We start from the raw sequence: 57,350 nt of genomic DNA on the forward strand, positions 1-57,350 counted from the left end.
CCAGAAATTACCGCTCCGTAACTTTTTCAAAGATTTTTGAAGTACTCGATCACATGCATCTTTAAAAGCGCTTCCTGCTTCAAAACATCACCCGGAGGCAGGGCTCGTTCGAGCTTGTAATGTGGCCAGCCGTCCTTGTCGGTGTATTCAAGGCTGTAATAGGAAGACATACTAAGTACCCTGCAAATACCTATATGTATAAGGTCCTGTTTCTGCTCCTTGGTAAATCGCTTTGCCCCTTGCCCCAATTCCTGCACGCCTATCAGGAAAAGGACCCCGTTCAAATCGGCGGGGCGCCTGCCTACCAACTCTTCCAGTTCGTTAAGCAGGTGCTCCCATTGTACTTCCAGCGGTTGATCTTCTATATTCATGGTACTCATTAGCGTTCTTGCAAATGGGCGTTGCCCTTATTAATATGATGAAATCCAAAATTATTGCTAGTTAACCAACAATGCATTCCTTATGTTCTGATAACAGGAATAATATTTATGGACTTGTACCCGCCCGAGCGCCTGAGATTGGGGAATGCTTTTGACGGTTTTTCCTAACTTTGGCTTTTGCTACATATTATAAGTAATTGGAAAAGCATACAACTTTGAACCACAACGATTATCTCGCGACCTTGAATGAGCCCCAACGGGAGGCTGTGCTGCACGGAAATGGCCCTTTGATGATCATTGCGGGTGCAGGGTCCGGAAAAACCAGGGTACTTACCTATCGCATTGCGCGACTGATCGAAACAGGGGTAGATCCATTCCGGATTTTGTCCCTGACATTTACCAATAAAGCTTCGGGTGAAATGCGTAGCCGGATCGAAGGGGCCGTCGGTACCGAGGCGCGCAATATATGGATGGGCACTTTCCACTCCGTCTTTGCCAAAATCCTCCGTATCGAGGCGCGGTACCTGGGGTATACCAGCGATTTCTCTATATATGATACCGACGATTCGAAGTCGTTATTAAGGAGTATTATAAAGGAATACAACCTCGACGATAAGGTTTACAAGGCGAATGTGGTCTTCAACCGGATATCCGGCGCGAAGAACCGGCTCATTTCGGCGGACGATTACATTAATAATGCAGTAATCCAGGCCGACGACGATGCGGCGAAGATGAAGGAGATCGGAAGGCTCTACAAAACCTACGTGACCCGCTGCTTCCAGGCAAACGCCATGGATTTCGACGATCTGCTTTTCAATACCAATATCCTGTTCCGCGATTTTCCCGACGTATTATATAAGTACCAGCACAAGTTCCAGCACGTGATGGTCGACGAGTTTCAGGATACGAACGTTTCCCAATACCTTATTACGAGGAAGTTGTCGGCGGTGCACCGCAATATCGTGGTCGTGGGTGACGATGCGCAGAGTATTTACGCATTCCGCGGGGCGAACATTGAAAATATCCTCAATTTCGAAAAAGACTTTCCGGATGTGCGGGTGATCAAGCTGGAACAGAACTACCGATCGACGAGCACGATCGTGGAAGCGGCCAACTCGGTGATTGCGCGCAACAAGTCGCAGCTGGAAAAGAAAACATTTACCGCCAATGAAGAAGGTTCGCTGATCGACGTGATCAAAGCGGGCTCCGATAATGAGGAAGGACGCCTGGTAGCGACTGCGATTTTTGAAGAGAAAATGCAGAAATCGCTGCGAAATGAAAATTTTGCTATCCTCTATCGCACCAATGCGCAATCCCGCTCATTTGAAGAGGCGCTCCGGAAGCTGGGAATCAAGTACCGGATTGTCGGCGGTCAGTCTTTTTACCAAAGAAAAGAAATCAAGGATTTGCTTGCTTACCTGCGGTTTACAGTGAACCAGCGGGACGAAGAAGCTTTCAAACGGATTATTAACCTGCCAAAACGCGGGATTGGTGATACGACGGTCGCCAAAATTGCTGTAACTGCCTCCGAAAACAATGTGGCGATTTGGGATGTGGTGGCGAATATCGGGCAATATGGCTCGGGACGCACCATTGCGCCGATCGAAGGGTTCGCGACGCTGATCAAAAGCTTCAAAATTTTGGTGGAAGAAGGCAAAGACGCCTACGAAATATCTTCCCACATCGCCAAGGCATCCGGAATTTTGCGTGAATTATATGAAGATAAGACCGTGGAAGGCCTTTCGCGCTACGAAAACGTGCAGGAATTGCTGAACGGTATCAAGGAATTTGTCGATAGCGAAGAGAGTGAGGACAAAACGCTCAGCGCGTTCCTTCAATCGGTTTCGCTGTTGACGAACGCGGATGAGCCGGACGATAATAATGATCACGACCGTGTGACGATGATGACCATTCACTCGGCAAAGGGACTGGAATTCAGGAACGTATTTATAGTGGGGCTAGAAGAAGATCTCTTCCCGAGCCAGATGATGCTCGAAAGCAGGCAGGACCTGGAAGAAGAAAGAAGGCTTTTCTATGTAGCGATCACGCGCGCTGAAAAGAAATTGTCATTCTCCTATGCCGAAAGCCGGTACCAATGGGGCCGCCTGAAAATGTGCGAGCCAAGCCGGTTCTTGTTGGAAGTCGACCAACGGTATCTGAATGTCAATAAAATGGTGCAGAGCGCGCTCGAACGCGATACTACCCCATCGGTTACGACATTTGCACGCAACCTGGTGCAACGGAAAACCGAAGCGAAACCTGTTACTTCGGTTGCTACCAGCCACGTTCCGTCAGCGGATTTCGTGCCTACCGATACATTCGACCTGGCCGAAGGCGATAAGGTGGAGCATTTAAAATTCGGTTTCGGAGTGGTGACGAAAATGGACGTCAATGGTACCGATAGAAAAGCGACCGTCAAATTCGACCTGGTAGGAGAAAAAACACTGCTGCTCAGCTTCGCCAAGCTGCGGGTGTTGAAATAAATGCCGGGGAAATTGATGAAGTTATTATAATTCCAAGCTTTTTTGTAATAAATCTTACCCTAAACTTCACTGATTAAAACCATAGATTATGTTTATTGAAAAAGATATTCAACAAATAAAGGAAAGAGGAAGCGATTTAAGCGTCGTGGAAGAGCAAGTCCGGTATTTCGAGAAGGGCTTCCCATTTTTGCAATTGTCGAAGGCCGCAACGGTGGGCGACGGCATTATCAGGCTCACAGACGATGAGATCGCAGAGGTAATCAGCGAGTTCGATAAAAGTGCTGCTGACGGAGAGATTGCACTTTTGAAATTTGTTCCGGCTTCCGGAGCGGCTACACGGATGTTCAAATCGCTTTTCAGCTTTTTACAGGAAGATAAGAAAGATAAATCGGTGGACGAATTCTTTGCGAAACTGAAAGATTTCGCGTTCTATGAGGACCTTAAAACTTCTCTGGCCGCGGATGGTTATGATATTGAGTCGGCCGATGAAAAGACGATCGCCTCTTACTTCCTGACGAGCAAGGGGCTAGGTTACGGAGAACTTCCGAAAGGGCTCCTGAAATTTCATAATTACGCAGAACGCTCGCGCACGCCGCTGGAAGAGCACCTGGTAGAAGGGGCCAAATATGCGAATGCAGGTAGCAATGTACAGATCCACTTCACGGTGTCACCCGAGCACCGCGACAAATTCGAAAAACTGGTGGTGGAAGCGGTTCCAAGTTACCAGACGCAATATGGCGTTCGTTATATCGTCTCTTTTTCCGAACAGAAGAGCTCGACTGACACAATTGCGGTTAATTTAAATAATACCCCGTTCCGCGAAAAGGATGAGTCGCTATTATTCCGTCCGGCAGGTCACGGCGCATTGCTTGAAAACCTCGGGCAGCTCGATGCGGACATTATCTTCATTAAAAACATCGATAACGTTGTTCCCGATCGCATTAAAGGCGACACGATTACCTACAAAAAGGCATTGGCGGGGATCGTTTTGAGATACCAAAAGAAAATCTTCACTTATCTCGACAAACTTGCTTCGAATGCGGCATTGCTGACAGAACTCGACGAATTTTTCCGCGACGAACTTTGTGTGATCCCGCCAGCGGGTTTTGAATCTTGGAGTGACGAAAAGAAGAAAGAATATTTCGTAGGAAAGCTGGATCGGCCGTTACGCGCTTGCGGGATGGTTAAAAACCAAGGTGAGCCGGGTGGCGGACCTTTCTGGGCAGAAAATGCCGATGGATCATCGTCGCTGCAAATCGTCGAATCGGCGCAGGTGGATGTCGATAATGCGGAGCAGAACAGCATTTTCAAGAATTCGACCCACTTCAATCCGGTTGATCTGGTATGTGCGGTGAAGAACAAAAAGGGCGAGTTATACGATCTGAAAAAATTCCGTGACCCGCTAACCGGCTTTATTACAGGAAAATCCAAAGATGGTAAGGAACTGAAAGCACAGGAACTTCCGGGGCTATGGAATGGTTCGATGGCGGATTGGAACACGCTTTTCGTGGAAGTGCCATTGATCACTTTCAATCCGGTGAAAACGGTAAATGACCTGCTCCGCGAGCAGCACCAATAATTTTGAAATACAAGCCAAATAAAAAATGGTCGGAAGCAATTCCGACCATTTTTTATTTGAGTCTATGCGTTTAAAGTTTAAGGTTAAAATTCAGATCAGCGTTTGACTTTAAACCTTTATTATACTCATAGACTCTAAACTCATGAACCGCAGCGGCGGCCGCTCTTAAGCATCAAGGTATCGGTAATACTTTGCTTTCCTTGAAAGTCGAAAGGATTACCATTGTTTGCGTGCTGGCAACCTCTTCTATTTCGTTGATTTTTTCTAGCATCAGCTTCTGGTAAGTGCTGATGTCTTTGGAAATAACACGTAGAAGAAAATCTCCTGTACCTGTAATGTGGTGACATTCAATAACTTCTGGAATCGCGTGTATTTTCTCAACAAATGATTCCGTAACAGCCTTGCGGTGTCCTACCAGCGAAATCTGAACAAAAGTACTTACGCCCAGGCCAACCTTCTCAGGTTCCAGCTGCGCGTGGTAGCTTTTAATGATCCCCGATTGTTCGAGTTTCTTTACGCGTTCCAGGGTCGGAGCGGGTGAAAGCCCTATTTCTTTGGAAAGTTGTGCGTTGGTTATTTTCGCGTTCGTTTGTAAAATCTCCAGTACTTTGCGGTCTATCTGATCTAACTTAATAATGGCCGACATGTCTCTATGACTAAGGTTTATATGACGTGCCCATTTAGGGGACGTCGCAAAACTAATTAGTTTCCCGAAGATTCTTGTAATATTATACTGAAATTTTGTCTAAAAATAGAATTATCGTGGGTAAAATATGATTTTAGTATTGGAATATTACGCTATATGAAATGTAACCTGTTGTAGGTAATCCGGGTTACACAGCATATGTTTCTATTTTTTCGAGGAAATCCTGGTAAGTTCTGGTGATACCCTCTTCCAGGTTGATGGTGTGTTTCCATCCCAATGCATGGAGTTTGCTGACATCCATCAGTTTTCGGGGCGTACCATCCGGTTTATCAGTATTCCATTTGATTTCTCCTTCGAATCCTACCACTTTGCGGATCATTTCAGCCAAATGTTTGATGGTTACGTCGGAACCGACGCCGATATTGAGGAAGCCCGCTTCATTGTAATTCTGCATGAGGAAATAGCAAGCGGCTGCGAGGTCATCCGCGTGCAGGAACTCGCGTAGCGGCGATCCCGTCCCCCAGAGTTCCACAAATGGCTTCCCTTCTTCTTTTGCCTCATGAAACTTGCGGATCATCGCCGGTAAAACGTGCGAATTGTTCAAATCGTAATTATCATTCGGTCCGTACAGGTTCGTCGGCATTACCGAAATGAAATTGCAGTCATATTGCGAGCGGTAGGCCTCGCACATCTTAATACCTGCAATTTTGGCGATCGCGTAAGGCTCGTTGGTTGGTTCGAGCAGGCCTGTAAGCAGCGAGTCTTCCCGTAAAGGCTGCGGAGCCAGTTTGGGGTAAATGCAGCTCGATCCGAGGAACATCAGTTTTTTGGCATCGGTACGGTATGCACTGTCGATGACGTTATTCTGGATTAACAGATTGTCGTTCAGGAACTCTGCGCGGTAAATATTGTTTGCCATAATGCCGCCGACTTTGGCAGCGGCGAGAAAAATATACTCCGGACGTTCTGATTCAAAAAATGCCCGTACATCCGCCTGATTGCGAAGGTCGAGCTCGGAGGAGGTTCTGGTGATGATATTGTCAAATCCTTCACTTTCCAATTTTCTGAGAATTGCGGATCCAACCATTCCCCTGTGCCCGGCAATATAAATTTTAGCGCTTTTTTCCACGGTGTTTTTTTAAATTTGTCTTGGAAATCAATATAGAAAAAACCAATTCGTTACAAAAGTAACAATCTTGCCCTGAAGAAAAATCCTATATACATGCAAAGAGTAGCACTGTTCTGCGGCTTTTTTTCAATCTGTCTTTCGGTTTCCGTTTCGGCCCAGCAAGGTCAGAAGGAAACGCCGGCTCCTTCGTGGCTACCCAAAGAACAGGTGAAAAAGGACACTGCAACGCGTTCCAATGATCTGAAATCATTCGTTTCGGGGCTGGATCCGGTGGTGGGCGCTTCGGCGCCCGGCGGCAAGGGTAAATCCACGAACCTCTCCACGTTATTTGGAGAGACGATCCCCGACCTGGGGCTTCGTGTGAAGGAATACAAGAACCAGAAGAAGGATCGCAAAGCCCGCAAGGAAAGGGCACGGCTTGCCAAAGTACAATATGAAGGCATTCCCATGCAGGCTATGTCGGTCAAATACGGTAGCGGCGACCGGGCTACGGTGGAAAATTTCCATGTATTGAAAGAATACAAGCCTATCGATCAGTACGCCCGTGCGACGGAAACGCGCTGGTATGATAAAAAATCGAGAAAACTGAGTTCTTCCGTCGTGAAGGACAAGGCCCAGGCATTGCCATTACACGGCTCGTATAAAAAGTATAGCGGAGAAAATCTTATCGAGGAAGGCTACTACTATATGGGTGTGAAGGACGGTCGCTGGGTGAAATATGACACGAAGTACAACCTGATCGACAAGGCAGTCTGGAAACGTGGATTTCCTGCGGATTCGCGGATTACCTATTATGATTCAGCGCATACGCAGGTGAAAGAAGTGATGCCTGTTGCGTTCGGGGAAGTAGAGGGCGAGTACCTCCGATTCTATCAGGAAGGCCAGCTGGCGGTCAACGGCAAATACGATTCCGGTAAAAAAGTAGGCCGCTGGGTTGAATACTACCAGTTTCGCCGTCAGCGCAAAAAAGAGATACAATATCCGAAAACCGCCTGGGACGAGGAATTCGAACCGTTTGTTCTGCGGGAGTGGGACGATAAGGGCAAGCTTCTTTACGATTATACCAAAGATCCCCGCGCTTCCGCTGAAGAGGAGGAAACCGAAAATTAGGAGGTGCATGGTTGAAAATCACGGCTCACCTGCTTAATTAGCACGCATGTTTTCATCTTTCCTCCGTTTTGTCAGAGAAAAAAGCTGGCTTGCATGGCTCCTGTGCCTGTTACCCGTTCTGATCTATAGCTGGGTATTCAAAGTCATTGCATTGAATGTTAATTATGTAGCATTCGATGATATCCTCATCCTGGGCATTATTCCCGAATTTTCGAAAGCCGACCTGGCAGGGAAATGGCGACTTCTGACGACCCTTTTTCCCGAACACCGCCTGGTATTTTCCCGGTCGGTAATTCTGCTACTTCACAAGACATTCGGAACGGTCAATCTGGTGTGGCCGATGATCATCGCGAACAGCTGCTGGGCGCTTTGTGCGGTAGTTTTCTATCGTGCCTACCGGCATTTGAAGCTTTCCATCTGGTATTTTGTGCCAATAATGTGGTTGTGGTTCAATATTCAGTCGTTTGAAAACATCTTCTGGGGGGTAAGTTCCCTGTGCAACTTCGGGGTGATCCTTTTTGTGCTTTGCGCGCTATATTTTGCCGTTTATAAGCCCGAAAAGTTGGCTGTCTCGCTGTTTTTCGCAGTCGTTGCGACATTTACGTATGGGAATGGGCTGATGGTGTTTCCCGTAATCGGGCTGTTGTTTCTGCTGGGAGGTTACCGGAAACAGTTTTTCATCACACTGGCCACAACACTGGTCGTTGCGATCATCTATTTCATCGATTTTACACCTATTACCCAAAATCTCGACTTCTCAAACCCGCAACAGGTGAAAGAAGGCTTCTTCGGTTTCTTTGGTTTTATCGGCTCATGGGCGACACTCACCGCTTACAGCACCCCGACTACCGGCCTGTATGTAGCCGTAGCAATGGGAATGCTGATGATCATCTGCGTGATGGTTTTATACAGGAAGCAATACATTCCGCTCTGGAATTCGATCTGGCTAAAAGGACGTTATACAAACAATACGGCCCTTTTTGCACTTGCTATCGCCATTTTTACGGGCATTACCGCCCTCGCACTCACCTATAAGCGCATTCCCACGGATACCTTTGAGGGCATGTTTAAAGGCCGCTATCGCATGTATTCCACGCTGTGGTGCATTTCCCTGTATTTTGGATTTCTTGCTATCGTACAAAATGCAGTGAGGAGAAAGTTTGCCCCCGGAATACTGGTCGCGGCCATCGTTTTCAATATCGTACTGCTGCACAGCAACTTCGCCGAGGCGGTCAATAACCGTCGGGCCGCCATCGCGCAGGAATTCAATGCACGCTACAATGCCGATTGGCTCGGTATCCGCATGTTTTCAATGGATCAGCAGCATTATGAGAAAATCCGTTCCTATTACAGCTCGGGCGATCCATTGGCCGAAAACTGGAAGCCACGGGCCGATTCGGTTTCTTGTGATAGTGTTTATTCGCCGGATGAAGTCGGGCTACTTGGTAACCATATTGTGATCGGCTTTCATCAGGAATTCTTCAAGCCCGAAAAGGACTACTCCGACGGAGCCTATGTGATTCTGAAATCGCCGGAGCATGTATACGCATCACCTCCGAACCAGGTTGCAGTGCCTTTGAAAACGACTTTACGACGCGGTATGTATTTTAGCAAAGGGCTGAACGCGAGTTTTCATACGGCGAATATCGAGCCCGGAACTTACAAAATTTACCTGCTTGTCCGGCGGAACGGCCACAATGCCATTTACTGCACCGGTAAAATCTGGGAGGAAAAAGAGTAATCAGTACTTGTGGTGGACGGCCGTGAGAATACGCTCGACTTCCTTACGGACATCGGCGGTAGGCTTCGTGAAATTGTTGTTCATGAAACTGAAAGCCAGGACTTTTCCTTTCCTGGTGATCAGATAGCCGCTTAGATTGTAGACGTTGCTTAGACTGCCTGTTTTAGCAAAAATGAATGGAGGTTCTTCTTTAAAGAGATTTTTCAAGGTCCCGGTTTTCCCACCTGCCGGCAATATTTTGAACAGCCTTTCCTGCGGGACTTTTGCGTAAATTTTTTGTAATAATGCCACCATCGTCCTCGGCGTAAAGAGGTTATACCGGCTCAGCCCGGAACCGTCTTTCCAGACCGGTTTGTCGGGCAGGTCGGCCAGATGATGTTCCAGGGCGTGTGCAATGGCTTTTTCTGAGCTCAATGGAAGTTTGTTGGCTGTTGCATAGAGCAGCATCAGTTGTTCGGCCAGCATGTTGTCGCTCACCTGCATCATGCGCGTATAAAGCGAGTCGGAAGGAATGCTGTTGACGGTCTGTAATTCGATTTCCAGCGGGATATTAATCAGTTTGATCTCTTTTTTAAGGGTATCGCTCAGCAATTGCAATGTGAGCTGGTCGGTCATATGAACCGGAATATCCCTTGTAGTGCTTTTGGAATCGACCGACTTGGGATAATGAAAAACATTTTGCAGTTCCTCCCTCTCGATCCCGGAAACCGAGGTGTCCTGCACCATGAACTTTTGCCAGAAACGCGGATTGGCCCGGTATTCCCCCGCCGGGCCGCTTTTAAAACGTACAATATTGCCGTAAACGGGCATGGCGGTAACCTCCGGTTGGTAATAATCATTGTAATCGCTCCACGCCCAGCCGGGGCCGAAACGTTTATTTTCGAAATGGTAAGGCGTGAAAAATATCTGGTCCTTGCGGCCTTTCAGGAAATCGAAAACCTTGCTGTGTGGTAAATCGGGATGCAATAACGATGGGTCGCCGGTACCGCGGATGATCAACAATTCTCCCCATTCGAGGTATTCCAACCCGGGAATGGAGTCGCCGAGAGCGGAGAGGCCCGCATAAAAGCTAAACAGTTTGGTATTGGATGCGGGAATAAAATATTTATCGTCCTGGTAAGAAGCGAGCGCCTTCGTTTCATTAATTCTGGCGATGGAAACGCCTGTATGCTGCTGGCTGAGGACTGCCGAGCGGCCGATTTCGCGTTTCAGATAATGCGAGGCAGAACAGCCGGATAATGCAATGATACTGATGAAGAAGAGCAGCGTGCGCATGGAAACAGGTTAAAATGAACTTTAAACAAAGATAATATTTTCACTTTATTGGCAAACCGTACCGCAAGTTACCGCCGGGCTAATTTTGTAATGCCACCCTGTTGAAGGATTAACGGTGATCCAAAGCACCGTTTTTAATGACCAGAAAATAGCCGCCGCTCAAAGTCACCAGGCTATCGCGCTTCAAATCAAACTGTGGCAGGCATGCCGAGTCCGCAAGGACATAACGGGTCGAGTCGGTTTGCATGCTGATGGACAAATGATGATAGCGCTGGAAATTGGCATGAATATCTGCGTGCTGGAACAAATCGTGGCAAACCCCGATCGTGGACGCTGACGGTACCAGTGTACGTAATTGTTTTGCGTTGGAAGCATGAACATCGGGATGGTTAGTAGCCAGTTTTCTAGCCGTCGCTCCCCAACATAAGAACGTGCCGATGCCTAATGCGATGATCGTCAATTGCTTATTGATGGGCATTGCGAGTGACATGCGTTGCACAAACAGAAATGCGAAGAGCAATGCCACAAAAGGCAATGCGGGTAACAGGTAATGCGGATACTGCTTGATACTCACCAGCATAGGAATAATGCCGGAAGCCGCGACGAGGGCTGTTAGCAGGACATTTTTAGAAATGCCTTTTTCGGGGGAGGTTTTCCACTTCAAACCGTATGATAATCCATAGAGCGCCGCCAATGCGAGTAAATGCGGATAAAGGTTGCGTAGGAGTACTAATACCAGCGTAAAATGGGCGGTCCAGCCGGTGCCTGCTTTTTCGCGTTTCTGCAACAAAGCCTGCACAACCTGCCCGTTGAAATAGGTCGTCATGAAAGCCCGTGCAGGTGCGTATGCAAGTATACCCGCGATGCTTGCCGAAACGACAATCAGCATAATGGCTGTCGGACGAAAGACCTTTGAAAACCTGAGGGAAGGTGTGGAAATAGCGTAGATCACCGAAAATGCCAGTGGGTAAAGTCCCACGGGACCTTTGGTCAGAAATGCGAGGACGATGCAAATGCCGGCCAATAATGGCCAGAGATCATCGCGTGTGCGAACAATATCCTTTTTTAGAAAAACTAACTGGCAATAGCACGAGGCAAGGCAAAACAGGCCCATTGTACTGTCGAGAAAATTGTTGGGAATGCTGTAATAGACAATTTCCATCCCGTACCAGCAGAGCACCGGCAGCCAGCTGAATGCCCGAAATGCGCTGGCCGAGCCGAGTAATGCGTGCCAGATTTTCACTATCAGGTAAATATAACCAATCAGAATCAGCAGATTATAGCCGTTTTCAACCAGAGGTGTGTCGCCAAAAAGCCTGAAAAGGAGCGACTGCAAACCGAACTGCAGCGGCGGATGTCCCGAGAAAAAATCCCCATTGTCGTACGGCAGCCAAAAGGAATGTGCAAAAAAAGGTCGCCAGAACGAGCCGGTTCCCTCCGACATATTACGCGCAATAGCCGCATAGGTGACGCCGTCCATAAACATCGTGTCGTCGATCGAACGCGGCAGAAAGGTGATCAGAATAAAGCTTAGGGTAAATAGCCACGGTAGCCACCACGGGTAATTTTCCTTTTTAGCAATATTCAAATTCATCATGCGGAGTGAAATTTGCCGTTAAATAACGGGTTTTGCGCATTGGAGAATAGTTTATCAGCATTTCTTTTTTATCAAACGCGCTCTTTGCCGCTTTCTATAACGCACCTAATGCAATTACTTTGTAAAATCTGATAACCACACCGCAAACTGATGACTGATATCCGGGCTGTCCTGAAACAATATTGGGGATACGACGCTTTCAGGCCGTTTCAGGAAGATGCCATCAAGGCGGTTCTGAATGGTATGGATACGCTGGTACTTCTCCCGACGGGTGGAGGGAAGTCCATTTGTTTCCAGGTTCCAGTAATGGCTTCCGAGGGTGTTTGCATTGTAGTAACGCCGCTCATTGCCTTGATGAAGGACCAGGTCGAGCAGCTCAAACGCAGGTACATTCCGGCCGCGGCGATCCATTCCGGGATGAGCAAAACGGAAATCGATATTACATTAGATAACTGTATTCACGGTAATACGAAGTTTCTCTACGTCTCGCCCGAGCGCCTGCGGACGGACATTATGATCGCGCGCACGAAGCAGATGAAGGTGTGCTTGCTGGCGATAGACGAGGCGCATTGTATCTCTGCCTGGGGATACGATTTCCGCCCCTCCTACCTGCTGATCGCCGAATTCAGAAAGCTTTTACCCAAAGTGCCGGTCATGGCGCTGACGGCCACCGCTACCGAGGAAGTAAGGGCGGATATTCTCGATAAGCTCGAAATGCGTAATGCGAGGGTATTCAAACAGTCTTTTGCACGCGCCAACCTCTCCTACTCGGCATTCCCGGAGGAAAGTAAGGAGCGTAAATTATTGCAGATTTTACGCAATGTGCAGGGAACGGCCATTGTATACGTTCGCACCCGAAAGCGGACAAAAGACTTGGCTGAATGGCTGAACCGGCAAGGTATTTCAGCCACGAGCTACCATGCAGGCCTGCTTTTTAAGGACCGTTCCGATCGGCAGACGGCCTGGATTCAGAACCGGGTCCGGATCGTCGTGGCGACGAATGCATTCGGAATGGGAATCGATAAGCCGGATGTCCGGGCGGTGATCCATTTCGACCTTCCGGATAACCTCGAAGCATATTATCAGGAGGCGGGCCGGGCAGGAAGGGACGAGAAAAAGGCCTATGCCGTTGCGCTTTTTAATAAAATTGATCTGGAAGAACTCACAGACAGCATCGAGCGAAAATATCCGCCGGTAGAAATGCTGCGGCGAGTGTACCAGGCTTTGGCCAACTATTACAAGGTGGCGGTAGGCTCGGGCGAATTGTCAGGGTTTGATTTTGACATACAAGAGTTCGCAGGAATATTCGGACTGCCGGTCAATGAAACACATTATGCATTAAAACTGCTTGAAGAAGAGGGGTTTGTGCAACTAAGCGAGAATTTCGGCGATTCCTCTAAAATCCATTTCCTGGTCGATAACCGGCAATTGTACGACTTTCAGATACGCTATCAGGAGCTGGATTCGTTTATCAAACTAGTCCTGAGAATGTACGGCGGGGAGCTTTTCACGGAGTATGTGCGCATTTCAGAAACCGAGCTGGCGCAGATCCATTTCGCTACCGTACCTGAGATTCTGAGGAAACTGAAATTCCTGGCTGAACGCGAAATCATTGATTACGAAGCCAGAAAGGACAAGCCTCAGCTTACATTCCTGACACCGCGCTATGACGCTTCTTTACTACCGCTGAATGTTTTTGAAATACAAAAGAAGAAAGACCGTGACCTTGGAAAGGCCCAGGCGGTGATCCGTTATGTGTCACACACCAGGATGTGCCGGACCTTGCTTTTGCTTGAATATTTTCATGAATTTGATGCGGAGGAATGCGGCGTATGCGATATCTGCATTCAGAACAGAAAAAATGAAGCAATCCGGGACTCTGCCGGGGACGCCACTTTGGCCTGGCAGATCACCGATTTTTTGAACCGTGAGGGCCCGATGTTGCCTGCGGAACTCGGCCGCGCATTTGAATATCTGCCCGGCGATGCGTTTCTAAAAACATTACAAGGACTAATCCAGGAGGAAGCGATCCATTATAACGAACAGGGATTACTGACCCCAACTAACAAAACTCAACTTTGAAAACCTCATTACTTACCACAGCACTATTCGTCCTGACAACCCTTCAGTGCGTTGTCGCTCAACAGATTCCCGGCCTGCAATTCAGTAATTACGGCGGCCTTTACCGCTCTACTTATAACCCCTCGGTGCTCGGCGGGCCACGGCATAAGTTTCAGATTAATGTCCTTACGCTCGGCGGGAGTATCAAATACCGCTATTTCCGGTTTATTGGGGAAAATTCGTTTTTGTACCCTGTTCTTGCGCCGCATTCCACGAAGGAGCTTTATGGCCGCTCACGCACCATGGGCTCGCTGACTTACAAAGATCCCATATTTCTGACGGGCGAGATTCGCTGGCCTTCTGTTTCGTTTGCCATTGGCAAGTACCACGGCGTGGCGGTGCAGCTGCGTACGCGGGGATTTGTACTGGGTAGAAATATCCCTGCTGCGATCGATAATTTGTATATGAAGCGGCTGGACACGGGCAGCACGCCCCAGCTTTCCATTGAGGCCTGGGGGAATTTCAGCCTTGTCCAGCAAAGCTTTTCGGATCTCAGCTTTTCTTACGGTGCGCAACTGCTCGATATCGAAGGGCATAAGTTTCGCGCCGGTGTGACCGTGAAACGCGTTTTCGGTGCGCGTGTAGCCTATTTGAAGGGCAATGCAGACCGTTACAGCATTAATCCGGTCAGCAGCACCGAACCGGATATCAACCAGTTGGAAATTGACAATCTGACCTATGAAAGTGGGTACAGCACACCGAACCGCAAAATGGGGCTTGGAAATTTGTTCGACTCCGGCAAATATGGTTCCGGCTGGGGTTACGACCTGGGCTTTTCTTACGAAATAGGCTCGGTTTGGAAGGGCCGCAAAGAAGCTTACAACGACAGCCCCGATTACCTTGTACGCATTGCGGGTTCTTTAACGGACATTGGTTCGGTCAAATACAAAACATCCGATTCGAGGGTGGTACGCGGGACGCATAGTGACGTGGTCGTTCGGCAAACCGAGCTCGAAACGATCAGCGACCGTGGTCCGGAAGGCTTTATGAGCCTTTTTCCGGGCGATACCAGTTCCGCATTTGCCCAAAAGGTGAAATTACCGCAGGCACTTAACCTGGAAGCCGATTTACAGGTTTTCCACGGCTTCTTCCTGAACCTTTCCCACACGAGCCGTTTCAAAAGCCGCAGCGGGCAGACATTAGATATGTACGTACCTAATACTTTTATCATCACACCACGTTTTGAGGACGAGGACTCGGGCCTTTCGTTCCCGATCTCGTTCATTCAGGGGAATAACCGTCCTTCCATTGGCCTCGCAGGGCATTTTGGTCCGGTATTCCTTGGTTTCAGCAATGTAAACGGCCTTATGAAAAGCGGTGGCGCTCGTGGTAGCATGATGTACATCGGGTTCACCGCGTGGAAAGCATCCCGGAAGAAAGACAAGGATTAATATGAAAACATCGTCTGCCCTATTCATTTTAGCAGTTTTCCTGCCACTGATGCTGCTCGGGCAGCACGATCAACACACAAGTCATACCGTCGCGGCCGACGTGGAGCCGCAGCCTTTGCTGGCACAAGCGATGCGCTTGCAGGAAGCGCTTGCCTTTTCGGGCAATGCATTACCATCGGCCGATGCGGAAAAGCTCAAAGCGCTTGGTCGCGGGCCGTTGTCGAAGCAGACTGTTGCGCAAATTCAGTCCATTCTCGACCCTTATTGCCTGAATGTAGTACATATCAATCCGGAAGGCAGGGTGAAAGTAGACCAGGGGAATGCCAAAGCCAGTCTGGTGCAGGGTGGCTGGACGGCTTTTTTGGTTAAAATCCACAATGAGGCAGGCATTACCGCCAAGTTTGAAGCCACGAGCCCTAATGCGTTAAAACCCTATCATTCCCCTTCCTTCGAGCACAGGGTAAAAAAGGAACACGAGCTCACCGAGGGGCAGGTCGCCAACCGGTTTATGGATATTCAGATTTATGCCGGCAGGCCATTGCAGGCAAATTTGTCGGGTTTGAAACTCGAATATGCGGTGGTTCAGATCTATTGCAAGGATGCGGGTAAACGCGAGGCGGAAATCGCTTACAACGCCGGTCAGGGCTCGCAAGACATCGGTTTTCGGAACGCGACCCATATTTTGTTTGATGTAAAACCTGCGGTTAAGGTTAATTTTGACGTAAAAGATGACGACGGAACTGCCACTATGGCGTCTTTCCTCATTACCGACGACGGGCAGGAACATGCTTCCGGCAAATTCAAAGGGATATACCCGTTACCATCACGGCGTGTTGCGGCATTCGACGAATACCCCGACTTCTTTTTTCAGCCACAGATTTATCGTAAAAGCGGAGAGCATGTGACATTGCCGCCAGGTAAGTACAAGGTCACGTACACCCGTGGGCCTGAGTACATTCCGCAAACGAAGGAAATCACCGTTCCCGAGGGAGAGGAATCTGTGAATGTGACATTCCAGCTGAAAAGGTGGATCCAGCTTGCCAAACTCGGCTGGTTCAGCGCCGATCACCACATCCACGCGGCGGGTTGCAGCCATTACGATAGCCCAACAGAAGGCGTCGATCCGAAAGACATGTTCCGGCAGGTATTGGGCGAGGACCTGAATATGGCGGCGAACCTGGCATGGGGGCCTAGCTGGTATCATCAAAAAACTTTTTTTACCGCAAAAGACCACCCGTTGTCAAGCAAGAAAACGGTCATGCGCAACGATGTGGAGGTTTCGGGCTTCCCTTCTTCTCATGCCGGGCATATTGTTTTGCTGAGGATAAAAGAAGACGATTACCCGGGTACCACGACCATCGAACAATGGCCGAGCTGGACGGCACCGGTGCTTTCCTGGGCCAAATCGCAAGGTGGTGTGGTAGGCTATGCACATTCGGGTTGGGGATTGGAGCCAATGGAGGCTACCAGCGAGCTTCCGAACTACGTCACGCCGAAAATGGACGGAATCGGTGCCGTTGAATACGTGGTAACGGTGACCGACGGCCTGGTCGACTTTTTCAGTGCCGGCGATACTCCGGCGCCCTGGGAGCTCAATATGTATTACCATACGCTCAATTGTGGTTTTAAGACAAGGCTAAGCGGCGAAACCGACTTCCCGTGCATTACGGACGTGCGCGTTGGGCAGGCGCGAAGCTATTTCAAACCTAAAAATGCGATGGATTACGACGGGTACGTGGAAGCCTTGCGATTGGGGCGAAGCTATGTTTCCGATGGGAAATCGCACATCATGGATTTTAAAGTCGATGGCGTGGAGGCCGGGACCGGTGACAGTGAAGTGGCCCTTAAATCGCCAGGGAATGTAAAAGTAACAGCAAAACTAGCCGCTTACCTGCCGGAGAAGCAGGATAGTATCGGAGGAAAAATTGCAAGAGCGCCTATTACGGATAAACCTTACTGGGACATCGAACGCTCCCGGATTGTGCAATCCCGGGCGGTGCGGGCGGAACTGATATTCAATGGGGTACCCGTGGATACTGTTGAGATACAAGCGGATGGGACGTTGCAGGATATCCGTTTTTCAACCAAAATCTCCAAATCAGGATGGCTGGCCGTGCGTATTTATCCCAGTTCGCATTCGAATCCGGTTTTTGTAAAAGTAAATGCCCAGCCTATCTTGGAAAAGCAGAGTGCGGAATGGTGCCTTGCGGCCTTGGAACAGTGTTGGAAAATGAAGGAGCCTAATATCCGCGCCGAGGAGAAAAACGCCGCCGCTGCGGCTTACGACAAGGCGCGAAATGTATACCGGCGGCTCATTGTGGCAGGAAACAAGTGATGGTTATTCGGGCCTCGTTTCAGCTTTTTTGGACCGGAAGATTCCTCCTATTCTGCTGAACATCCGTTTTTCAAACTCCCAAAAGAATGTGAATTTCCCCCATATCCAGCCCCAGGCAAGCAGAATAACCTGGTATAGCGGGAGAATGACGAGAATATTGACGCCCCAGCGGAGCCATCCGGGCGAGTTTTCGGTAATGCCGATCAGTTCAAAGAGCCAGCGTTTGGCATAGAGGACCGAAAAACCGGTACATGCGAAAACGACGAGAATAATGAGTACATCCCACCCATTCCGGACGTTCCAGCGTTGTTTCAGTTTTTCGATCATCAGATACTATTCATGGAAGAAATCCAGGTGCTCTGGTTTGATTACCTCTTTGTCCAAAGTTAAAAATTCTTCCCAAAAAGGGTCGTTCGGAACTCCGGCGCGGCATATAACCGGCTCTTTTTTAACCGGATGTTCAAAGTACAACCGGCGTGCATGCAAATTAATGCTGCCATCCGGATTGCCTTTGGGATAACCATATTTAACATCCCCGCGGATCGGGCAATTCATCGACGCGAGCTGCACGCGGATCTGGTGCGGCCTGCCGGTTACCGGCATTACTTCCAGCAGATGAAACTTATTGATCTCTCCTACCCAGCGGTACGAAAGCTCCGCACGCTGCGATCCAGGAACCTCCTGATCGTGGGCTGTGGTCACATTGCGGGCCTCATTTTTGGTGAGCCAATGCACCAGCTTGCCTTTCTTTTCGGCAGGTTTGTTTTTCACAACGGCCCAATAGGTTTTCTGCACATCACGCTTGCGGAATATCTCGTTCATGCGTTCGAGCGCCTTCGACGTGCGTGCAAATACGACGAGCCCGCTCACGGGACGGTCGAGACGGTGCACAGTGCCGAGAAATACTGCTCCCGGCTTATCGTATTCCTCCTTAATATAGTCTTTGACCATATCGAGCAGGCACGTATCGCCGGTTACATCGGCCTGAACCAGAATGCCCGGCTCCTTATTGACGATGATCAGGTGATTATCTTCGTAAACAACCCGAAAAGGTTTCTTAGCCATATTATTAGTTTAATACTTTTTAAAAGGTTAGTATGATTCCGAATCATTCGGGAATGATCTTCCTTTTACATCTGAAATATAATTGGTAATGGCGTTGGTCATAACGCCATTCAAATCGGCATAATGGCGCAAAAAGCGCGGTTTGAACTCCTTATTGATACCGAGCAAATCGTGGATTACCAGCACCTGGCCATCTGCATGAGGCCCGGCACCGATTCCGATCGTTGGGATTTGAATGCTTTCGGAAACTTGTTTGGTCAGTTTAGCGGGGATTTTTTCCAGAACCATCGAGAAGCATCCCACTTCTTCCAGCATTTTAGCATCTTCCAGTAGTTTTTGTGCTTCGGCTTCCTGTTTTGCACGGACGGTATAAGTCCCGAATTTGTAAATGGATTGCGGTGTAAGCCCCAAATGGCCCATAACAGGCACCCCTGCGCTCAATATGCGTGTGATGGAGTCTTTCACTTCAAGTCCGCCTTCGAGCTTCACAGCGTGGGCACCGGATTCCTTCATGATCCGGATCGCGGAGTTCAATGCCTCGCGGGAGTTGCCCTGGTAGGAGCCAAAAGGCAAATCCACGACAACCAATGCACGCTTCACCGCCCGTACCACCGAGGATGCATGGTAGATCATCTGATCGATCGTAATGGGCAGGGTCGTTTCATGCCCGGCCATTACGTTGGAAGCGGAATCGCCTACCAGGATCAGCTCTACGCCGGCAGCATCTACGATTCCCGCCATAGAATAATCGTAGGCGGTAAGGCAGGTTATTTTTTCACCACGGTTTTTCATTTCCTGAATCACGTGGGTTGTAATGCGCTTGATATCAGCAGTATGTACAGACATGGTGGTTATCGGTAATGGTAATCGAAATTCAAAAAGTGTGGTCAGGTGTTGTCGAGCATGGTCAAGTGTGGTCGGATGTAGTCAAGTATTGTCACGTGTGGTCATGTTTGGTTGAGAGGAGAACTTGTGTTTACGATATTCCAAACTCTCTACTATAAATGACGATACCTGACAACCTCTGACCATTCTTGACTCATCTCCCCAGCGTTGCACGCGAGCAGAAGCGTTACCGGTTTATGAGCCAGTTTTCGGGGTTCAGTCGCGAAGTATTTTTCCAAACCTGGAATTGCAGTTCCGAGGTGCCGTCGCTGTCGGTGGCCACGCGGCCGATATTTTCCCGCGCTTTCACTTTTTGCCCCGCGCGTACCGATACGCCGGTCATTTTGGCGTAAATCGTCATATAGTTACCGTGCTGGATCGCCACCACGCTTCCCATTCCGGGCAGCTCGGTCACGTCGAGCACCGTTCCGTCATAAACCGACCTTACCGGCTCGCCAGCGGTCGTCTGAATATCAATACCCAGGTTGTCGACCATCACACCTTTCAGAACTGCGTGCGGGCGCTGACCGAAATGGCTGGAAACAAAGCCTTTTACGGGCCAGGGCAGGCGGTTTTGCGAGGCCGTGAAGGATGACGCCAGGGTCGTTTCTTCCTCACTCATGCCACTTGATACCACCGGCTCTTCCTCAGTTTCTTTCGGGGCTTCTACCGCGGCTTCACCTTTTTTCTCCCGTTCGGCATTTTCCCGAGCAAGTCTTTCGCGTTCGGCCTTCCGGCGCGCTTCTCTTTCCTCCCGCTCGCGGCGTTCCCTTTCAAGACGTTCGCGGCGCTCCCGCTCGGCAATGCGGCGGATGCTGGCTTCCAAAAGGTCGGTAGCACGTTTGTTTTCTGCAATCTGCTTCCTCAGCTCAACTTCTTTTTGAGAAAGCTCCTTGATCACTTCATTTTGCTTGACTTTCAGGCCTTCCAGTTTGGTATTCTCTGTAAGCCGCGTATCGAGAACGTTCTTCTGCTGGTTCTTTTTGGAAGTAATGCGTTGGCGTTCAGCTAGTACCTGCTTTTGCAAAGCATCGATTTCCTTGGCTCTCCCCTGTCTCGCCTCCGTGTATTGCTTCAAATATTTATAGCGAAGGACAAACTGGTTGAATGTGCCTGCCGAAAAAAGAAAAACAAGCTGATTGAAATAGGCGTTCCGCTTGGAAGCCTCGTAAATCATATGACCGTATTCTTCTTTTAATACAGCCAGGCTGCTATCCAGCGCCTGACGACGTTTTTCGAGCACTTTCAATTCGCGGTCGAGGATTTCGAGGTCGTCGGTAAGCAGGTCGATTTGCCTTTTATAGGTATTGATCTGCTGGTTCAGTGCTTTAAGCTGCCCGAGATTGACGTTCTTTTGAGAAGAAGTCTGTTTGAGGATATTCTGAATTTCCCTGATTTTGCCTTGGTTCTCAGCCTTTTCACGTTCCAGCTGCTCGCGGGTCTTCTGCGCAAATGCACCTGCGCATGCGCAGAGCACGAAAGTAAGCACTAACCAAAAACGACGGCTACCAGGGGTACGAAAGGGCATAATATTGATTCTTGCGGCCAAAAATACATCTCACGGCAGGCAAAGTTAAGCAGACTTTCTGTATTTTACCTTTTACGCTTGTAGCTCGAAGGAACATTAAACGGAAAACCGGGGCTTTGATTTACCAATTCCACCTTACTGTGTTTGAGGCGCATGGTCGTTTCAAGCTTTTGCTGCTCTTTGGAAAGCACATTCAGGCTGATATGGCTCGTAAACGGGAAGAGAAAGTTGCCGACGTTCCTGAAATCCTCATAATCCAGGGTAAAAGTGTTTTGCGTGGGCACTTCCGTTGCTTTCAGACGTGAGAGTTTCTGGTTCTTTTCGGCAATGTAGTTATCGACTTCCAGTTTATCGACGAGCTGTTTGAGGATATAAAAGTCGTTTTCCTTTATAAAACGGCCCTCTTCCTGCATTTCAAAAGGCATATTTCCGATGATCACCGATTGCAGAAGATCAAAGTTGAGATCGAAGTTGTACTGTTTGCTGAGCTGTTCGTAATTGAAAACGAAATAGTCGCGGTGGATTTTATCCATAAAAACAATGGAATCCCGGGTAATAATGCCACGCGCCACTTCCAGTCCGACGCCTGTTACCGAAAGCCAGATAATGCTGTCCTTTTTCATCCGGATGTTGACATTGGTATTGTCAAAATCCTGCCTGGCGCTTTTGAAGGAAAACTTGGATTTCGCCGTCAGATAATCAAAATCGACTTCGTTGACTTTCACCTCGGGCATCGGCTCACCTGCATCGGGCACGACCGCGACGGTGTCCACCGCGGAGGTGTCTTTGGACTCTGGGGCCGTGGTAATCAGGGTTGTATCTTTGGCCGGATTTTGGGAAGTACTTTTGGTAGAACGTGGTTTGTGACAAGCCGTGAACCATATCAGAGACATGGCTATCAGCCCGACCGTAATTTTACTGCTCATGTAATGCACCTGTTGCTATTTTTTTGTCAAGAAGTTCGGTGGTCTCTCCCATTCTTTTGGCTTTTTTCCATTGGGCCACCGCATTGTCCCGTTCTCCTAGTTTGAACAGGACATCCCCGTAATGTTCAACAATTGTGCCACTCACGCCACTGCTGTCGAGCATTGCCTTTTCGAGGTATTCCTTGGCTTTTTTGTAGTCTTTGCGAATGTATAATACCCAGGCATAGGTATCGAGGTAGGTCGGGTTGTCCTGATGCTGTTGCACGAGTTTTTCCGACATTTTGAGTGCGAGATCAAGCTTTTCCTTTCTCAGGGAGAGAAAATAACTGTAATTGTTGAGGACGTGATCGTTGTCCGGGTCGGCTTTCAACGCGAGGTCATAGGCGGCGTCGGATTTGTCGTGGTCTCCGATACCGTTGAATGCGTCGCCTAGCTGTGCGTGGATTAAAGGCACCAGCTGGGGATTTTCTCCGATCATTTTCAGGCTTTCTTCCAGCGAGGAGGTCGCTTCCTTATAATTTTTCTTCATCAGATGCGCCGTTCCGTTGAAATACCAGAACATGCCCTGATTTGGAAACAATTCCAATGCTTTTTCTGAATGTACCAGCATGCTGTCGGGCTGGTTGAGCTGGCCGTCCAGCTGCATGACGGCGATCCAGACCTGGAAAACGTTCGGATCGGCGGCTACGGCTTTGAGGTATAGTTGCCGGGCTTCGGCAAATTTGCGCTGGCGCGTCAGCAGATCGGCGTAAATGACCATTGCCTTGGACTCGTTCGGATGCGTCTCGGCAAGCTGACGGGCCAGTATAACGGCCTCATTCACTTCGTTTTCCGTTTTCAGCATCGTCAGATAGCCGGAAAGCACGCGGATTTTAGGGTCGGCATCGAGGTTGGGATTGGCGAAAACCTGTTTCAACTCCTGATTGCATTTCTGGACGTCGCCGTTCCGGCGGTAAATATCTGCCAGCAATACATGCGCCTGCGCCTCGTCCGGATTAATTTTCAGCGCCTCTTCCAATGGCGCTACCGCTTCAACGATACGATCATTAGCAATCAGCATTTCGGCCAGTTCCACACGGTAACTCACCTCTCCGGGCTCCGCATCGATCAGTTTTTTGCCTTCTGCCAGTGCTTTGTCAAGATTATTCTGGCGGAGATACAACTGCTGTTTCTGGTGCGTGATCTCTTCGGTCACCCCCATTGATTTTTCCAGCTTGTTATAAGTCTCGATTGCCTTGTCAAACTGGTCGGCAAAAACGTATACTGCTGCCAGTTCTATTCCGTACTCGATATTTTCCGGATTTTTAGCTACCAATGTTTCGTAGATCTGGGCGGCTTCAGAGTATTTGCGGCGTTTTGCGTAAAGTTCCGCGAGTTGTTGGGAATAGAAAATATTTTCCTTGTCGAGATCGTGTGCCTTTTTGGAGGCATTGATCGCGTCGTCATACTTTTCGAGCTTGATCAGTGCCGTAGCTACCAGGTAATGCGTGGCAGCGTCCTGCGGGGTGAGGAGAGCAAGTTTTTCGAATACGGGCAATGCACGCTCAGGCTCGTCCTTCATCATGAATTTCATCCCCTCGGTGGCCATCGACTCCCCTTCCAGCCTTGTGATGACGCCCTCTTCTTTTACCTCCTGTTTGTCACGATCTTTACGACGCTGCGCATGGGCCGCCGTCATCAGCCAGGAAGCCGATACGAGGCAAATAAGAAGGGTTATTTTCAAATATTCGGTCCTCATATTTTATCGTGCGCCATCAGATCGTGCGACATGACCGGCTATTTCAGTGTAAATAACAAAGTTACCAAATTTTGTCAGTATGCCCTGCCCAAAAGTCTTTGCAAATAAGTATACTAACGTGGAAATATATATAATCTTATGCCGGAATGACCGCTATCTGACTGAATAAGCCGATTTCCCGAAACCGGGCAAGCCGTGGGGGCTCAGTACTTCCACTTGGATGTCGGCCGGGCCGGCGGCATCGGAATGGTAATAACTTACACGGGCCTTTCCGTCGCTACCGGTTTTGAGCATAGGTGCCCAGAAAATAGTAGAACGGAAATCAGGGTTTGGAGCGGGCGGACTGGTGGGGCCGTATTGCGGTGAGTAGAACTCGCGAGGGGTATGAAAACCGGCAATTTTGGTCACCAACACACCCGGTACAATATCCTGTGAATAGTCGTAATTCTCATTTCCACGCTTGGTAAGCACCGAAATAACCCCATTTCCTCCCCTGCTGCCATATATCGCTGCCGATGCCCCTTTCAGCACGTCGATCGACTCTACATCAAAAACATTCAGCGAAGTGATCATCGCTTTATCCACCGGCATACCATCCAGTACGAAAAGCGGCTCACCTCTGTTGCCCCGTATCGATACCACGGCATTCATCCCCGACCCCATGACCGACACGCCCGCTACACGGCCCTGAAGCATATCGAGTATACTCATATAGCCGGAAGCCATTTGAGGCGTCACTTTCAGGGTAGCATCTGCCGAATTATAAAGCTTCCGCGCGTCACGGGGCACTTCCTTTTTGGCTTTGATAGTTACTTCACGCAGGAGCCGCTCGCGGTTTTCACGGATTTTTCTTGAAATTTCCTGATCCTGGGCGGCTTTTTTGAGGAAATCGGCTAGCCGTTGCGCATCGACGGTTACCGGCTTGAAAGGAATTTTGACGACAGAAGCCCGTGGTGCATCAAACGGATGGAGTGCGAACGTCAAACTCTGGTTCCCTTTTTTATTCATACCCTGAATACGGAGCTGGAGCGAATCGCTGAAAGCCAGGTTGTAGATCGTAAAGTGGCCATATTCATCGGTTTCCGAGGTCATGAAGGTGCTGAGGCTGTCGTTGCTGAGAAAGAGCGACAGCGCGGTTTTCTCGGTCAGCTTTTTATTATTCCGTTTCGCATCACCTTCGAGCGTAATGCCTTGCTCAACATACCGTTTTGCGGGCGGAATGGAGTCGCGCAATACTTCCTCCCATTTGAACCGGGTCCAGCCATGGGTCATCATCAGGTAATCAAGATGGATTTTCCGTTCCGGTTTTGCCGGGTCGAAATAGTAGGCTGGCTGCTCTATAATGCCCTTCAAATCAGAAGATAATAGTAAATAGGAGACGATATTTTGTTCATGCGGTTGCTGTAAAATCTGGCCTGCATCGGTTACCGACAATGAAAGATTAGCCTCCACCGGTTTACCCGCGGAGTCGGTAACAGTAACTTCCACATCCACTTTTTCGCGCGGTTTGTACTCCGGTTTCGAAGGCTTGACATTTACCCGCAAACTCCTGGAATGGTCCACGAATACCAGCCGCTCGCAAACAGGTCTGGCGGAGTCGTCAAAAAGGGTCAGATGGGTAATACCGTCGGGAAGTTCGGCCGTTGGAAGCTGCATCATCAGTCCCCGGTTACCGATTTTCCCCTTCGCAACAAACGCGACGATACCCCGGGCATGGCCTACTACATGAACGGGTATTTCTGTTTTTCCTGGAATTTTCGCGTAGGCTATCACTCTCATTTTGAATGGGTTCGAAAGGTTATCGACAACCATGGTAAATCCGGCTTCGTGCACTTTCGGAAAAGGAAAAGGTGTTACTTTTCCATCCGTTTCCTTTACAAATGCCCGGTAAGATTCTCCTGCCCTGGGCGCGAACTGAAACCTGCCCATTCCCAAATGCTCGCTTTTAAATGACGCCACGGTGTCGCCGCTTTGTGCCAACACGAAGCCCGTTACATCCTGCGCCAGTCCCGCCTCATTTACGGCTTTGAAAGCGACACGAGTATTGATGTCGGCAACGAGCTGTCCGCCCTCAGGGAAAAATTGCAGGTCAGACCTGGTCGGAGTAGTGCTGGCCGATGTTTTCTCCTCATAACTAAATACATACACATTCTTTTGGAAGAAAAAATCTTCGGAAGCATTGCGCATCCAGTTGGTATAAGCCCGGATCGTATATGCGCCCGGGGCCAGCGAATCGGCAAGTACGAACTCGCCATGGCCGGTTCCCCCGTTCATCTGCACGCGTTTCAAAGCGGTATTTCTGCCGGAGCGCTGCTCGATCAGATCGACGTAGAGGAGGTTACTGGCGCTGTCGGCCAAATGCAGCGATCCCTCGGTGAGATATGCTTTGAACCATAGGGTATCGCCGGTTATGTAATAGGGTTTGTCGAGATGCAGGTAGGCTTTTTCGACCGGCAATGCGCTGCGATACTTAGTTAATTTGTTGGAAATGAATTGAATAAAATCATCTTCCGACCATTGAAATGCTGTAATAAGAAATGTAACGGAGGCAAGTAAGATGAAGTTGATGAAGGTCTTTTTCCACGGCATATTAGTAAACAGATTGTTTATATATGTAATTTACCTAAAATTAACTTGCTAAGTAATTCTACTGATTGAACTTACGAACGAGCAAATAGACGGGATAACTTATTACGAGGAACAACAATGCATACTGGCTGCTCGGTAAGTCCTGAACAATTGCGCCGGCGAGGAAAGCAATCGACAGAATAAGCATTAAAACAGGCAGGAAAGGGTAGGCGGGTACCTTCCAGGGACGGGGCAAATCCGGCTCCTTCTTCCGCAATGCCAGTAGTGATGCAAACCCGGAGGTGTAACCGAGCACAAAAAAGAAAGTCGCAATGTCCGACAGTTTTTCCGTAGCATCTTTTCCTATGAGAATCAGTGTGATAGCAACGGCCGAAGTGATCAGCATGGCCACCGCCGGTGTACCGCCCTGGTTCACGGTCACACCCGATCTGAGGAACAATCCATCGCGGCTCATCGAGTATAAAACCCGTGGATTGAACAAAAGCTGCGCATTGACGATGCCCAGAATCGATATCATCAGAAACAGCGTCACGATTTTGCCTGACCCTTCGCCGAAAATGAGCGTTATCGCGTCAGCGGCAGCCAGTTTCGATTGGGCGAGCCGGTCCATAGGCAGCACGTGGAGGATCGCGAGATTGCAAAGGAGGTAAATGGCGATGATTACCAAAGCGCCCCCGATCATCGATTTCGGCAGGTTTTTGGAAGGGTCGCGGTCTTCTTCGGAGAAATATGCTGCCGTATGCCAGCCGTCGTAGGTGTAAAATATAGCTTGCAACGAAAAAATCACGGGCGCTATCCAGGAGCCGGTTTCGATGATTTTGCTGGTCGTAACCTGCGCTTCTTCCACAGTAACCTCATTGCCATACAAATAGCAGACGGCCACAAACGCAAATAGTCCGATACCTTTCAGCAAGCTCATGATATTCTGGAAGTTGCTCGCCAATGCAAGCCCAATCCAGTGGATAATCGTAAGGATAAGCAAGATCGCCGCGGCGACATAAGGTTCGTAGCCCGCCAGCGAGGGCATGAGCAATGCGAGGTATTCGCTCATGGTATAGACCCCAAAGCCCAGTGCCGAGCAGGTTCCCAGCCAGCTGTTGATACCCACCACAAAACCGGCGTAATTCCCGAAGGCACGTTGCGCGTACACGTACCAGGCGCCGGCACGCGGAACCGACGTGCCGAGCTCGATCGTACATAAAGTGCCAAGGAATGCGTAAAGACTTACCGCTACCCATAATCCCATGATCAGCGCCGGATCACCCAACTGGGCGGCAATGGGGCCGGGCTTCCGGAGAATGCCGGTTCCGATGGTGCCGCCAACGGTCACCGCGACGCCGAATCCGACGCCCAGGATCTTGAAAAGTTCGTTTCGGGTATTAGGTTGCTGCATGAGGGGAGTGAAAATGTGCTTTTCGAAAATAGGAAACTTTTTCTGAATGTAAATCCTATCTTAGTCATCAAATACAAGCCTCACCACCAATCTCTGTCGCAACGGCCATGTTTAAGGCTAAAAACCTTTGGATCATTCACTTGCTGGGGTGGGTACTGTTCATGAGCCTGCCGGTGACGATCGTTTCCCGTGAGCCACGCGCCGATTTTCCGCTGCCAGCGCTGCGTTCGGCCTGGTTCTGGCTGTTTTTCCTGATCTATGCGACATTATTTTATGGCAATTTGCTGGTACTTATTCCAAAACTGTATTTGAAGCAGCATTATGCCGCATATGCCGGGGTTTTTATCGGTTTGTTGATGCTGATTTACTTTTCCCAGCCCTTTGAGAAGCTCATATTCAGGAAGTTCCGGCAGGAGCAGCAGGGTAGGGAGGTACGGACAGAACCGCCAAGGGATGGTTTTCGTAATGGCAGGCCTTCCGGTCCACCACCGGGCGATGAGTCCCGTCCTATGCGGCGGCCCATGCGTGACAGGGCGGTTGATTTTGTGAGCTTAACCCTTTTTATTGTGGTGTGGGTAGTCGCCATGGCCATTCGCATTTCGCGCGAGTGGCGGCAGTCGGAGCGGCGGGCGATTCTTTCCGAAGCCGAGAAAGCGCATGCCGAGTTGTCGTTTTTTAAAGCGCAGATCAACCCGCATTTTCTTTTTAATACACTTAATAATATTTACGCATTGGCAGTAAGCAGCAGCGAACATACCGCGCCGAGCATTCTCAAACTGTCGCAAATGATGCGGTACATTACCGAGGAGGCGACGGAAAATTATGTTCCGCTGGAAGACGAGCTCGCTTGCCTGGAAAATTATGTGGAATTACAGAAGTTGCGGTTGAATGCTAAAACGAGCCTCAATTTTATTGTAAAAGGCCAGGCGGACGGCATGAGGATCGCACCGCTGATCCTGATGACTTTTGTGGAAAATGCATTTAAATATGGCGTCAGCAATCACCGCGAATCGGTGATACGCATTGCAGTGGAAGTGGCGGGAAAGGAAATTCAGTTTTTTTGCCAAAACCGCATGATCGAACGGCGAAATGATGAAGAGCGTACAGGAGTGGGGATTTTAAACACTCAAAAACGGCTGGATTTGCTTTACATCGGGTTGTACAACCTTGCTATACACAACGACGGCGATATTTTTACAGTGAACCTAACGCTTCCGGGACGATGAAATGCGTGATCATTGACGACGAACCCCTCGCGCTGAGCGTTCTGGAAAAGTACATTGCGGCATTTCCGGTGCTCGAACTCGTCGGTGCATTCGACGACGCGATCGAAGGCGGGCGATTTTTGAAAATCAATGTGGTAGACCTGCTTTTTATCGACATCAATATGCCTGATCTCTCAGGTTTGGAACTTGTAGCACGACTGGAAACCAGGCCGATGGTCATTTTTACGACCGCTCATAAGAAATTCGCCTACGAAGGTTTTGAGCTGGAAGCAGTGGATTATCTTTTGAAACCTATTACAATCGAACGTTTCGAAAAGGCCGTTCAAAAGGCGACGGAGCGGTTCGAACTGAGAAAACCGCGACAAAACGACGAATCCATCGTGGTTCGATCAGAGTATAAAGCCATTAAAATTGTGCTCACTGACATTGCCTACATCGAGGGAATGGAGGATTATATTAAAATCCATTTGCTGAGCTCGCGGCACCCGGTGCTGACGCTGATGTCGTTGAAAGGCATACTGGAAATCCTGCCTGAAAATGCGTTCAGCAGGATCCACCGGAGCTATATTGTGCCCAATTTTCAGGTGAAATCCATTCAAAATAAGAAAGTTAAGCTCTCGTCGGGTGTAGAGTTACCGGTAAGCGACAGTTACGTCGATTTTATCGAACAATGGAAGCGCCAGCAGGCGTGATTTCAGTAATCTGCCGATTCACCGGTAAAAACGGCCCGTTGACCGACACATTCCGCCTGCTCCGCAACAAAGGGTGAAGCGAATACGATAATGTATTTAAACTCACAGAACTGCTGCAAATATGGAACGCAAAGAATTTTTGAAAAGGGGGTTTTCGGCATTGGGCCTGGCTGCGATCATCCCGGTAATAAGTTGCTCGAACGACACCGTCGATCCCGTAGAAACCTCAACCGACACAACCGGATCGACTTCCGGCAGCTGCACATTGACTGCCTCTGAAACAGCAGGGCCGTTTCCGACAAAAACGCCGGCCAGCCTAGTTTCCAACGACATTACCTCGGATCGATCAGGAACAAAGCTGACGGTCAAAATTACCATTCAGAACAAAAATAACAGCTGCGAAGGCCTCGAAGGCGCATTGGTTGACATTTGGCATTGTGACGCAGCCGGCAATTACTCAGAATACGGCGGCACAGGCATGCAGTCGACCAATTACACGAGCGTACACTTCCTTCGCGGCAGGCAGACGACCGACGCGAATGGCTTGGTGACGTTCACGAGCATTTACCCGGGCTGGTACTCGGGCCGCGCAACGCACATTCACGTACACATATATAATGCGAGCGGGAAGTCGTTACTGGTGACGCAAATTGCATTTCCCGAAGAAATCAGCAAGCTCGTATACGCACAAGGCGTGTATGCGAGCCATGGACAGGCGGATACGACGAATGCGCGCGACAATGTGTTCGGCGACGGCGTAAGCACGGAAATGTCGACTGTTACAGGCAGTGTTACAGCGGGATACGAGTTGACGCATGCGATTGTGGTAAGTGGGTAGTTGACTTCGGCTGTCGGCTTTCGGCTGTCGAACTTTTTGATTTACAGTGAAGTTTTTGACTGCCGACTGCCGACTGCCGACTGCCGACTGCCGACTGCCGACTTACTAACCGCTAAAATTCGATCAGATGCTGACCCAAACCGATGCTCAAATATATCTGGAAAGCCTGCGGGGGCCGTTTCAGACGGATGGTTTCCGGAGTTTCCGGACTTTCAATTTTGAAGAATACAGCGCGGCCGGCCGACAGCCGTTCGGGACGTTGGAAGTTTTGAACGATGAAACACTCATGCCCGAATGCAGCTGCAAATTGCGGGTTGAAAAGTTCTGTCAGGTCATTTTGCTGCCGATGGTAGGGGCAATAGAGTTGGAGGAAAAGGGTAGGGAGCCCAAATTTATCAATTCCGGGGAGGCGCTTTTTCAGCTTGCTTCGCCCGACAAGATTTACACGATTACGAATCCGTATCCCGACGAGCCGATCAATTATTTACAGATCAGGGTCGACGACGACCAGTTTTTAAGCATCCCGATGTCATTATCCGGCATTACCGCCGAGTTTGATTTAAGTAAAAGGAATGTCCTTCTCCCGGTCCGTGGCTACAAAGGAAGCTCCGCCCATCTGTTTATCGGCCAATACGACGGCCGGGCAGAAGGCATTTTCACCAGCTGGAATGCCGGTCATCATGCGTTCATTTTTGTAATCGAAGGAGCATTCGAAGTGCAGAATCGGCTGCTGGAAAAGCGCGACGGACTGGCTTTGAGAAATGCGGAGAGGGTAGAATTCGAGGCGTTGTCGAACGGGGCGATATTGCTGGTGATTGATATTGGAGGTCAGGACTGATAAAATACGAAAATCAATTCTTTGACTCTTTCGAAGTGATGGTCGGCAGATAATAGGGGAACGCCTAGAAAAATGGATGTCGCGGCGACGATGGCGTCCGGAAGTTTGAGGCTATATTGACGCTGAATGTAGGTGGTAATCTCCTTAATGCCTGAATTGATATCGACAATCACACATTGATCCAGAAACATTTCAACCCAGGTTTCTTCGTCAACACTTATTTCCTGATAACCTAGCAGCTCTAATTCGACGATAAAGGAAACGTATGCTTCTGCATCCTGCAATAGGGTCGCCAAGTGATCGTCGCCTTTGAAAAGGTTAATGGCAATGTTCGTATCAATCAGGATCTTGGTTCCACTCATTGCGCATTCGACTCTGGATGTCCAGAGCATCGTCGGTTAGTTTAATTACTCCAACAAATTTTCGGGCGTCGAGTTTTTTGCGTTTTGAGGTCGATCCCGCGGCAGGGAAAACCTTTGACAATGCGGCAACTGGGAAAATATCTCCCAGCATTTGACCTTTTCTCAAAATCAATTTCATAACCAGGTGATGATTTGATTAATACGTTAAAGATAGGAAGAAATGGACGGAATAATTTCGCCCGATGTGCATACAGCGATGTCGGATTATCAACAGGTGTTTACAAAAAAAGCGGATGCCGTTTTCACAGCATCCGCTTTTGCATTAAAATGTATATTCCTTAAAGAACTGCTTCGGCGAGAACCAATACTTTGTTATTCAGTACTTCCACAACACCGCCGTCGATGACGAAGCTTTGCTTTGCAGCGCCGGTATCGACTACCACATCACCTTTGCCCAGCGTGCTGACTAGCGGTGCGTGACGGTTCAGAACCTGAAACTGTCCTTCGGTACCCGGTAATGTAACGGCATTTGCCTCGCCGGCAAATACTTTTTTATCTGGGGTAATGATTTCTAAATGCATAATAATCTATGAGTTTATGAGTTTATGAGCGGTCGCCGCGCGGTTTAAAGTTGCTAGCTTATGAATATTACACTCATAGAATTTGAACTTTAAACTCATTCACTCTATAACTTACCTTGCCGCTTCCGCCAGCATTTTTTCTCCTTTTGCCTGAGCGTCTTCGATGGTTCCAACAAGGTTGAAAGCCATTTCAGGAAGGTGATCGTATGCACCGTCCATAATCAGGTTGAAGCCTTTGATGGTATCGTTGATATCAACCAATGTTCCTTTCAAACCTGTGAATTGCTCTGCAACGAAGAATGGCTGCGAAAGGAAGCGCTCAACGCGACGTGCACGTGATACAACCAGCTTGTCTTCCTCAGAAAGTTCTTCCATACCAAGGATCGCAATGATATCCTGCAATTCTTTGTAACGCTGAAGAATGTTTTTCACACGCTGTGCGCAATCGTAGTGCGCTGCACCCAGTGTTTCTGCATTCAAAATACGTGAAGCAGAGTCAAGCGGATCCACAGCAGGGTAGATGCCTTTCTCGGAAACTTTACGGCTCAATACGGTCGTAGCATCCAAGTGGGCAAATGTTGTTGCAGGCGCAGGGTCAGTCAAGTCATCCGCAGGTACGTAAACCGCCTGTACGGAAGTGATTGAACCGCGTTTTGTAGATGTGATACGCTCCTGCATCTGGCCCATTTCAGTAGCCAGTGTAGGCTGGTAACCTACCGCAGATGGCATACGTCCCAAAAGAGCGGATACCTCAGAACCTGCCTGGGTGAAACGGAAAATGTTATCGATAAAGAAAAGAATGTCGCGGCCCTGACCTTCGCCATCTCCGTCACGGAAATACTCAGCCATGGTCAAACCTGACAAAGCAACACGTGCACGTGCGCCAGGAGGTTCGTTCATCTGGCCGAACACGAATGTCGCCTGCGAATCTTTCAGTGTATTGTAATCAACTTTGGAAATGTCCCAGCCGCCTTCTTCCATGCTGTGCTTGAACTCTTCGCCGTATTTGATGATACCCGCTTCGATCATCTCACGCATCAGGTCATTACCTTCACGTGTACGCTCACCCACACCGGCGAATACCGAAAGACCGGCATATGCTTTCGCGATGTTGTTGATCAGCTCCTGGATCAATACGGTTTTACCTACACCCGCACCACCGAACAAACCGATCTTACCACCTTTTACATAAGGGGCCAGAAGGTCGATTACCTTGATACCTGTGAAAAGTACTTCGGTAGCAGTTGCCAGTTCTTCGAATTTCGGAGCTGCGCGGTGGATAGAAATACCGTTTGAAGAATCAAGGGGAGTAAGACCGTCGATCGCTTCACCGATTACGTTGAAGAGACGTCCTTTGATACCTTCGCCGATCGGCATTTTGATAGGTGAGCCAAGCGGCCTAACCTGCATGCCACGTTGCATACCTTCTGTACTATCCATCGCGATAGTACGGATACGGTCTTCACCAAGGTGCTGCTGGCACTCGAGAACTACTTTCTGACCGTTTGGTTTGATGACTTCCAACGCATCAAGGATCGCGGGGATACGTCCGCTATCCTCAAATGATACGTCTACAACCGGGCCAATTACCTGCGTAATTTTTCCTACGTTTGCTGCGTTTGCCATTATATAATTTTGATTATCTCGGATGAGGTTTTTTTCAGACCGCAAAAGTAGGAGATAATTTGGTCAGTACCAATACCTGACAAAGTGAATTATTGGATATTTTTTAGAAAATCACCCGTTTTTCCTGAAAACTGTGTTTAATATTTCCGGAAACTGGGTTTGGAGAAGGGAATGCGGGAACTTTTTGGCTGAATGGCTAACCGGATTCTGGTTTGAGATAGTTGAAAAAACGCCTAAATTTGATTTGAACATCATCAAAAATGCAGATGAATATGCAACTTCTGGAACGTATCACTTTTAATCCGAAACAATGCGGGGGAAAGCCCTGCATCCGGAATATGCGTATCCGCGTCACCGATGTTATTGAGTTGCTTGCTGCGGGTCTCACTCCCGAACAGATTGTGGCAGAGGAACTGCCCGACCTGGAATTGGAGGACATCACGGCATGTCTTCTGTACGCGGCAGCTAAGCTAAACCATCCCGTTCTGCAAGCGGCCTGATGATCATACTGGACGCCCACCTGCCTCCGACACTGGCTGTCTGGATTACAGAAACGTTTGAGATCCCATGTTTTTCGGCACAATTTCTTGACCTCCGTCACGCCGAGGACGAGGAGATATTTTTGTTTTCAAAAACAAAAAATGCCATTGTGATCACCAAGGATGATGACTTCGTTTCCTTGCTGGGTCGGTTTGGTAGTCCGCCGAAAGTGATTTGGCTTACCTGCGGTAATACATCAAAAAGCAGATTGAAAGAAATTTTTAGTGCAAACCTCGGGTCGGCGCTAGCCTTGCTGAAAACGAACGACCTTGTAGAGATAACCGGTCAGTGATCGGTGCTTCGATTAATTCATACAATATGAACGATTTACTTTTTTGGAAGGTATGGTCGCCGTCTGAGCGGCGGATGGCTGTTGGTGCCTTCCTGGTGTTGATTTTGGGGTTGGTTTTTCTGATTGTCCAATGCATGGATCCGCTGGGGAATGTGGTCCGGTGGAATGTCGTAAGCGAATTGTCGGAAACAACCGCCGTGGTGGATGTGCTGCAACTTGGACAATGGCAATATGGCATTTCCATTCCGACCCACCTGGTGACGGAGAGTTTTATGTCTTCGGTGATGGAAATGAATGCCTGGACGGTCTATTTGTTTTGGATAGGCGCATTGGCGGGCCTTTCACTGGTGCTAGCGGCGCTGACGACCATGACGCGGTTCTGGTACCTGGCCGGGACGATCCTTTTCATCCTTTTTCTCGCATTCGCGAGACTGGAAACCCTGCGTGTTTTTGGTTCGGAAAGCCGTCTCCTCTTTCTGGCGGCGACGATTTTATACGGAGGTGTTTCCTACTATTTTCACGCATTCCGGCCCGATTTGGGCATTAGCACGCGAATCGCGGGCATTACGGGCGTGTCACTCGTTTTAGTGGTATTGGTAGCATTGGGATCTGCATCAACGGTCCCTGCATTGACGGCCGCCGTGTATTCTTTTCCGCTATGGCTGGTGATCACATTGCTTTTTCTTCTCGTTTCGGCCACTGAAATTATGGCGGGGCTGGTCTGGCTCACCACGAGCGGGCAGGCCGGAAAAGGCCGGTCCGGGCTGGTGCAGTTTATCGTGATCAGCGTCCTTTATCTTTTGCTTTTACTATTAATATACCTCCAAAACACACGCCAGATTGACTGGAATGTGACCCTGGTTAATCCATTCTACCTTGCCCTGGCAGCAGGTATATTAGGTATCTGGGGATTCCGGCGGCGGGCAGATTCTACCCAGGGCGTACTCCCGTTCCGTAGCACGGGTTTCTGGCTTTATATGGGGCTATTCATTGTTGCGGCTTCTTTTTGCGGGTTAATGGCGGGTACGGCCAACGATCCGGTGCTGGAAACACTGGAAGATGCGACCGTGGAGGGTCAGCTGGCAATGGGGCTGCTTTTCCTGTTTTATGTACTGGTCAATTTTTATGAGGTGTTTCAGCAAAAGCTGGCCGTTTACAAGGTTTTGTATAAACCATTGCGCTTCGGTCTCACGCAGACGCGGCTTTTTGGTTTTGCAGGAGTAGTGGTGTTGATTTCAATTCAAAGGCTTTTCCCGGTTAATCAGGCCATTGCAGGTTATTTCAATGGATTGGGCGATTTGCATGCCACAACGGAAGAGTTTACGCTGGCCGAGCAGTACTACAAACTCGCATTGCAGCAGGAATTTCAAAACCATAAATCCAACTATGCGCTGGCATCCATAGCATTGAAGCAGGGTGACCGCAATGCGGCAGCTTACTATTTCCGACAGGCGCTCCTGAAAAATCCTTCACCACAGGCATATGCGGGCCTGAGTGGCATTCTGGTGCAGGAAAACCTGTTTTTTGACGCGGTATACAGTTTACAGGAAGGTCTTCGCCGGTTTCCGGCCAACGGCGAACTGCTGAACAACCTCGGAATGCTCTATTCCAAAACCAATGTTGCAGATTCGGCCTATTATTACCTCGATCTGGCGAAAGCAAATGCAGCCCGTCCTGAAATCCCAGCTACCAACCTGCTTGCGATACTGGCGAAAAGCACCGATTCCGGCCTGCTCGACTCCCTTGCAACAAGCACGGACAAGCGCGATTACCTTTCCTGGCAGGCCAACTGGCTGGCTGTTCAGAATTTACGGCAGCGCTTTTCCAAAGAAAATTTTCATAGCGAAGCTGTCCCGAAAGATTCGCTTCTGAGCGTTTCGTCTTTGGCGTACCTGCTTAATTATGCGACAAACCAGGCGAGGTTTGATTCCTTACCGGCTGCATTATTGCCAAAATTGGCGGTGAAAAACCCGGTTCTGTCGCAGGAATTGTCTCTCGCCGCGCTATACCCCGAATTTTATAGCGGAAATAAACTGAGAGCGCTGGAAACACTGTCGGGCTGGGCAGCGGAGGAAGGCGAAAAGAGTAATTTGTATCATAAAATACTAGGTCACTGGCTATTGCAGCTCGGGTTGTACGATCAGGCGATAGAAGCGCTGTCGGTAGTGGAAGGCATTGAAGGCACGATCGGGATGGCGGTGGCCAATGCATTGTCGGATAAAAAAGAAGTGGCTGTGATATTGCTCGACAAAATTCAGGATAACGAACAAAAAGCAGCAGTGGAGCGGTTGAAGCAGACTTTGTTTTCAGGGGTCAAACCCAAATCATTATCGGACTCTCTGCTGGCAGTGATTACCAAATCGCCTGATCCGCAAAATTTTGACAAGGCTGTACGGGCAAACCCATTTGATGCACGCATTGTTTCGGCGGCGTCGGAATTTTACAGAGGCAAAAAGCAGATTAAGCAAGCCTATCAGCTTGTGCTGAATGCATTGCGGTACAACGAATTCGCACCCGAACTTTGGGAACAGTATGCATTGCTGAGTCTCGACCAGGGCTTGCTCAGTCAGGCCGGAGAAGGGGAAGAGAAGGTCAGACAATATGCACTGCCTGCCGGTTATCAGCGATTTATGACGCGCTATCAGCCGATGCGGGCACTTATCGAAAAACAAAGGGCGGCATTTTGATCATTTGATATTTTAGCCATCTCAAAATTACACCTCATCCATGACGGCTCTATCCTGGAAATCCAATTTCACTGAAACGGAATACCGGATTTTCCGGGATAAAGTCATTGCCGGGATACTGAAAACATCGTCGTGGAAATACGATGCCCGCGGCGAGCTCGACGGCTATCTGCTGTCGTTCAAGACGAAAGGATTTTTCAATCCGCATACCGAAATCCGCGATATCGAAGGAGATAAGGTCCTGGGAGGTATCGATTGCAATATCCTGACAGGCAAGGCATGGATTACTTTCGATGGCATTCGCTACCAATGGCAGTTCGAATCGTGGCTGGGCGGCAAATGGATCGTCGGGAACGACGGCATCGAGGCGCGTTTTGAATCGTCGGGTTTCTGGAAAAGGGAAGGGATTGTGATTAACGAAGAGATTCCGCCGCCGGTAATTCTGGCGTCTTTGTTTGTAAAAGCTTATTTTAATAAAATTTCGGACGCCGCTTGACGCATTACAGCTATCTTCCCAACTGAAAAAATGTCTGCATGAAAATCATAGAAACCAGCGAGATCGCCAAACGTTACGTAATGGGTAGCGAGATCATCCAGGCGCTTAAGTCCGTTACAATTTCGGTTAATAAAGGGGAATATGTGGCGTTTATGGGGCCGTCGGGTTCGGGGAAATCGACCCTTATGAACATTATCGGGTGCCTTGATACCCCCACCACCGGAAGATATATCCTGAATAACAAGGATGTAAGCGATATGAGCGAGAACGAGCTCGCCGAGATCCGGAACAAGGAAATCGGGTTTGTGTTTCAGACGTTCAACCTGCTTCCCCGGATGTCGTCGCTGGATAATGTGGCACTGCCGCTCATTTATGCGGGGTTGAGCAAAGCCGACAGAACGGAAAGGGCGATGCTGTCACTCAAAAATGTTGGACTTGAAAACCGTGCCGGTCATAAGCCGAACGAGCTTTCGGGTGGTCAGCGCCAGCGTGTGGCCATTGCACGCGCACTCGTGAACGATCCCAGTATCCTCCTCGCCGACGAACCGACGGGTAACCTCGATAGTAAAACATCCTACGAGATCATGGACCTTTTCGACCAGCTTTACAGCAAGGGCAACACGATCGTGATGGTAACGCACGAAGAGGATATCGCGCATTACGCACACCGCGTAGTCCGCCTGCGCGACGGCCTGGTCGAATCCGACACGATCAATCCCAACCCGACGAAGGTGAATGCATTGGTTTGAGAAGTCAAAGAAGTTTACAGAAACAAATAGTATAATTATCTTTGTAACGGATAAAGGCCTTGTGGCCGAGAGAATCCGGATGAATGGCCCGATGAGGCGCATCATCCGGATTATTTTTATAGCAACTTTATGAAGATCAATTTCAAAGACATTATCATATTCGAGGATGAGGACTTTTTGCTGGTGAACAAGCCGCCGCACCTGGCAACACTCGATGAGCGTACGGCCGACCGCGGAGGCAGCGTATTGCGACTGGCCAAAGAATATAATCCCGACCTGCAAGCCGCCCACCGACTCGACAAGGAAACTTCCGGCGCATTGGCATTTGCTAAAAACCCCGCCGCTTACCGCCATTTGGCCATGCAATTCGAGCATCGTGAGGTTACCAAACGGTACCACGCTGTCGTGAACGGCATTCATGATCTGGAAGGCGTTTCGGTTTACCTGCCGATATTGCCGCTCAAAAACGGCACGGCCGTCAAGATCGACCGGGCGGAGGGGAAGGAAGCGGAGACGATTTTCAATACTTTGCAGGTTTACCGTGGTTATACTTTAGTGGAATGTATCCCCATTACCGGGCGTATGCACCAGATACGGGTACATTTGTCGTGCCTGAAAGCGCCCATCGTAAACGACCCGCAGTACGGCGGCGAGCCTATTTTTCTCTCAAGCCTGAAAAGGAAGTTTAATTTGAAGAAAGATTCGGAGGAACAGCCTCTCATTCAGCGGGTTGCATTGCATGCGCGGTCGCTTTCGTTCGCCGTTATGAACGGAGATCCTATACGTGTGGAGGCGCCTTATCCCAAAGATTTCGAAGTACTTGTAAAACAGCTCAATAAATTCGGGATGTAATAGCATGGTTTTTGTTGAGTGTTAAAAGTTGTGTACGTTTAATCAACTTTTTTCATTCAAAAACCTAAAACTATGCGGGCACACACGTTACGGAGCAAGACATTTCTGCCACTGATCCTCGTATTGGTGAGCATGGCGGCCACAGCTCAAACCGGCCGGAAAAACGATGTGATCATCAAACGCGACAGTTCGCGGATTCAGGCGCTCATCACCCAGATGAGCTACGAAAAAATCAATTACCGGGACCTCGGCAAGGCCGACAGCGCCGCTACCTATATTTATCTGGATCAGGTAGCGCGGGTGTTGCTGAAAAACGGTAAAACCATTAATGTAAAAGACTCTATCCCACCACGCCGCGTTCCACCCGACAGCGTTGGGCAGTATGCCGATATGAATAACCTGCCGACGGATCCGTTCGAGAAAAGCGTGGTCATGGCTAATTCGGACCAGCTCAGGGATAAATATGAATTCCACCACAACCGCTCGATAGATGGAAAGACGGGCGCCATTGTGTTTACTTCGGTGGCGGTGGCAACCCTGGTTTCGGGGATTATTGTAGCCAGCACCGGAGATAGTCCGGATAACAAGACTATCGGTGCGTCGCTTGCGATCGCCGGACCTGCGGTAGGCGTTGTTTTGGGTTTGATTGGTTTCAAAAACTACAAAAAACATAGCCGCAAGGCCGAAAAGATCAAGACGGAACTGGAACGCAGGAACCAGCCGCTGACAACGCTGAGGATCACGCCACGCATCGATCCGTTCAATAAATCGGCACAGTTGGGGCTCAGGTTGTCGTTCTGATTGCGGTAAATTGATTACTTTCATAGGGTTAAAACAGTTACAAACAGTCCTTCCCTATGAAAGTAGTTTTACCAAAGCTGAAAAATCAGCTTTTAGCCATGTTAATGCTATTATTGGCCATTCAGGCAAATGCACAAACGTCGCGCAAGGCCGATGTAGTCAGGTTGCGTGACGAGTCCAAACTGGAAGTCTATATCCAGGAAGTAGACGATCAGGTTGTTAAATACAAGAAAATCAGCGACCCGGAAGGGCCGCTTTTTTCCCTTAAGAAATCCGATATCGCTTCGATCCGCTACGGGAACGGTGAGGAAGAAACGTTCGAGGCGACGCTGGAAGTGCAGAATTATTATTCCCCTACAAAACCTGCTCCCGCCGCTAGACCGCAGGAGCCCGGGCCCGCACGCAAGGTTACCAGCGGGCCGGTCAAGCCGTCGGTTCAGTTTGCCGAGGACGTGAGGAATTCATCGCCTGATCATTTGCGGAGCATGTACACCTACTATAAAACGCGCTCGAAAACGGGGATGGTCATGGGCATTGCGGGTACTTCCGTGGGGGTTATTGTGGCGGCAATAGGTACCGGCATTGTAGCCAGCGCGATCGACGATAATGGAAACTATAAAAGCTACCAAGACGAGTTACGGGCACGTAAAGGTGCCTATATGATGCTAGGGGGCTTTGCAGGGGCGGTAACGTTTGGAACCGTCGGGTTTGTGAAAGGCGGTAAGAATGGAGCCAAGGCAAGCCGCATTCGCCGGGAGCTTATCCGTCGCGGAGAGCCTTTGACGATTAGTATCAGACCTTCGTTCAGTCCGTCGCAACGGGCCGGAAGCCTCACGTTGGCGGTTAATTTCTGATAGATGAGGACAAAAAAACGCGGGCTCCGAATGACTCGGAGCCCGCTTTTTTATGTCTTGGAATTTCTTAGAATTTGAATGCGATACCTGCTTTCAATGGAGATGCATTGTAACCAACTTCTGCAAATACGCCCATGTTAGGCTTGAAGTAGTAACGTGCACCAGCGAATACACCGAAGAAAACGCCGCTTCCGTAACCATCATCATAAAAGCCAGAATAGCCATCAGGATCATTGTAAGAAGAAATACGGTATCCCAGGGACGGACCAGCATAAAGGTCGAGATTGTCGATTTTCAAGAAGTGCTTTCCGTAGTGGTAAGAACCACGAGCAGCAACAGTGAAGAAGTTATATCTCCATTTGTAGCCACTCCAGCCATAGCTCCAGGTAGTAAAGTCAGCCTGGCCACCGACGCTGATGAAGTCATGGATACCGCCTTCGAACGAAGCGCCTACGCCGACACCGCCGCCGCCGTAAGTACCGCCAAGGTTGATACCTGCATTCAATAATTTATCTCCTTTCTCAAATTGGGCGAACGCTTTTTCAGAAGCTGTGCTGAAAAGAGCGGCAACAACAAGCATGAATAGAGTCTTTTTCATCGTAATAGATTAGTTATTGTTAAAGAATAATGGCACAAATTAAAGCCTTTATTTCAATGCTTCAAAACTTGTGCCATTTATAGTTATTAACCGGAGATTCCCACTTTATAAGTGGTTTCGGCATCTTTATTTAATCCAAAATCAGATGTGCTTGCGGAGCTTATCCTTAAATACCTTTTTAAATTTATCCAGTTTTGGTGCAATCACGAAGGCGCAATAGCCCTGGTCGGGATTGTTGGCAAAATAATTCTGGTGGTAGTCTTCGGCAGGGTAAAACTTCTGGAATTTAGTGATTTCGGTTACAATCGGATTCGAATATGCACCCGACTTATCCAGTTCTGCCTTCGCCGTTTCCGCCAGCTGCTTCTGCTCGTCGGAGTTGTAAAAAATGACTGAACGGTATTGCGTACCCACGTCATTTCCCTGGCGGTTCAGCGAGGTAGGGTCGTGGCTGCGGAAGAATGCTTCCAGCAGGTCGGCATAACTGATCACTTTGGGGTCGTAAGTCACTTCCACGCATTCGGCGTGGCCGGTAGTGCCTGTGCACACGGCTTTGTAATTAGGATTGGGGTCGTGCCCGCCCGAATAGCCCGAAACCACTTTCTTCACGCCTTCGAGTGATTCCATTACGGCCTCGGTACACCAGAAACATCCCGTACCAAATATTGCGATTTCAGTGTTCGCGGTATCGACATTTTTTTCGTCCAATGCGGTTGAGGCTGTTTCTTTGTCCATTTTGCTCTTGTGTTTTTTGTCCGACTGCGCGCACGACAGGATCGCCATGCAGCACAGAAATATAAACGTGAAAATTGGGATGGTGGTTCTCATCATTACAATAGGGATTATCACTGTTTCGGTAACGATTACGGCGCCAATAAAGTTTTATCACCGTAATCCTATAATATTTACGAAATTTGAAGGCCAAAAGATCGGGATAGCGACATATCCCGACGGCATCAAATCTCCGGCAGTTTATGACCTATCTTCATTTCAAAGCGCTTCATATCATATTTGTAGTAAGCTGGTTTGCAGGCCTTTTTTACATGCCGCGGCTGTTTGTGTATCACACCGAGGCCAACGACAAGCCCAGTCCAGAACGCGAAATTCTTTCAGCACAATTTACCAAAATGGAGAAGCTGCTCTTCAACGCGATCATGACGCCGGCATGCTGGCTGGCATTGCTCTGCGGTACAGCCATGCTCTACATTACGCCCGCCTGGCTCGACCAGGGCTGGATGAAGCTGAAACTGGTTTTTGTGCTCGGATTACTGGCCTACCATTCCATGACCCGCAAGATATTGCTGGAACTCCGCCAGGGAGAATTCCGGTTCAGTTCGTTTCAATTGCGGCTTTTTAATGAGGTAGCCACGATTTTTCTCTTCTCCATCGTCTTTTTGGTGGTATTAAAAAACACGGTCGACTGGCTCTGGGGCGTGCTTGGCCTGATCGCGTTCGCCATTGTGATCATGGCCGCAGTCCGGATCGTGAAGCGAATGCGGGAGAAGAAAGCGAAAGTGGGTTAAATGCATTCAATCTCAACATTTGAATTTGCATCAGATAGGCCATGAAGCTCAGGATTTGGGAGGATAGTACGAGTCAATCAGCTGTTTCAATTCGTTTACTTCTTCCGGTTTCAAAGCATTTTCCTGGACGATAAACGACACGATATTTTTGGGTGAACCTTCAAAATAATGCTTCACAAGGTCGGAAAACGACCTGCGTGCATATTGCTCGCGGGAAATGGCCGGAAAGTAGACGTGCGTCTTACCATATGCCTTATGATCGACAAAATCCTTTTTTTCCAGCAAGCGCACAACAGATGAAACAGTCGTGTAGGGCGGCTTCGGCTCGGGCAATTTTTCGATAATGTCGTGTATAACGCCTTCTCCAAGCTCCCAGAGAATGCGCATGATATTTTCTTCCGAATGACTAAGCGGTTCCATAGTTCAAATGTATAACTAAAATTTAGTTATCAAACTTGTTTTTAGTTAAAATGTTTAAAAACCACAAATGGGCTCGAAAATGAGGGTCAGAATGTGAATCCGAGTGCGAGTTTGGCAGAGATTCTTCGAAAATTTTCGCTGTAATAGTAGGGCACGGCGGCCGAAAATTCGTTGACGCTCACCGCTGAATCGACGAAGATGTTTTTGAACAGCCTTTGCTGGAAACCCACGGCAATGGATGCTCCCCAATACTTTTCATTGAAACGGTTGGCGAAGCTGGTTGCGCTGCGCTTCGTCATGAAATTGGCTATTTCCACTGCGGTGTAAAATCCGGAAAGGTTGTTGCCCGATTTTCCCCGGCGTATCTGCATTTGCTGCAAAAAATAATAGCGGCCCTGCAAGCCAGCCTTGATGAAAAAACCTTTCATTTTTGCCAACTCGGTATCGTAGAACTCCGCATTCGCATTAACATCGATGGAGAACGGGCTTTCTCCGAATTTTGCCTCCCTCGCAATTCCCAGCCGCAGCGAACGTTGGCCCAGGCCGAAGCTGGCCTCCGGAAATCGCAGTTTCCACTGGTTCTGGATCACTTCATCGCAAAGCAGTACTTCACAGGCCTCTGTGGGGGCGTTTCGTTTCCAATCGCCAAAAGCTACCCCGACCGTCATTTGGGTAGAAAGAATGAAATTCCGGTTACTTAAATCCCTGGCCGGATTACGTGAATCGGGTAGATAGTAATCCTGTTCCTGATCCAGGTAATAAGCACCCATCGAAATGTCGACATGCCCACGGTTGAAAACCCGGCTTTGGAATCCCGTCGCAAGCATGACTGTGTGCCGGTTGGAATTGATTACCGAGCTGTGATCGATAAAGCCAATGCGCCTATCAAAGGAAGCGGCCACATAAGCACCGCTGAAATTGTTGGCATTAAGCCCTTTTGCGATTCGTTTGCCCATATTGTAGTACCAACGGGCCTTTGCGCCCACCCACCAATCCCATTGCCAATCTTTGGTGAAAGTATTCATATAAATACCATCGCCTGTATTGTTGGTCTTTTTATACAAACTGGCTTCTATGGAGAGTTGCGGCCAGAGCTTATATTCATACCCCAGCACCATCCCAATACCCCGCGCATCCGATGAGGTATATCCCATCTTCACCAAATTCCGCGTTGGCACTCGCGTCATAAACACATTATCGTATCGATCAATGAATTTCTGCCGGACGATCAGTGTGTCGGGTTCTTCGCTGTATATAATAGGAATACTGTCCTGCGCTTCCGCGAGGGAAATATTTATGAACGTCAGTAATACTGGTAGAAGGTATTTCATGCCAGGAAAATGAATAGGGCACCGGGTTTATGAAAGAGGCATATTTTGCAAGAAATGGTTGTATGAAAATAAGCAGGATTATAAAAATTGTCTGTTCGAATAACTGTTAAAAATCCTTAAACCCGAATCAAGTGTGATAACTGCGGTTATTTTAGCAAAACCAAAATGTAATTGCCTCTGAATGAAGACAAAATTGCATCTGTTAGCCATCTTTTATCGTTCTTTCGGATTGTATCTCTGGGCCATTCCGATGATAGCCTGGTTCGCGCTCGGTCGGTTGACGGGCGTGGCTTTGTATGCAATTATTCCTGCACTAGTTCTCTACAAATTGTTTTTGCAGGGGATTACCATCTACATTTTTCGCCGCAGGTATTCGCATTTGTTTTTCTTTTATGCCAATGCAAACCTTTCAAAACGCCATCTTTTCGGCTCAGCTTTTATAGCCGACTTCATCACATTCTTTTTATCCATGACATTCATTCAATGTTTGAGCGGATGGATAAAATGAGCGGTCATATCCTCGAAGCGGACAGCATGTGGCTGGAATATAACGGACAGAAGATCCTGCAAAACATTTATATAAGCATGCAGACCGGCCACGTAACGGCGCTACTCGGGCGTAACGGAACAGGGAAATCCAGCCTGATGCAGATGACTTTTGGAACGCTGCGCGGGCAAAGCCAATCGGTGAGATTCGATGGCGATTATTTTTCACATCCCTACAAACAGCCGGGGCTGATCAGCTACTTGCCGCAGCATTCTTTTTTGCCTGGAAACTTGCGGGTGAGCGATGTTTGTCGCTTGTATGAAGTCGATTTCACAGATTTGTGCCGGCATTTTGAAACTTTCGAGCAGTATAAACGCGTGCGGATCAGCGATTTGTCGACCGGAAACAGGCGGCTTTTGGGAACATTGCTTATTCTGCTGATGCCGGTTTCGTTTACATTACTGGATGAGCCATTTGCCGCCCTTTCGCCCATTCATATTGAGCAAATGGGGAAGGCGATCGCCGAACAAAAGGCCCGGAAAGGCATTCTCATTTCTGACCACGCGTATGAGGAGGTGCTGCGCCTGGCGGATGAAACGTACCTGATCGTGCCGGTGGGGCGTAGCATTTTACTTAAAAATGTCTATTCTGAACTGGAAGAATTTGGCTATCTGTGAGTGAGCCTACTTTTCAAAAACTAATGCATCCGCACTGGCGCCGAGTTCCTCCAACGCTTTGAGGATCGACTCCGTGAATGCATCCGGTCCGCAGACATAGAATGGCTGGTCGAAATTAGTAATGTGAGTTTGCAGAAAATCCTTATCGATGCGGCCGTGGTAGTAACCTTCCGCATTCTCCCCCGAAATGAGGTTAACGAAATGGTCGCCGAGCATTTCTTCGAGTTCTTCTTTGAGGATAATGTCGGCTGTGGTGCGGTTGGAGAAGAAAAGCTGGTTTGAGCCGACCTCACCTTTGGCATACAAATCCCTGAAAATGGCCAGAAACGGCGTAATACCGGCCCCTCCGGCCAGAAAAACACCTTCGCCCTTGTACTCGATCGCGCCCCAGGCGTCACTGATCTCGAAACTGTCGCCCGGCTGCACTTTCGTTAATGCATTGGTGACGCCGTCGTGGTCGGTGTAGGATTTGATCGTGAATTCGAGCGTGTTGGCCGTGGGCAGCGAAGTGAATGTAAATGGCCGTTTTTCTGCCGCCCATTGATCTTTGAGGATGGAAAAATCGGTTGCCTGGCCGGGCGTGTAGGTAAAACCTGCCGGCTTTTCCACTGTATAGGCGTTTACGTTATGCGTAACGGGCTTTTTGGCGAGCAGTTTGACGGAATAATCGGCCATGACGGTATGTTTTGGGAAGTAGTGGATATAAACTATTGCAAAATACGCACTCTGCGAAAAGCAGTCAAGGCCGGTTTTTCTCGAATGGGACTGTTTTCAGGCAGCGGCTGAACGTGGCGGGCGTGGTGCCGAGGTAGGTGGCAATGTAATGGTCGGGAATGCGGCGAAAAAGCGACGAAGGCTGACTGATATAATGGGCAATGCGCTCTTCCACCGACAAATATTTAAAAACCTTTACCTTATCCGTGAAGTTGATGAGATGTTGTTCCAAAAGCCTCACGGCCAGCTTGCCCATATAGGAATCTTCTTCGACGAGTTTCCGGTATGAATCGTAGGAAATCGCGTAAACAGTCGTGTCTTCCAGCGTCTCCAAAACCTCATTGGAAAGTTTTTGTAATAGAAAACTTTCCGCAATGCAAACAATATCGCCTTCCGAAACCAACAGCGAGGTAATATCTTCCGACCCGCGCAGGTAATACGTACGCATGACTCCTTTTTCAATAAAATACAGCGACGGACTAATCTGTCCCAAATCAACCAGCACCCTGCCTTTCGGGATCATAAATCTTTTTAGGTTTTGCTGAAATTTCTCCCGCAATTCCTCGGAAATCATGAATTTGGAAGCTTCCAGTAAATGGTGCAACGGCTTTATGTCTTCGGAGAGTTGCATTGGATAGTTAATGATAAAGGGTGGCGGAAATTGTCGCGCGACAATGTAAAATCTTGTCGGACGACAAGTTAAACTGATGTCGTTCAACAAGGTATAAAATAAATAATGGGAAGTTAATTTGAGTAGGACAAAAAACTACTCACGATGAACCTCCCAATACTTAAAGCGATCATTTTATCGGGCCTCATTTGCTGCATTCAAATGCCGGCGAAGGCCCAGGACAAGGGAAAAAGCGAATTGAATATCGGTGCCGGGATGATGGCGTCGGAAGATGCTTTGTCGGATGCGGTTATACTTTGGTTCAGTGCATTGTTTAATACGCACCCGGACGTCAAAGTACCGGGCGCCTCCTGGTCAGTTACCTACAAATACCACGTTTCTGAGCGGCTTGCCGTGGGTGGAAGCTCGGTTTTAAACCCAACCTCCGACCGATGGATCCCCGATTTTCCCAGTGACGATCGCTGGAAGCGCCGTTCCCTCACGACCGCCGGCGAAGCGACGTTATATTGGGTAAAAGGTGATAATTTCCAATTTTACGGGACGGCCGGCGTCGGTTTTTTTGTGAAGCGCAGCCGCTTTTACAATGTACAGACTGAAACTAAATTTGGAACTACATTTCAAGCAAGTCCGGTGGGTTTGCGGATGGGAAAGCGGGTTGGGGTGTTTATGGAAATTGGTTATGGGTATAAAGGCGTTTTCAATGGAGGGTTGAGTATGCGGTTTTGAAAAGAATTTTAATACTATTTGATAAATAATAGCCGGAAAATTATCGAATGACCGATCGATTTTTAGCGTGTCTTTTTAACAGGGTTTTATTATATCTTCGTCAATGTAATTGGCAGTTACTTGCTGTTCCCTGTTTTACGCTTAACACACAGTGCTATGAAAATCACTTTACACGTCATTGCGGTTGTTGCTTTCCTCTTGACCAGCCGCCAGTCGTCATTTTCTCAAGCAATTGACATTCCATGGCCCTCAGCCCCGGGCACGATGACTTCCGCAAATATCATCGTACTCACGAACGGCAATTTCGCCGTCTCAAACCGCGAATATGACGAAGGAGGTAAGACTGATATCGGAGTGGTGTACCTTTTTGATGGCAATACCAAAAAGCTGATCAGTACTTTGAAAGGATCGACGGCGAACGACAATGTAGGCGATCGTTTGTTCGCGTTATCTAACGGAAATCTGGTTGTCGTGAGCAGTCAGTGGGACAACGGGGGCATTGCCGATGTCGGCGCTGTGACGTGGGTCAATGGCGTTACCGGGTTGAATGGCGTGGTAAGTCCTGCCAACTCGTTAATCGGGAATGTCAAGTGGGATGTGGTCGGTACTACTGGTGTTACAGTATTACCCAACGGTAATTATCTTGTTAAAAGTTTTTCCTTAAAAGCGCCTGGAAAGGATGCAGTGGGCGCTGTGACCTGGTGCAATGGCAGCACGGGGCTGGTTGGTAATGTGAATGCGACCAATTCGTTGGTGGGCGCAAACCAGGGCGACGCGCTGGGTTACCTGGATATCGTAGTTTTATCAAATGGTAATTACGTCGTTCCCTGTCCAGGCTGGGACAGCCCCACGAATCAGGATGTCGGCGCCGTAATCTGGGGGAGTGGATCGACGGGCGTATCGGGTATGGTGGGCCCGGCCAACGCGCTGATCGGCTCTCATACCGGCGACCGTATCGGCGATGGTTACGGGTTGACGGCACTCACAAATGGCAACTACCTGATCAGAAGTACGGAATGGGATAACGGAGCCATCCAGAATGCTGGTGCGGTCACTTTCGGTAATGGTTCGACAGGACTCGTTGGGGTGGTGAGCGCAGCCAATTCGCTGGTCGGTACCCAGGCAAACCATCGGGTTGGAGGCGGTGTGTCAGCGCTGACCAACGGCAACTACGTCGTAAGCAGTTCTGCCTGGAAGGACGAGGCGGCAGAAGCATTTGGGGCGGTTACCTGGGGAAATGGAGTGAGCGGTATTACCGGCCCTGTTACGATAAATAATTCGCTTTACGGCTCCCGCCCTTACGAATCCGGTGGCGCTCATGCATTATCAAACGGTAATTACGTCGTCAACAGCCCCATGTGGACCCGCGACGGTATCTCCGGCGCCGGAGCCATTACCTGGGGTGACGGTACAACCGGCACAACCGGGCGCATTTCAACTTCAAATTCGCTGGTAGGAAGAGACACGCTCGACAATGTCGGCTTGCTGGGCATTGTCCCGCTGAGCAATGGCCATTACGTGGTGCCGACCCCATATTGGCGCAACGATGACAGGCAACAAGTGGGCGCCGTTACCTGGTGCGATGGTTTCACGGGCCGGGTTGGCGAAGTGAGTGCGCTTAATTCGTTTGTCGGGACAAGCGAACTTGGCAGTTCGAGCGGCTTGAAGGTCACTCCGCTTACAAATGGCAATTATGTTATTCAAAGAGAATTTGCAGAAGTCAATGGGATTGACCGCGCCGGACTGCTCACCTGGGCCAATGGCTCTCAGGAATTTGTAGGTACATTGAGCACGGCCAATTCGCTGCTTGGCAGCCATGCTGTAGACCTGATCGGGCGGAACGTAAGGCCGCTTTCAAATGGGAATTATCTGATTGTGAGTGAGAACTGGGACAATGGAAATGTGATCGACGCGGGTGCCGTGAAGTGGGCAAGCGGTACAAGCCCTACTACCGGCGAGATCAGCGCGGCAAATTCCCTGGTAGGGACAAAGCCGAATGGTAAGATGGGAGGGTACGGAACAGTTAGTCTTCTGTCCGACGGCAATTATCTTGTAAACACATCTGCCATCACCTGGGGAAATGGCACGACGGGCACAATCGGTGAAGTAAATGACTGCAACAGCTTTCTCGGAGTAGCAGGCGGCGTGTTTAATGCGACATACGGATATGTAGTGGCGGTTCATCCAGGTGACAACGTGGTCAGACTGGTGTATCATACAGGCGGGCCACAGCTGGCAAGGTCGCTGGATTCTGTTTCGGCCGACCTCGGTTCCGACGAAACGGTCTCGTTCATGAGCGGTGCGGGATGCCGCATTGTCGCGTCGGTAAGCTCGCAGGGTACCAATCCCGTGACGGGAAGCATTAATGCCCGCACGTGGGTGGAAAATGGTGTTCCTACTTTCCACGGGGACCCATTTGTGGCAAGGCATTATGAAATTACCCCTGCGCAGAACGCCGCGAATGCTACCGGCCGCGTCACTTTATATTTTTCACAGGGAGAATTTATCGCATTCAATGCCGCGCCAGGCAGCACGCTGGATCTGCCCGTCGATGCCGGTGACGCAGCCGGAAAGGCAAACCTCCGTATTGGTAAATACTCCGGTACGAGCGATGATGCCAGCGGCCTGCCCGGTAGCTATCCGTCTATCGTGTCCACCATTATAGATCCCGACGACAACGACATCGTCTGGAACGACACATTCAAGCGCTGGGAAGTGACTTTCGATACTGAGGGATTTAGTGGGTTTGTGGTGCAAACGAGTACCGCGCCACTGCCTGTGAGGCTGGTATCATTCACCGCAAAAGCTGAGGGAAAATCCATAGAACTGAATTGGCAAGTAGCCGATGCGATGAATTTCAGCCATTTTGAGGTGGAGTGCTCAGCGAATGGAAAACAGTTCGAGTCTTTCGGAAAAGTAAAGTTTGACGAAGGCACAGACCGGTACACGATCACAGACAGCCATCCGCGGACCGGTTCCAACGGACAGGTCTATTACCGTTTAAAAATGCTCGACTTAGATGGAAGCTACGCATTCAGCAAGATCGTCAACGTGCAGCTGAATGGCGGCGATGTCGCTTACGTATACCCAAATCCGGTTAGAGATCATTTTAAAATTTCTCTGCCCGGATATGACGGAAAGACCGGTAGGGTTAGACTCGTCAGCGCTTCGGGAAAAGTGCTACGTGAAGAAACGTTCACCGTTACGAACGGGGAAATGCGTCTGGATACGAGACAATCGCGGTTGAGTGAAGGTATTTATACCGTTCAAATAGAGGTTGGCGGCGAGCGGCGCCTGTTTAAAATGGCCTTATCCCGTTAGTCCAGTCGAATCTGGCAGGCGCTGCGGAAGTCAGTGCCTGCCAGCCAACAGTTCGGAAATCAACACGCCATCGATTTTCAGACCCTCGATATTACATCCCGAAATCTCGATCCCGCTCAGATCGCAACTCACGAATGTGCTTTTGTGCAAATCGCAATGCTCGAAACGCAACGGCCTTTGTTCCGCCGCGGGGTCATACATCGGGTGATCCGGCGGCGCCATGCCGATATTCTCAAACAAAGCCCCGCCCAGCTGCGCGCCTTCGATATGCAAGTCGCTCAGATTGGCGTCGGTGATTGATATGTTGCTCATATTCACATCGGTAAACGTGGAGTTGGACAGCATTACCTGGTTGGCCGTGATGACGGCGCATTCACTGTCGAGTTTGATTTGTTTGATGTCTTCCATGGTTGGGTTGGATTAATAGTCAGGTCACCGATGCCAGAGTTTCTGCATCGGGCGGAATGTAAATTTAGCCCCTTAGCCACCAGCTTAAAAGGGTCAGAAGCGACGAATTTGGAGTGTAATCAGGACAAAATCAGGCTTCTTCGTGTTGCGTTGTTTCCAGGCGCGGTCTTATCAACAACAGCATTAAAATCCCGGCTCCAATTACGAATGCACCAAAAATTCAGGCCAGCTTTCCGCCCATACTCCGGTCGACGGGCCTCGTATCCGGTTGGAGAATCATAAAATCGTTGTTAACAGGCTTCTGCAATGCATTTTGGACAGCAATCCTGAAATTTTCCCGGTCGGTTGAGGCCGGTTTATGTTCGAAATGATCGAGCTTATAGAAATCATAATGCTCCATTTTCTGAGCGCAATCTTCGAAAAACTCCTTGAAACGCAGCTGCTTGGTTTCATTCCCGCTGAGGTTGCTGATCCGCTTATGAAATTTGACGCCGTACCAATACAGCGGCGTCATCGAAATGATTTGCTTTTTGTGGGTGAGGATCGGGTTTACAAAGTAAATGTCGATGTTCAGGTCCTAGTTATAGCGGCCGCCTTTTTCCAACGTATAATGTACTCCGCCAATGAATTGATGCACGGCGAATTCGCTGATCCGGTAATACCGAACGCGTTCATGCTTAGGGATTTCCTTTACATTCTTAATTTCCGGCATCTTACCGGTCGAATAGCTAAGCAGCATCTGCGAAATCATCAGCATCGCCATCATAGAAACCCACGAAATCGCCTGCATTTGCCAGCTCCCTTTATCCTTTCCCGACTTATATTCCAGACTATCAAACCGCGGTTTCAGCCAGAGCAAAATCGGCCCCCATGGGAAAATCGCCGGAATCCAGAAATGCCAGCTGTCCTCACTCACTTCAAGGATCGGATGTTTATCCAAAAACAACCACCATCGTACAAATACCAGTATGAGCGCCGTCCCCCAGGCGACGACGGCGTAAGGAATGAGAATACGTTTGAGTTTTAAAAGGTAATCTGGATTGACTTTCATTGGTAAGAAAAGCACTTGTACCAAGGGCAACCAGCGCCTGCCGATTGCCCTCATTACGCATTAAACCGTCAGTCTCTGCGCTTTCTCGAAGAAGAACACCAGTTCCCTGAAAGTCTCGAAAATCTCCGTACATCGCGGATTATAACCCGCCTCTTTCTCAGATACCATGTACCCACTGTAAATCGACCAAAGGTCGCCGATCCATTCTTCGGGGCTGGTTTGAGAAAGCAAATCATGAACTAACTGGCCATAATGCGCCAGCCTTGACGAATCCGGGGATTCGTCTGTGATAGGTGTGTACATAAAGTTGTGATTTAAAGGATTTAAAGGGCCCTGTCTAAGGTGTCCTTAATGCTCACAACAAGCATTCCGGGGGACTTTCGCCGATCCCGCACCATAACAGGGCGTTTCTTTCAAGCTTTTTCATAGTTGTTGTGATTTGTTAAGGAATGCGAATATTCTGAGGATTTGTGAGGAATGCAAATCAATCCGGCGTCACTTTTCAAAGCACCAGGATTTTAACAAGAGCGCTCCATTTGAGTTTTCAAGAGGGTCGCGTCAATTGGTATTTACTTTTTAGCATCCAAATATATCTCAATCGTATTATCAAGCTGGCTACCAAAATTGTAAATATCATCGATTGTCTGAATTTCGACTTTCAATTCTTTTTTGTCCGAATCAAACAGCCCGATATATTTTTTTGAATTGTTTAAATACAGACGGCACAGGGGTTTTCGGTTGTTATCATCCAGGAATATCGCAAAATAGGATAGCGCGTCCCGATGAGTAATGCGGTTTGAGGTTACTTTTTGGCGCAATATCGATCTTACTATATAATATCCTTCCAATTCCTCTTGCGTGGTAACGATTTCCTTTTCCTGCGTATCTACGTTGGTGGGAATGGTGACAATGGGCGGTTCGGGAGGAAACGGAGTGTCAGGTTTGCTGATTGCGGATTTTAGGCGATCGTTAATGGTGTCATTTATAATGTTTGTTATGGTGCGTTTAACCAGTACGCGGAATGCTTCGAGCACTTTCGATGTTACCATAGACGGGTAAACCTGTTTTGCAAAATACTTCACGAATTCATCATTGGGCTCCTGGAATTCCTGATTTATCAACTGCCTTATTTCATTAATATATTTCAATTCACTTGCGGACTGATAAATGTTTTCAACATCGAAATACGCCTTGTGAAACTCCTTTAATTGCTCTATTTGCCCATCTTTAATTTCTTCGATATTGAATTCCAAGAACGGCTTTTCATCCATCTTATTCTGTTCTACTAAATCCGTGTAGAATCTAAAAATCAAGCCGTTAGTCAGCATCGAGAACTTTGCCTTGGAGACATGAAAATATCGGAGCAGCTGACCGTCGTGTACATCCAGCTTTTGCTTCCAATGCTTGCATTCTACCAGAAGAATAGGCACTCCATCCCTAAATATTGCATAGTCAATTTTTTCGCCCTTTTTGGTTCCAATATCACAAATGAATTCCGGAATAACTTCCATCGGGTTAAATACGTCGTAGCCTAGGATTTGAAGGAACGGCATGATAAAAGCGTTTTTCGTAGCCTCTTCCGTGTGAATGTTATCCTTTAACTTGGATACTCGTTCGCTAAATTGTTTGATTTGATCTTTGAAGTCCATAATAGTGAAGGGATTTTGTTGCTCTTCCTAAGAAATCAAAGTTGTAATTCTACTATATGTTGAATGAAAATTGATTTGCTGGTCATTCACGATGTAAAGCAGTCTGTTTTTTGTGAGTAAGTCGACAGTTCGAATAGACTAATTGTTGGAATGAAATGATCAAAATCACCCGTTGATAATTTTACTTGACCACTTGAGAGTCGGCGATTCAAATGACTTTAACAAGCTTTTAATTACCCCTACTTTGCTTGACTTTCCCGATTCAAGCATTTTTGATGTCGGCGCGGCTGCTTCGTCAACCAAAAGATTTTCTACCATGACAACTCAAATCTGCACTTATCTGTTTAAATTAACGTGTTGGGTCTGTTCAGCCAGATGTTTATGTCGATAGCAATATGCAAACTGGCATTTTAGGGAATGTATTGACTTTTAACAGGGTGGTGCGCATGTTAGCGAGCGCCCCGGGAATTTTGCGGGCTCTGCCTTCTACTTTTCTGCGGCGAATGACAGCATTTTATCGACAATGGTTTGTCGACCTGGTCGCGGAACAAAAGCAAATTCAGATCACTATGACGGCCTTTTGGTGAAGGAGCGTAAAGACGAGGAGCGCTTCCCCTGGGAGCAAGTCAAAGCAGAATTAGACGCAAAGCATAAGCTGGGTTGAGTTACCGGGTCGAATTAAGCCGCAGCGCGAAAAAATTCATGAGCGGCTTAACAGGAAGGGACTATTGCCTTGTATCTGCGGCAATTTCCTTTTTGTGGAGAATCCCTACCAGTCGGGCTGCAAGAAGCTCAAAGGATATCAGGACCGGTACCGTATCAGGGCAGGCAATTACCGAATAATTTATCGAATACTTGATGCGGAGCTTGCGATTGACATTGTTCAAACCGGCAACCGCAAGGAAGTTTACGACTAAAAGCAAAAACGCCGTTCCTGATAACAGAAACAGCGTTTTGTGCCGAAGGCGGGACTCGAACCCGCACAGGATTGCTCCCTCACGCCCCTGAAACGTGCGTGTCTACCAGTTTCACCACTTCGGCCTGAAATCGGTGCGCAAAGATAGCAATCTTGTTTTGGACTTTACAAGCATTTCGGGTTTCGAAGCGTGAAAAAATCGCGAAAAATTAAATTTTGACCCCTTCATACAGGGCCGGAATGTGGATTTTGCGGTATCCGGCCTTTTCCAGCTTCAACTTGAAGGCGATTTGCGTCTCGTATTCGCCGTGCACAAGAAAGACTTCCTTCACGCGCTCGGGTGTCTGACAGGAGAGGAATTCCAGCATTTCGTTGTAATCGCCATGGCCGGAGAAGGAGTCCATCGTTTCCACACGGCATTTTACTTCGAACTTCTCGCCGAAGATGTTCACATGCGTGTCCCCGCGCTTTAATGCGCCTGCGAGCGTGTTCGCGGACGCGTAGCCCACGAGCAGGATCGTCGAGTTCGGGTCACCGATGTTGTTTTTGATATGGTGCTTGATCCGCCCCGCTTCGGCCATTCCGGAGGCTGAAATGATGATGCAAGGCTCTTTGCGGTCGTTGAGCGCCATGGATCGCTGCACATCGGAAATGTAGTTCAGATATGGAAATGCGAATGCGTCGCCGTCCTTTTCAATGTATTCGAGGATTTCGGGGTTGAAGCATTCGTCGTGCTCCTTCATAATCGCCGTTGCGCGGATCGCCAGCGGGCTGTCGATGTACACTGGGATCTGCGGAAGCCGGCCGGAGCTCGAAAGCTGGTCGAGGGCGTAGATGAGCTCCTGCGTACGGTCGATCGCGAAGGCGGGAATAATGAGCTTGCCGCGGCGACGGACGCAGGTTTCCTCCACAACACGCAGCAAATGCGCATGCATATCGATCTCCTTTTCATGTAAACGGTCGCCGTAAGTTGACTCGCAGATAATGTAATCCGCCTGAGGGAACACTTCCGGCTTGTGGAGAATGCGGTCTTCGGGGCGGCCGATATCGCCGGTGAAAGTGACCTGTTTGAATGTCCCAGCGTCCGGAATGCTTAAATGAACGGCAGCGCTGCCGAGCAAATGGGCCGCGTCGGTCAGGATCACGGATACTTCATTGTTCTCACCCAAAAAGAACGTCTGCCCGTAGCGGACCGTTTTCAGGAGGTTCAATGCATGGGCGGCGTCTTCGGCATTATAAAGCTCTTCAAGCAGCGGACGGCCTTGCTTTTTCCGGCGCTTATTGATCCGTTCCAAATCCTTTTCCTGGATATGGGCGCTGTCGAGCAGCATTACCCGGCAAAGGTCGGCGGTAGCGGCGGTGCAGTAGATCGGCCCGTTGAAACCCTTGCGCACGAGGCGCGGGAGCAGGCCTGAGTGGTCGATGTGTGCGTGCGAGAGGATCACATAGTCGACTTCGGACGGTTTGAAACCGAATTCCTGGTTGAATTCGTCGGTTTGAATGCCCTGGAAAAGCCCGCAATCGAGCAGTATTTTAGTTCCTTTTTCGGTGGT

54 protein-coding genes and 1 tRNA gene (1 of these 55 running past the window's edge) are annotated in these 57,350 nt (G+C 48.8%); 25 read left to right on the forward strand and 30 right to left on the reverse strand.

The genetic code is table 11. The features are described 5' to 3' along the window. Positions 1–26: 26 nt before the first annotated feature. Positions 27–371, reverse strand: a complete 345-nt coding sequence (locus tag AAHB90_RS30525; RefSeq protein ID WP_342089107.1) for a hypothetical protein — start codon at positions 369–371, stop codon at positions 27–29. Between the two features lie 206 nt (positions 372–577). On the opposite strand from AAHB90_RS30525, the gene AAHB90_RS30530 reads away from it, so the two are divergent. Both AAHB90_RS30530 and AAHB90_RS30535 read left to right on the forward strand, forming a co-directional pair. Continuing rightward, on the forward strand, positions 578–2,863 hold the full coding sequence (locus AAHB90_RS30530; protein ID WP_342089108.1) for an ATP-dependent helicase: 2,286 nt from the start codon (positions 578–580) through the stop codon (positions 2,861–2,863). A gap of 88 nt (positions 2,864–2,951) precedes the next feature. Continuing rightward, on the forward strand, positions 2,952–4,442 hold the full coding sequence (locus AAHB90_RS30535; RefSeq protein ID WP_342089109.1) for a DUF4301 family protein: 1,491 nt from the start codon (positions 2,952–2,954) through the stop codon (positions 4,440–4,442). 172 nt (positions 4,443–4,614) lie between these two features. On the opposite strand, the gene AAHB90_RS30540 is transcribed toward AAHB90_RS30535, so the two are convergent. Together AAHB90_RS30540 and fcl are read right to left on the reverse strand one after the other, a co-directional pair. Beyond that, positions 4,615–5,088: an Lrp/AsnC family transcriptional regulator gene (locus tag AAHB90_RS30540; protein WP_015813234.1), complete on the reverse strand. Its 474-nt coding sequence runs from the start codon at positions 5,086–5,088 to the stop codon at positions 4,615–4,617. Positions 5,089–5,275: 187 nt separating this feature from the next. Then, entirely contained in the window at positions 5,276–6,217 is a 942-nt protein-coding gene (gene fcl, locus AAHB90_RS30545; protein WP_342089110.1) for a GDP-L-fucose synthase, read from the reverse strand. 93 nt (positions 6,218–6,310) lie between these two features. On the opposite strand from fcl, the gene AAHB90_RS30550 reads away from it, so the two are divergent. Continuing rightward, complete coding sequence (locus AAHB90_RS30550) at positions 6,311–7,327, forward strand: toxin-antitoxin system YwqK family antitoxin (RefSeq protein ID WP_342089111.1); 1,017 nt, start codon at positions 6,311–6,313, stop codon at positions 7,325–7,327. Positions 7,328–7,373: 46 nt separating this feature from the next. Beyond that, entirely contained in the window at positions 7,374–9,068 is a 1,695-nt protein-coding gene (locus AAHB90_RS30555; protein ID WP_342089112.1) for a hypothetical protein, read from the forward strand. Here AAHB90_RS30555 and dacB read toward each other — a convergent pair whose 3' ends face one another. Next, on the reverse strand, positions 9,069–10,343 hold the full coding sequence (gene dacB, locus AAHB90_RS30560) for a D-alanyl-D-alanine carboxypeptidase/D-alanyl-D-alanine endopeptidase (RefSeq protein ID WP_342089113.1): 1,275 nt from the start codon (positions 10,341–10,343) through the stop codon (positions 9,069–9,071). It abuts the gene before it with no gap. A gap of 109 nt (positions 10,344–10,452) precedes the next feature. Further along, positions 10,453–11,940: an ArnT family glycosyltransferase gene (locus AAHB90_RS30565; protein ID WP_342089114.1), complete on the reverse strand. Its 1,488-nt coding sequence runs from the start codon at positions 11,938–11,940 to the stop codon at positions 10,453–10,455. A gap of 150 nt (positions 11,941–12,090) precedes the next feature. Between AAHB90_RS30565 and AAHB90_RS30570 the strand changes: the two genes are divergently transcribed. From AAHB90_RS30570 to AAHB90_RS30580, 3 genes are read left to right on the forward strand one after another with little or no spacing between them, the layout of a single operon-like run. Next, the gene (locus AAHB90_RS30570) at positions 12,091–14,022 is read left to right on the forward strand and encodes a RecQ family ATP-dependent DNA helicase (protein WP_342089116.1); all 1,932 of its coding nucleotides are present in this window, start codon (positions 12,091–12,093) and stop codon (positions 14,020–14,022) included. Then, complete coding sequence (locus tag AAHB90_RS30575) at positions 14,019–15,452, forward strand: DUF5723 family protein (RefSeq protein ID WP_342089117.1); 1,434 nt, start codon at positions 14,019–14,021, stop codon at positions 15,450–15,452. The genes AAHB90_RS30570 and AAHB90_RS30575 overlap by 4 nt, the downstream gene beginning before the upstream one ends. 1 nt (position 15,453) lies before the next feature. Beyond that, complete coding sequence (locus AAHB90_RS30580) at positions 15,454–17,787, forward strand: CehA/McbA family metallohydrolase (RefSeq protein ID WP_342089119.1); 2,334 nt, start codon at positions 15,454–15,456, stop codon at positions 17,785–17,787. Between the two features lie 3 nt (positions 17,788–17,790). On the opposite strand, the gene AAHB90_RS30585 is transcribed toward AAHB90_RS30580, so the two are convergent. The 8 genes from AAHB90_RS30585 to AAHB90_RS30620 form a co-directional block, all read right to left on the reverse strand. Further along, positions 17,791–18,114, reverse strand: a complete 324-nt coding sequence (locus tag AAHB90_RS30585) for a DUF6787 family protein (protein WP_342089120.1) — start codon at positions 18,112–18,114, stop codon at positions 17,791–17,793. A gap of 6 nt (positions 18,115–18,120) precedes the next feature. Continuing rightward, entirely contained in the window at positions 18,121–18,852 is a 732-nt protein-coding gene (locus tag AAHB90_RS30590; protein WP_342089121.1) for an RluA family pseudouridine synthase, read from the reverse strand. A gap of 27 nt (positions 18,853–18,879) precedes the next feature. Continuing rightward, entirely contained in the window at positions 18,880–19,698 is an 819-nt protein-coding gene (gene panB / locus AAHB90_RS30595) for a 3-methyl-2-oxobutanoate hydroxymethyltransferase (RefSeq protein WP_342089122.1), read from the reverse strand. Positions 19,699–19,924: 226 nt separating this feature from the next. Next, positions 19,925–21,265, reverse strand: a complete 1,341-nt coding sequence (locus AAHB90_RS30600; protein WP_342089123.1) for a murein hydrolase activator EnvC family protein — start codon at positions 21,263–21,265, stop codon at positions 19,925–19,927. A gap of 65 nt (positions 21,266–21,330) precedes the next feature. Beyond that, positions 21,331–22,191, reverse strand: a complete 861-nt coding sequence (locus tag AAHB90_RS30605; protein WP_342089124.1) for a DUF4292 domain-containing protein — start codon at positions 22,189–22,191, stop codon at positions 21,331–21,333. Continuing rightward, positions 22,181–23,929, reverse strand: coding sequence for a tetratricopeptide repeat protein (locus AAHB90_RS30610; RefSeq protein WP_342089125.1), 1,749 nt, complete (start codon positions 23,927–23,929; stop codon positions 22,181–22,183). Before AAHB90_RS30610 ends, AAHB90_RS30605 begins: the two co-directional genes overlap by 11 nt. Positions 23,930–24,082: 153 nt before the next feature. Further along, complete coding sequence (locus tag AAHB90_RS30615; RefSeq protein WP_342089126.1) at positions 24,083–26,518, reverse strand: TonB-dependent receptor plug domain-containing protein; 2,436 nt, start codon at positions 26,516–26,518, stop codon at positions 24,083–24,085. Positions 26,519–26,576: 58 nt separating this feature from the next. After that, positions 26,577–27,911, reverse strand: a complete 1,335-nt coding sequence (locus AAHB90_RS30620) for an APC family permease (protein WP_342089127.1) — start codon at positions 27,909–27,911, stop codon at positions 26,577–26,579. A 107-nt stretch (positions 27,912–28,018) separates the two neighbouring features. Between AAHB90_RS30620 and AAHB90_RS30625 the strand changes: the two genes are divergently transcribed. From AAHB90_RS30625 to AAHB90_RS30640, 4 genes are all read left to right on the forward strand, one after another. After that, positions 28,019–29,137 carry a sensor histidine kinase gene (locus AAHB90_RS30625; protein ID WP_342089128.1) on the forward strand — a complete coding sequence of 373 codons (1,119 nt, stop codon included), beginning with the start codon at positions 28,019–28,021 and terminating at the stop codon, positions 29,135–29,137. Beyond that, a complete protein-coding gene (locus AAHB90_RS30630) occupies positions 29,134–29,829 on the forward strand; it encodes a LytR/AlgR family response regulator transcription factor (RefSeq protein WP_342089129.1) in 696 nt (231 codons plus the stop codon). Before AAHB90_RS30625 ends, AAHB90_RS30630 begins: the two co-directional genes overlap by 4 nt. A gap of 121 nt (positions 29,830–29,950) precedes the next feature. Further along, positions 29,951–30,667, forward strand: coding sequence for a dioxygenase family protein (locus AAHB90_RS30635; RefSeq protein WP_342089130.1), 717 nt, complete (start codon positions 29,951–29,953; stop codon positions 30,665–30,667). A 127-nt stretch (positions 30,668–30,794) separates the two neighbouring features. Continuing rightward, entirely contained in the window at positions 30,795–31,505 is a 711-nt protein-coding gene (locus tag AAHB90_RS30640) for a pirin family protein (RefSeq protein ID WP_342089131.1), read from the forward strand. On the opposite strand, the gene AAHB90_RS30645 is transcribed toward AAHB90_RS30640, so the two are convergent. From AAHB90_RS30645 to atpD, 4 genes are all read right to left on the reverse strand, one after another. Then, a complete protein-coding gene (locus AAHB90_RS30645) occupies positions 31,496–31,867 on the reverse strand; it encodes a type II toxin-antitoxin system VapC family toxin (protein WP_342089132.1) in 372 nt (123 codons plus the stop codon). The genes AAHB90_RS30640 and AAHB90_RS30645 overlap by 10 nt on opposite strands. After that, on the reverse strand, positions 31,842–32,045 hold the full coding sequence (locus AAHB90_RS30650; protein WP_342089133.1) for a hypothetical protein: 204 nt from the start codon (positions 32,043–32,045) through the stop codon (positions 31,842–31,844). The genes AAHB90_RS30645 and AAHB90_RS30650 overlap by 26 nt, the downstream gene beginning before the upstream one ends. A gap of 160 nt (positions 32,046–32,205) precedes the next feature. Then, a complete protein-coding gene (atpC, locus tag AAHB90_RS30655; RefSeq protein ID WP_342089134.1) occupies positions 32,206–32,448 on the reverse strand; it encodes an ATP synthase F1 subunit epsilon in 243 nt (80 codons plus the stop codon). A gap of 111 nt (positions 32,449–32,559) precedes the next feature. Continuing rightward, the gene (atpD, locus tag AAHB90_RS30660; RefSeq protein WP_342089135.1) at positions 32,560–34,074 is read right to left on the reverse strand and encodes a F0F1 ATP synthase subunit beta; all 1,515 of its coding nucleotides are present in this window, start codon (positions 34,072–34,074) and stop codon (positions 32,560–32,562) included. 266 nt (positions 34,075–34,340) lie between these two features. Here atpD and AAHB90_RS30665 point away from each other — a divergent pair, with 266 nt between their 5' ends. From AAHB90_RS30665 to AAHB90_RS30700, 8 genes are all read left to right on the forward strand, one after another. Then, positions 34,341–34,574: a DUF433 domain-containing protein gene (locus AAHB90_RS30665; RefSeq protein WP_342089136.1), complete on the forward strand. Its 234-nt coding sequence runs from the start codon at positions 34,341–34,343 to the stop codon at positions 34,572–34,574. Then, positions 34,574–34,906 (forward strand): DUF5615 family PIN-like protein, encoded by a 333-nt coding sequence (locus AAHB90_RS30670; protein WP_342089137.1) that lies wholly within the window; start codon positions 34,574–34,576, stop codon positions 34,904–34,906. The genes AAHB90_RS30665 and AAHB90_RS30670 overlap by 1 nt, the downstream gene beginning before the upstream one ends. Positions 34,907–34,932: 26 nt before the next feature. After that, positions 34,933–37,593 carry a hypothetical protein gene (locus AAHB90_RS30675; protein WP_342089138.1) on the forward strand — a complete coding sequence of 887 codons (2,661 nt, stop codon included), beginning with the start codon at positions 34,933–34,935 and terminating at the stop codon, positions 37,591–37,593. 40 nt (positions 37,594–37,633) lie between these two features. After that, positions 37,634–38,089 carry a hypothetical protein gene (locus tag AAHB90_RS30680; protein ID WP_342089139.1) on the forward strand — a complete coding sequence of 152 codons (456 nt, stop codon included), beginning with the start codon at positions 37,634–37,636 and terminating at the stop codon, positions 38,087–38,089. Positions 38,090–38,127: 38 nt separating this feature from the next. Continuing rightward, on the forward strand, positions 38,128–38,838 hold the full coding sequence (locus AAHB90_RS30685) for an ABC transporter ATP-binding protein (RefSeq protein ID WP_342089140.1): 711 nt from the start codon (positions 38,128–38,130) through the stop codon (positions 38,836–38,838). Positions 38,839–38,967: 129 nt separating this feature from the next. Then, complete coding sequence (locus tag AAHB90_RS30690; protein WP_342089141.1) at positions 38,968–39,690, forward strand: RluA family pseudouridine synthase; 723 nt, start codon at positions 38,968–38,970, stop codon at positions 39,688–39,690. 72 nt (positions 39,691–39,762) lie between these two features. Then, positions 39,763–40,491: a hypothetical protein gene (locus tag AAHB90_RS30695; RefSeq protein ID WP_342089142.1), complete on the forward strand. Its 729-nt coding sequence runs from the start codon at positions 39,763–39,765 to the stop codon at positions 40,489–40,491. Positions 40,492–40,547: 56 nt separating this feature from the next. After that, on the forward strand, positions 40,548–41,345 hold the full coding sequence (locus tag AAHB90_RS30700; RefSeq protein WP_342089143.1) for a hypothetical protein: 798 nt from the start codon (positions 40,548–40,550) through the stop codon (positions 41,343–41,345). Between the two features lie 67 nt (positions 41,346–41,412). Here the strand turns inward: AAHB90_RS30700 and AAHB90_RS30705 are convergent, their stop codons facing one another. Beyond that, on the reverse strand, positions 41,413–41,943 hold the full coding sequence (locus AAHB90_RS30705) for a hypothetical protein (protein WP_342089144.1): 531 nt from the start codon (positions 41,941–41,943) through the stop codon (positions 41,413–41,415). Between the two features lie 141 nt (positions 41,944–42,084). After that, positions 42,085–42,771, reverse strand: a complete 687-nt coding sequence (gene msrA / locus AAHB90_RS30710) for a peptide-methionine (S)-S-oxide reductase MsrA (protein ID WP_342089169.1) — start codon at positions 42,769–42,771, stop codon at positions 42,085–42,087. Between the two features lie 146 nt (positions 42,772–42,917). Between msrA and AAHB90_RS30715 the strand changes: the two genes are divergently transcribed. Next, complete coding sequence (locus AAHB90_RS30715) at positions 42,918–43,466, forward strand: CopD family protein (RefSeq protein ID WP_342089145.1); 549 nt, start codon at positions 42,918–42,920, stop codon at positions 43,464–43,466. Positions 43,467–43,514: 48 nt separating this feature from the next. Here the strand turns inward: AAHB90_RS30715 and AAHB90_RS30720 are convergent, their stop codons facing one another. Together AAHB90_RS30720 and AAHB90_RS30725 are read right to left on the reverse strand one after the other, a co-directional pair. Next, the gene (locus AAHB90_RS30720; protein ID WP_342089146.1) at positions 43,515–43,886 is read right to left on the reverse strand and encodes a BlaI/MecI/CopY family transcriptional regulator; all 372 of its coding nucleotides are present in this window, start codon (positions 43,884–43,886) and stop codon (positions 43,515–43,517) included. Positions 43,887–43,972: 86 nt separating this feature from the next. After that, positions 43,973–45,217 carry a hypothetical protein gene (locus AAHB90_RS30725; protein ID WP_342089147.1) on the reverse strand — a complete coding sequence of 415 codons (1,245 nt, stop codon included), beginning with the start codon at positions 45,215–45,217 and terminating at the stop codon, positions 43,973–43,975. 181 nt (positions 45,218–45,398) lie between these two features. Here AAHB90_RS30725 and AAHB90_RS30730 point away from each other — a divergent pair, with 181 nt between their 5' ends. Next, entirely contained in the window at positions 45,399–45,725 is a 327-nt protein-coding gene (locus AAHB90_RS30730) for a hypothetical protein (protein WP_342089148.1), read from the forward strand. After that, entirely contained in the window at positions 45,713–46,381 is a 669-nt protein-coding gene (locus AAHB90_RS30735; RefSeq protein ID WP_342089150.1) for an ATP-binding cassette domain-containing protein, read from the forward strand. The genes AAHB90_RS30730 and AAHB90_RS30735 overlap by 13 nt, the downstream gene beginning before the upstream one ends. Positions 46,382–46,387: 6 nt before the next feature. On the opposite strand, the gene AAHB90_RS30740 is transcribed toward AAHB90_RS30735, so the two are convergent. Together AAHB90_RS30740 and AAHB90_RS30745 are read right to left on the reverse strand one after the other, a co-directional pair. Beyond that, positions 46,388–47,056: an FAD-binding oxidoreductase gene (locus AAHB90_RS30740; RefSeq protein WP_342089151.1), complete on the reverse strand. Its 669-nt coding sequence runs from the start codon at positions 47,054–47,056 to the stop codon at positions 46,388–46,390. 64 nt (positions 47,057–47,120) lie between these two features. Further along, the gene (locus AAHB90_RS30745) at positions 47,121–47,726 is read right to left on the reverse strand and encodes a Crp/Fnr family transcriptional regulator (RefSeq protein ID WP_342089152.1); all 606 of its coding nucleotides are present in this window, start codon (positions 47,724–47,726) and stop codon (positions 47,121–47,123) included. A gap of 144 nt (positions 47,727–47,870) precedes the next feature. On the opposite strand from AAHB90_RS30745, the gene AAHB90_RS30750 reads away from it, so the two are divergent. Both AAHB90_RS30750 and AAHB90_RS30755 read left to right on the forward strand, forming a co-directional pair. After that, complete coding sequence (locus AAHB90_RS30750) at positions 47,871–48,452, forward strand: hypothetical protein (RefSeq protein ID WP_342089153.1); 582 nt, start codon at positions 47,871–47,873, stop codon at positions 48,450–48,452. A gap of 156 nt (positions 48,453–48,608) precedes the next feature. After that, positions 48,609–51,773 (forward strand): T9SS type A sorting domain-containing protein, encoded by a 3,165-nt coding sequence (locus AAHB90_RS30755; protein WP_342089154.1) that lies wholly within the window; start codon positions 48,609–48,611, stop codon positions 51,771–51,773. A gap of 30 nt (positions 51,774–51,803) precedes the next feature. On the opposite strand, the gene AAHB90_RS30760 is transcribed toward AAHB90_RS30755, so the two are convergent. The 5 genes from AAHB90_RS30760 to AAHB90_RS30780 all read right to left on the reverse strand — a co-directional run bounded on the left by AAHB90_RS30760 (position 51,804) and on the right by AAHB90_RS30780 (position 54,881). Further along, the gene (locus AAHB90_RS30760; protein WP_342089156.1) at positions 51,804–52,181 is read right to left on the reverse strand and encodes a pentapeptide repeat-containing protein; all 378 of its coding nucleotides are present in this window, start codon (positions 52,179–52,181) and stop codon (positions 51,804–51,806) included. A 220-nt stretch (positions 52,182–52,401) separates the two neighbouring features. After that, entirely contained in the window at positions 52,402–52,695 is a 294-nt protein-coding gene (locus AAHB90_RS30765) for a hypothetical protein (RefSeq protein WP_342089158.1), read from the reverse strand. Between the two features lie 63 nt (positions 52,696–52,758). Then, positions 52,759–53,232, reverse strand: coding sequence for a hypothetical protein (locus tag AAHB90_RS30770; protein WP_342089159.1), 474 nt, complete (start codon positions 53,230–53,232; stop codon positions 52,759–52,761). Between the two features lie 60 nt (positions 53,233–53,292). Beyond that, positions 53,293–53,535, reverse strand: a complete 243-nt coding sequence (locus AAHB90_RS30775) for a hypothetical protein (protein ID WP_342089161.1) — start codon at positions 53,533–53,535, stop codon at positions 53,293–53,295. Positions 53,536–53,801: 266 nt separating this feature from the next. Continuing rightward, the gene (locus AAHB90_RS30780; RefSeq protein WP_342089162.1) at positions 53,802–54,881 is read right to left on the reverse strand and encodes a type I restriction endonuclease; all 1,080 of its coding nucleotides are present in this window, start codon (positions 54,879–54,881) and stop codon (positions 53,802–53,804) included. Between the two features lie 758 nt (positions 54,882–55,639). Here AAHB90_RS30780 and AAHB90_RS30785 point away from each other — a divergent pair. Beyond that, on the forward strand, positions 55,640–55,798 hold the full coding sequence (locus AAHB90_RS30785) for a type II toxin-antitoxin system RelE family toxin (protein ID WP_342089163.1): 159 nt from the start codon (positions 55,640–55,642) through the stop codon (positions 55,796–55,798). A 40-nt stretch (positions 55,799–55,838) separates the two neighbouring features. Here the strand turns inward: AAHB90_RS30785 and AAHB90_RS30790 are convergent. Then, positions 55,839–55,922, reverse strand: a tRNA-Leu gene (locus tag AAHB90_RS30790). An 84-nt stretch (positions 55,923–56,006) separates the two neighbouring features. Continuing rightward, positions 56,007–57,350, reverse strand: partial view of an MBL fold metallo-hydrolase gene (locus AAHB90_RS30795; protein ID WP_342089164.1) — the 3' portion only. Its footprint extends 57 nt past the window's final position; the window shows 1,344 of its 1,401 coding nt (coding positions 58–1,401); the start codon falls outside the window, past its right edge — the gene reads right to left on this strand; its stop codon occupies positions 56,007–56,009.

This window comes from Dyadobacter sp. OTU695 (assembly GCF_038440355.1).
GTDB lineage: Bacteria > Bacteroidota > Bacteroidia > Cytophagales > Spirosomataceae > Dyadobacter.

What these genes read in the sequence shown, in the direction of transcription:
- AAHB90_RS30525 (WP_342089107.1), bottom strand. Translation starts at nt 371, where the DNA reads ATGAATATAGAAGATCAACCGCTGGAAGTACAATGGGAGCACCTGCTT.
- AAHB90_RS30695 (WP_342089142.1), top strand. Translation starts at nt 39,763, where the DNA reads ATGCGGGCACACACGTTACGGAGCAAGACATTTCTGCCACTGATCCTC.
- AAHB90_RS30605 (WP_342089124.1), bottom strand. Translation starts at nt 22,191, where the DNA reads ATGAGCAGTAAAATTACGGTCGGGCTGATAGCCATGTCTCTGATATGG.
- AAHB90_RS30675 (WP_342089138.1), top strand. Translation starts at nt 34,933, where the DNA reads ATGAACGATTTACTTTTTTGGAAGGTATGGTCGCCGTCTGAGCGGCGG.
- AAHB90_RS30600 (WP_342089123.1), bottom strand. Translation starts at nt 21,265, where the DNA reads ATGCCCTTTCGTACCCCTGGTAGCCGTCGTTTTTGGTTAGTGCTTACT.
- panB (WP_342089122.1), bottom strand. Translation starts at nt 19,698, where the DNA reads ATGTCTGTACATACTGCTGATATCAAGCGCATTACAACCCACGTGATT.
- AAHB90_RS30540 (WP_015813234.1), bottom strand. Translation starts at nt 5,088, where the DNA reads ATGTCGGCCATTATTAAGTTAGATCAGATAGACCGCAAAGTACTGGAG.
- AAHB90_RS30645 (WP_342089132.1), bottom strand. Translation starts at nt 31,867, where the DNA reads ATGAGTGGAACCAAGATCCTGATTGATACGAACATTGCCATTAACCTT.
- AAHB90_RS30735 (WP_342089150.1), top strand. Translation starts at nt 45,713, where the DNA reads ATGGATAAAATGAGCGGTCATATCCTCGAAGCGGACAGCATGTGGCTG.
- AAHB90_RS30610 (WP_342089125.1), bottom strand. Translation starts at nt 23,929, where the DNA reads ATGAGGACCGAATATTTGAAAATAACCCTTCTTATTTGCCTCGTATCG.
- AAHB90_RS30745 (WP_342089152.1), bottom strand. Translation starts at nt 47,726, where the DNA reads ATGCAACTCTCCGAAGACATAAAGCCGTTGCACCATTTACTGGAAGCT.
- AAHB90_RS30620 (WP_342089127.1), bottom strand. Translation starts at nt 27,911, where the DNA reads ATGCAGCAACCTAATACCCGAAACGAACTTTTCAAGATCCTGGGCGTC.
- AAHB90_RS30665 (WP_342089136.1), top strand. Translation starts at nt 34,341, where the DNA reads ATGAATATGCAACTTCTGGAACGTATCACTTTTAATCCGAAACAATGC.
- AAHB90_RS30630 (WP_342089129.1), top strand. Translation starts at nt 29,134, where the DNA reads ATGAAATGCGTGATCATTGACGACGAACCCCTCGCGCTGAGCGTTCTG.
- AAHB90_RS30570 (WP_342089116.1), top strand. Translation starts at nt 12,091, where the DNA reads ATGACTGATATCCGGGCTGTCCTGAAACAATATTGGGGATACGACGCT.
- AAHB90_RS30770 (WP_342089159.1), bottom strand. Translation starts at nt 53,232, where the DNA reads ATGAAAGTCAATCCAGATTACCTTTTAAAACTCAAACGTATTCTCATT.
- msrA (WP_342089169.1), bottom strand. Translation starts at nt 42,771, where the DNA reads ATGAGAACCACCATCCCAATTTTCACGTTTATATTTCTGTGCTGCATG.
- AAHB90_RS30625 (WP_342089128.1), top strand. Translation starts at nt 28,019, where the DNA reads ATGTTTAAGGCTAAAAACCTTTGGATCATTCACTTGCTGGGGTGGGTA.
- AAHB90_RS30685 (WP_342089140.1), top strand. Translation starts at nt 38,128, where the DNA reads ATGAAAATCATAGAAACCAGCGAGATCGCCAAACGTTACGTAATGGGT.
- AAHB90_RS30725 (WP_342089147.1), bottom strand. Translation starts at nt 45,217, where the DNA reads ATGAAATACCTTCTACCAGTATTACTGACGTTCATAAATATTTCCCTC.
- AAHB90_RS30700 (WP_342089143.1), top strand. Translation starts at nt 40,548, where the DNA reads ATGAAAGTAGTTTTACCAAAGCTGAAAAATCAGCTTTTAGCCATGTTA.
- AAHB90_RS30565 (WP_342089114.1), bottom strand. Translation starts at nt 11,940, where the DNA reads ATGATGAATTTGAATATTGCTAAAAAGGAAAATTACCCGTGGTGGCTA.
- AAHB90_RS30780 (WP_342089162.1), bottom strand. Translation starts at nt 54,881, where the DNA reads ATGGACTTCAAAGATCAAATCAAACAATTTAGCGAACGAGTATCCAAG.
- AAHB90_RS30755 (WP_342089154.1), top strand. Translation starts at nt 48,609, where the DNA reads ATGAAAATCACTTTACACGTCATTGCGGTTGTTGCTTTCCTCTTGACC.
- AAHB90_RS30670 (WP_342089137.1), top strand. Translation starts at nt 34,574, where the DNA reads ATGATCATACTGGACGCCCACCTGCCTCCGACACTGGCTGTCTGGATT.
- AAHB90_RS30650 (WP_342089133.1), bottom strand. Translation starts at nt 32,045, where the DNA reads ATGAAATTGATTTTGAGAAAAGGTCAAATGCTGGGAGATATTTTCCCA.
- AAHB90_RS30535 (WP_342089109.1), top strand. Translation starts at nt 2,952, where the DNA reads ATGTTTATTGAAAAAGATATTCAACAAATAAAGGAAAGAGGAAGCGAT.
- AAHB90_RS30760 (WP_342089156.1), bottom strand. Translation starts at nt 52,181, where the DNA reads ATGGAAGACATCAAACAAATCAAACTCGACAGTGAATGCGCCGTCATC.
- AAHB90_RS30585 (WP_342089120.1), bottom strand. Translation starts at nt 18,114, where the DNA reads ATGATCGAAAAACTGAAACAACGCTGGAACGTCCGGAATGGGTGGGAT.
- AAHB90_RS30775 (WP_342089161.1), bottom strand. Translation starts at nt 53,535, where the DNA reads ATGTACACACCTATCACAGACGAATCCCCGGATTCGTCAAGGCTGGCG.
- AAHB90_RS30555 (WP_342089112.1), top strand. Translation starts at nt 7,374, where the DNA reads ATGTTTTCATCTTTCCTCCGTTTTGTCAGAGAAAAAAGCTGGCTTGCA.
- AAHB90_RS30590 (WP_342089121.1), bottom strand. Translation starts at nt 18,852, where the DNA reads ATGGCTAAGAAACCTTTTCGGGTTGTTTACGAAGATAATCACCTGATC.
- AAHB90_RS30640 (WP_342089131.1), top strand. Translation starts at nt 30,795, where the DNA reads ATGCTGACCCAAACCGATGCTCAAATATATCTGGAAAGCCTGCGGGGG.
- AAHB90_RS30690 (WP_342089141.1), top strand. Translation starts at nt 38,968, where the DNA reads ATGAAGATCAATTTCAAAGACATTATCATATTCGAGGATGAGGACTTT.
- AAHB90_RS30615 (WP_342089126.1), bottom strand. Translation starts at nt 26,518, where the DNA reads ATGCCGTGGAAAAAGACCTTCATCAACTTCATCTTACTTGCCTCCGTT.
- dacB (WP_342089113.1), bottom strand. Translation starts at nt 10,343, where the DNA reads ATGCGCACGCTGCTCTTCTTCATCAGTATCATTGCATTATCCGGCTGT.
- AAHB90_RS30740 (WP_342089151.1), bottom strand. Translation starts at nt 47,056, where the DNA reads ATGGCCGATTATTCCGTCAAACTGCTCGCCAAAAAGCCCGTTACGCAT.
- AAHB90_RS30730 (WP_342089148.1), top strand. Translation starts at nt 45,399, where the DNA reads ATGAAGACAAAATTGCATCTGTTAGCCATCTTTTATCGTTCTTTCGGA.
- AAHB90_RS30580 (WP_342089119.1), top strand. Translation starts at nt 15,454, where the DNA reads ATGAAAACATCGTCTGCCCTATTCATTTTAGCAGTTTTCCTGCCACTG.
- AAHB90_RS30720 (WP_342089146.1), bottom strand. Translation starts at nt 43,886, where the DNA reads ATGGAACCGCTTAGTCATTCGGAAGAAAATATCATGCGCATTCTCTGG.
- AAHB90_RS30550 (WP_342089111.1), top strand. Translation starts at nt 6,311, where the DNA reads ATGCAAAGAGTAGCACTGTTCTGCGGCTTTTTTTCAATCTGTCTTTCG.
- atpD (WP_342089135.1), bottom strand. Translation starts at nt 34,074, where the DNA reads ATGGCAAACGCAGCAAACGTAGGAAAAATTACGCAGGTAATTGGCCCG.
- AAHB90_RS30705 (WP_342089144.1), bottom strand. Translation starts at nt 41,943, where the DNA reads ATGAAAAAGACTCTATTCATGCTTGTTGTTGCCGCTCTTTTCAGCACA.
- AAHB90_RS30635 (WP_342089130.1), top strand. Translation starts at nt 29,951, where the DNA reads ATGGAACGCAAAGAATTTTTGAAAAGGGGGTTTTCGGCATTGGGCCTG.
- AAHB90_RS30750 (WP_342089153.1), top strand. Translation starts at nt 47,871, where the DNA reads ATGAACCTCCCAATACTTAAAGCGATCATTTTATCGGGCCTCATTTGC.
- atpC (WP_342089134.1), bottom strand. Translation starts at nt 32,448, where the DNA reads ATGCATTTAGAAATCATTACCCCAGATAAAAAAGTATTTGCCGGCGAG.
- AAHB90_RS30715 (WP_342089145.1), top strand. Translation starts at nt 42,918, where the DNA reads ATGACCTATCTTCATTTCAAAGCGCTTCATATCATATTTGTAGTAAGC.
- AAHB90_RS30765 (WP_342089158.1), bottom strand. Translation starts at nt 52,695, where the DNA reads ATGACGCCGCTGTATTGGTACGGCGTCAAATTTCATAAGCGGATCAGC.
- AAHB90_RS30680 (WP_342089139.1), top strand. Translation starts at nt 37,634, where the DNA reads ATGACGGCTCTATCCTGGAAATCCAATTTCACTGAAACGGAATACCGG.